This window comes from Thermodesulforhabdus norvegica (genome assembly GCF_900114975.1).
In the GTDB taxonomy this organism is placed as follows: domain Bacteria; phylum Desulfobacterota; class Syntrophobacteria; order Syntrophobacterales; family Thermodesulforhabdaceae; genus Thermodesulforhabdus; species Thermodesulforhabdus norvegica.
The window spans coordinates 1-56,868 of sequence record NZ_FOUU01000007.1; the positions used below are offsets into that span (position 1 = coordinate 1).

Genomic DNA, 56,868 nt, shown 5'->3' on the forward strand with positions numbered 1-56,868 from the left:
AATCTTGCATCAACCTGTTCGAATCTTCTATCTACCTGTTCGAATCTTTTGTTCACGTCTTCTCTCAGTTCTGCAAATCTTGCATCAACCTGCTGGAATCTTTTATCCACCTGTTCCATGAAGACCTGTAGAGTTGTTTCCAGTCTTATGAGCCTTTCTCTGTCTTCCTGGGTGAAGCCTTCATTGCCGGCAAAAGCTGTAGAAAATAAAAATGTGAGAAAAATGCCGATTACGACGATTACGTTTTCTTTTTTTCCTGTCATGGGTTACAACTCCATGCGGTATCTACCGTTGTTCCCGTGATGTGTTTTGACGATCGTTTTTTCATTTTCGGGTTAAATAATATCAGGATAAATTAACAAAGTCGACGCTGCAAAGGATTTCGCCGGGGCAATGTGTGTAAGGAAATTTGTTGGGCGATATTGAACCTTTAGCTATTAAACGGTAGTTCCTTTGCAGGGTCCGCTATAAGAGGTGTTTAGGTGATGATGCACGGATTGGTGTTTGAGGCCTGTGGGGAACTGTGGGCCTTTGAAATAGATGCTGTGGAAAAGGTAGCAAGGGCTGCGGCCGTAAGGCGGATTCCGGAAATGCCGGAAGGTTTGATGGGAATGGTCGGGTTCCGTGGCAGGTTCATTTTCGTTTTTGACTTCCGCAGGCTTTTCATGTGCGATGACCGGGAGTTCAGCAGTAACGATCGGTTTATCATTCTCAGATCGGCCGACGGCCACATTGCCCTGGTCGTAGACGACGTGGTGGGGGTATTTGAGCTGAATCCCGTAGCGGATCGAGAAACGGAAAGGATAATGACTCATAAGTGTGGCCCTGTGAAATCAATAGCCCTTCCGGCCAGCGGGATTCCCGGGTACGATGCCGTATTGGGGCGGGGAATTCGGGTTCTGGATGCCGGCTGGTTTTTCAGGAAGGGGGCGGATGCAGAGGTTGCGGAGGCGTGGTTGTCCGAGGAAGATTTCGGTCGGTCACGCTGAAGGCCGATAAAAAATGTGTGGCAGGAGTTGCCTGATGGGCGCAATCGAAAACGAAGTGCAGGCTTCTGGATTATGAACGATCCGTGCGGCGAAATTTCCCGGGAATCGATTTCAATGATAAAGGAAGCCCTTGAGCGTTATCTGGGGATATGCTGCGACAGAACGGTCTTACGCGGCGGGCTTAGAGCTCTGAGAAAGGCCGCAGAAAAAAGCGGTTACTCATCGCCGGAAGAGTTTTTGTTCTGGTTGCTGATGGAAGCTCCGGAAAAAGAGCGCGTACGTCGTCTGGCGGAATTTTTCACCGTGGGGGAGACTTACTTTTTTCGCGGCGTGAGGGTTTTCCTTGCGTTAAGAGATGGTTTGATACCGGACATACTGGCGCGCAAGAGGTCCCTGGGGCTGGATCAGAATGTGCGTATATGGAGCGCAGGGTGCAGTACCGGCGAGGAGCCTTACACACTGGCCATACTGCTCGAAGAGGCCGGGCCTCGGGAAAGCGGCTGGTCCTATTCTATCGTTGCCACGGATATTAACGGGGGCTTCATCGCCCGGGCGAAAAAAGCCCGTTACGGACAGTGGTCCTTTAGAAAGCCTCTTCCGGAAAAGTACAAAAAGTACTTTACCGCCCTGGAGGGAGGGGAGTTCGAGGTCATTCCCGACATAAAAAAGCGCGTCTCCTTCTCGGTGCTTAATCTCGTTGAAGAGGGATATCCCTCGCCGGCCACGGGAACTTCCAGACTGGACGTTATAATCTGTCGAAACGTCATTATGTACATGCTTCCCGAATATCGCCGTAAGGTGGTGGAAAGGTTCCGGCAGTGTCTGGTGGAGGGGGGATTCTTGATTCTGACGCCCGCAGAGGTGCATTCCGTGGAGACGGAAGGGTGGAAATACTCTGTAATTCCCGGAGGTGCCCTTTTGCAGAAGACCTCCCGAAGGCCAACGACTGCGGTCAGAGCTTCCTCCGTGAGTGCTTCCGAAAAGGACCCTGTGATCGAGATCTCCGCCCGTTCCGGTACCGGGTTACCGCGGGGTTCTTCACAGATATTGAAGCAACGGAGTAAGGATGATGATGCGGCGGCCGCTGAGATTTCAAAAGCCGGGGAATTGGCTGGTCGGAGAAAGGTTGAATCTCAATCGGGTACGGTGCCCGACATCAGGGAAGTAGCCGGAAAAATCCAGGGCATGGCGAATGATGGGCAGTACGAGGAAGCCCTCGAACTTATAGACCGGCATGCCGAAGCCCTGAAGTTCAGACCGGAGTTTTACTATCTGAAGGGTGCTCTTTTCCGGGAAATGGGCCGTACCGAAGAGGCCCTTGCGTCATACAGGCGGGCACTTTATCTCGATCCTCATTGGGTTCCCGCTTTAATAGCCCTCGGGACCCTGTTGAAAGCTCAGGGCAACAGGGTTGCCGGAAACAACTTTCTCCGTGAAGCCCTGGCTTTGCTGAAGCAAAAACCGGAGGGAGAAATATCTTTGTTTGACGGAAATTTTGATGTCCCAGACCTGATAGGTATGATTGAGGCAGTTCTTGAAAGCGAAAAGAGGGAAAATGGACGAAAGGGAAATTGAAATCCTGGAGAAAAGAGCCCGTGAACTGGCCGAAGGTTTCCGGCAGGAGCTTCTCCAGGAAGACTCAATAGATGCGGTTGCTTTCATTCTGGGCGAAAGGGAATTCGCTTTAGGTCTGGAATGCGTCCGTGAAGTAAGACCTTTCTCCGGTGTTACCCCTCTCCCTGCCGTTCCCCGGTTTGTTATGGGTATTACCGGCATCAGGGGAGAAGTGCTTTCCGTGGTGGACATTTCGGAATTGCTGGGTGTTAGTCCGGCTCCCCTGAGCTCAGACGCCGGGCTGATTATCCTGCAGGATCAGGGATCGGGCATGACTTTTGCCCTTGTGGTCAATCGCATACTGGGCGTGGTGAAAGTATCCCGTAAGGAATTACTTCCTTTATCTGCCTGTTACGAATTTGCAAAAAGTAAGATCGTTCAGGGAGTGACCACTTCCGGTGTGATCCTTCTCGACGGAAGGGCTCTTTTAAACGAACCCTCTCTTATGTTGTAGTGTTAAAAAAACTGACGGAGGATTGCTCTCATGCTGGGAATAGGGAGAAGCCTGAAGATTAAGATGGCTCTTATCTTCGGATCCATTGTAGTTTTCAGCCTTATTGCTTCCGGAGTGCTTACCTTTGTCCACACAAGAAAAACCCTTATGGACCGCATATCTTGTGAGCTCGCATCGGGTATAAAAAGGAAAGGGCATGAGGTCGTGGAGTTCTTAAAAGACAGGGTAACCGATGTCGAACTCATTGCTAATTCAAGATACCCTATGGACATCATAAATTATGTCTTAAAGGTCCGGGAGGGGGTTACGGGTAGCATAGCAATATACGAAGGACTGGCCCATAAAGCCCACGATTATCTTAAGAATCCGAAGGTGAGGAAGTATTTTGACGACATAGTCATAATCGATTCGGAAAGCTTTTACATTTTTTACACTGTTCAGAGAGGGCTGGAGGGTGGGTTTATACCCGTCTCACAATATGAAGTGCTGAGGTCTGCATGGGGAGCAGTCGTCGAGGATCGGCCCGAATATCGTAACGGTGCCGCCGACCACAAAACCGTCTACATTTCCGACATTACTTTTTATCAGCCCGTGGGACAGCCCTGCCTCATCATAGCCTGTCCGATTACCAATGATCTGGGAAGAAGGGTGGCCGTTATCGTCGGTGTGGTCGGCATCCGCCATATTAATCTCGTCGTGGCGGGAGAAGCGGGTCAGGGGAAAGCATCGGAAACCTATCTTGTGGGCCGTGATGGTCTGGTTCGCTCTTCTACGGTTTTTCTTTCTATCAACGACGTCGGGCAGAAGAAGATCGAATCAGAGGCCCTGCAAAGGGCTTTGAAGGGTGAGGAGGGTGTGGTTACCTGTGTGAACCACAGGAATCAAAAAGTCGTTACGGCTTTTGCCCCTTTAAAACTTCCGGATAGAGCAGGAACCAATTTCGACTGGATTATCCTATCGGAAGTGGAATACGACAGAGCCTTCGGGCCGGTGAGAAGGCTTGCCTTCTATTACTCTTTCCTTGGAATCGGAATAGCCCTTCTTGCCGTAGTCGTTTCTTTTTTCGTTGCCCGTTCTATGGTGAGACCTATCAGGGTGCTCAGAGATGCCGTCGGCGCAATGGCAAAGGGGGACCTGAGCTATGCACTGCCCGATTCAAAAAGGGGCGATGAGGTGGGAGAATTAATAAGAGACTTTCGGAAGATGCAGGAGGTACTCAAGGCCAATACCGGTGGGCTTGTCGAAGGCGTTCAGAGGCTTGCAACGGCGGTAAACGAGCTTTCTGCCACGGCTGCGGAGCTCGCAACTGGTGCGGCCGAAACGGCGTCAAGCGTACAGGAAGTGGGGACTACTGCCGAAGAGATGCGCCAGGTTGCCAGGCATTCTCTGGAAAAGTCCAGGAATGTCGGGGCAATAGCCGAAGATGCCGTGCGGGAGGCCGTTCGTGGGCGGGAGGCTGCCGAGGAAGCCTTAAAGGGCCTGGGCAGTATTCGCAGGGAAATAGAGTTTCTGGCTTCAAGCGTCATAAAACTGGGGGAGCAGAGTCGTAACATCGGGATTATTATAGACACTGTGAAGGATCTCGCCGATCAGGTTAACATCCTTTCGGTCAATGCGGCAATTGAGGCGGCCAGAGCAGGAGAGCAGGGGAAGGGGTTTTCCGTTGTGGCTCAGGAGATGAGAAACCTTGCGGAACAGTCGAGAGAAGCGGCCGACCGGATAAAGGAAATACTGACGAAGGTTCAGGATTCAACTTCTGAAGCGGTCATGGCAGTTGAGCGGGGAAATAAGGCTGTTTCGAGGGGTGTTGAACTGGGTGAAGAGATGGGAAGCACGATAAAAAGTCTGGCCGCGGTGGTTCAGGAAGCAGCCGATTCGGCTCTTCAGATTTCGGCATCCAGCCAGCAACAGCTTACAGGTGTGGAGCAGGTCGTCGAGGCCATGCGGGCCATTCAGGAGGCGGTTCATCAAAATACGGAAGCGGCGCGTCAGCTTGAAGCATCCGTCCATGATCTCGCGGAACTGAGTGAGTCTCTCAAGAAGCTTGCGGAGTCCTTCAAGTTTTAGTGGGTTGGAGTGGTTAGATGCAGGACGATCAGTTGATGGCCGCATTGCTGGAGGCCTTTCGGGAAGAAGCCCGGGAAAGGCTTGAGGCTCTGTACTCTTTTGCCGAAGCGCTGGAGTCGGGTGATCTTACCCGGGAGAAGGTCGATGAGGCCTATCGTGAGGCTCACAGCCTGAAAGGTGCGGCAAGAGCCGTGGGCCTGACCGAGGTGGTTCGGGTATGCCAGGAACTCGAAAGCTTTATCGGTCGTCTGAAGGACGATGGGGAGCGGGAGCCTCAGGAAGTTGCCCGTGAGCTATATCGGTTCATAAAGGAAATAGAATCGGGCATATACGGCTGGAAAGCGGCATCGGGAGTATCGCAGGGTGAGGCCTTTTCGGAAGGTGCCGTCGAGAAGGATCGTGGGGGATTTTTTGAAGAAGGTGAGACATCCGAAGGGGCCGTTGCTCTTGCGAGAACCGGTGATAAGGTTTCCTACGAACCGCTTCATGAACCGACGGAAACCGTCAGGGTTAACGTACGGCGGCTTGACGTTCTTTTAAGACGGGCCGAGGAATTCATTCCGATCAAGCTGGCTTCTTCGCAGTATGCCGGGGAATTAAAAAAACTCTACTGGTTCCTTGAAGATGTGAAGAGCCGTCGCGGTGATGACCCGGATCTGTCTTACGTTGAAAGTGTGCTTCAGAGGCTGGTCCTTCGCGTGGAGTCCACATCGCGTCAGCTCGACATCCTTGTGGAGGACCTGCTGGATCGGGCTAAAGACCTTTTGATGCAGCCCTTTTCCGTTTTGTTCCAGGGTATGGGCAGGATGGTCAGGGAGCTTGCCGGAGAGCTCGGAAAGGAGGTGGTCTTCACGGTTGACGGTGAGGACATAGAAATAGATCGGAGGATTCTGGAGGAATTGAGGGATCCGATGATTCATCTCCTCAGGAATGCCGTGGATCACGGAATTGAAGTTCCTGAAGAAAGAGTGCGTCGAGGTAAGGACAGGCAGGGCCGTGTCGGGGTGCTGATCAGACGGGAGGAGGCGAGAAAGGTTTCTCTGGTGGTGAGGGATGACGGGAGGGGTATATCGGTTAAGAGGGTGCGGGAAAAGGCCCTGGAGCTGGGTTTACTTCAGCAGTCCAGGCTGGAGGGGATGGATGACTTTCAGGTCCTTCAATTCATCTTTTATCCGGGCTTTTCTACGAGCCCTTCCGTTACGGAGCTTTCCGGGCGGGGTCTCGGTATGTCCATCGTAAAGGAAAAGATCGAATCGGTCGGTGGGAGCGTATCGGTTTCGAGCAAAGAAGGCTTTGGGACGGAGTTTATAATCGAACTTCCGGTGTCGCTGGCGACCTTTCGAGGCATTCTGGTCAGGGATCTGGGACGGCGCTTCGTTGTGCCCACTCATAGTGTTGATGCCGTGGTCAGACTGGAAGAATCTGATCATAGAGCGTTAATAGGCGGTGTCGTTTCCGTAAAGCATAACGGTCAGATAATTCCGGTGCAAAGGCTCGGGGCGGTGCTGGGGCTTGATCGGCCCCGGCGCCGGGAGGGTGATTCTCCTTCCGTTCTGCTGGTGATAAGTGCATCCGGTGTCAGAGCCGGTTTTCTCGTGGAAGAGGTCATAACGGAGCAGGAGGGGCTGATCAAGGGGCTGGGACCCCACTTAAAAAGCGTTCCTTTCGTCTGGGCCGCTACCGTCCTGGGAAGCGGAGAAGTGGTACCCGTTCTGAATCCCGGTGATCTCGTGAGGTCTCTGCAGGAAAAGCCCGTAGCCGCTGAAGATTCCGGGGAATACGATCGGGGAATCCCTCTGAAGAGAAAAAATATTCTCGTGGTTGAAGATTCCATAACCTCCAGAACGCTTTTGAAAAACATTCTGGAAGCCTCGGGTTTCGGAGTGATAACAGCCGTTGACGGGCTGGAAGCCCTTTCATTGCTGGAGAACTACGAGATCGATCTGGTGGTTTCGGATGTCGAAATGCCCCGCATGAACGGGATTGAATTGACCAGGAGGATTCGCGCCAGTGAAGGTATGCGAAACCTTCCCGTTATCCTGGTGACGGGGCTGGATTCTCCGGAAGATCGAGAACGGGGACTGGAAGCCGGCGCTGACGCTTACATCGTAAAGACGGACTTCAGGCAAACGACTCTGCTGGAGGTGATAAGAAGGTACTTATGAACGGGAGAAAGCGGCTACTCATTGTCGATGATTCTCCAACCTGGAGGAGTTATCTCAGATACATCTTTGAAAAAGACGGGTATTTCGATGTGATTGGCACGGCCGTTGACGGACTCGATGCCCTTGAGAAAACCCGTCTTCTCGTCCCCGATGTGATAACCATGGACATAGAAATGCCCCGTATGAACGGAATTGAGGCCTCCAGAAGGATAATGGAATTTCATCCCGTGCCGATAATAATCGTGAGCGATTTCTGGGAAACTGAGGCGGTTAAAAAGGCCTTTGATGCCATGGAGATAGGGGCTGTGGCAGGTGTTCAGAAACCGAGCATGATTGTTTCGGAACGTGCCGGAGCCGAACAGATATCAGTGCTGGTGAGAACGGTAAAGCTGATGTCGGAAGTGCCGGTGATAAGACGGAGCAGGTTGAAGCCCGGGAGCAGATATGAGGAAAAGGACGGGGGAACCGCGGCTTCCTTTGAAGGGGTTTCGAAAGTAAGGCTTGTGGTAATCGGTGCGTCCACAGGTGGTCCTGTGGTTCTTAAAGAAATTTTTTCCCGGCTTCCGGCAAACTTTCCTTTACCCATTGCCGTGGTGCAGCACATCGCCCCGGGGTTCATAACGGGGTTCGTGAAGTGGCTCGAACAGGCATCTCCTTTGCGTTTTTCCGAAGCCTGCCACGGTGAGGAGCTTCTGCCCGGGACGGTCTATCTGGCTCCCGACGGCGTTCACATGGAAGTTGACCACAGATTGATCGTTCGCCTGACCGATGGGCCGGCCGAACACGGTGTTAAGCCCTCCGTTTCGGTTCTTTTCAGGTCCGTTGCGAAGAATCTGGGTCCTCATGCGGTGGGTGTGCTTCTTACCGGTATGGGGAAGGATGGGGCTGAAGAGTTGCTTGCTATGCGCAGGGCCGGAGCGATAACCATTGCTCAGGATGAAGATAGTTCTCTTGTTTTCGGCATGCCGGGAGAAGCGGTTCGGCTGAGCGGTGCGACGATGGTACTACCGCCGGAAAGGATAGCCAGATACCTAATGAAACTGGGCGGAGAAATTGAAAGAGAAGGAGGGTAATCGGGAAAACTATGAGCGGGGATACAGGGGTTCTGGGCGGAAAAAGTATGAAAATTCTGGTCGTCGAAGACAGTAAGACTCAGGCGGTTCATTTAAAATCTCTTCTGGAGCGTAACGGTTATTACGTGGTCTGTGCGGAGAACGGCAAGGCTGCCTGGGAGGTCCTGCAACGAGATCCTCCGGACATTGTCATTACCGACATTCTTATGCCGGAGATGGACGGGTACGAGCTCTGCAGGAAAATTAAGGCCGATGAAAAAACCCGCCGGATTCCCGTTGTTCTTGTGAGCAGGCTGTCCGACCCTGAAGATATCATTAAAGGAATCGAGTCCGGAGCCGACAATTTCATTACCAAGCCCTATGACGAAGAGGCTCTGGTTGCCAGAATTGATTACATTTCCGTCAACAAGAAACTGCGACGGGAGAACCGATCCGAAATGGGTCTCGAAGTTTTTTTTGGAGGGAAAAGACACTTCATAACGGCGGATCGCATTCAGATACTGGATCTTCTGTTGTCCACTTACGAAGAAGCAAGACGACGGGCCGTTGAGCTGGAGAAGGCTCACAAAGAGCTCCAGGAGGCTTACAGGAAGATAAAAACCCTTGAAGGCATTCTCCCTATTTGCAGTGGCTGTAAAAAGCTACGAGATGACGATGGTATATGGCATTCTCTGGAAGAGTACCTTGAAGCTCGATCCAACACCCGCTTTTCTCATGGGCTGTGTCCGGAGTGTGCCGAAAGGCTTTATCCGGACTACTTCGGGAAGAAGTAGTTTTAAACGCGGAGCCCGGGTCGATGAACGATCTTAAAAGAGTTATGGTCGTCGAAGACAGTGCCACTCAGGCTTTGCACCTCAAGGCGATACTTGAGTCTCTGGGCTATGATGTGAAGGTTGCCTCCAACGGTCGTGTTGCCCTGGATATGCTGCATGAAGATTTCTGCCGTATCGTCATAACGGACTGGATAATGCCGGAAATGGACGGGATTGAATTCTGCAAGTCTTTGCGCAGCCTTGACCTGCCGGGCTATGTTTATGTGCTTATCCTTACGGCAAGGGATAACCTTGACGATCTTGTGGAAGGGCTTGAGGCGGGTGCTGACGATTATCTTACAAAACCGGTAAATCCTGCGGAACTGGCTGCAAGGCTTAAGACGGCAAAACGAATACTGGAGCTTGAGAGTTCGTTGAGACAGCGGAACGAGGAAATAGCGCGCATGGCCGTAACGGATCAGCTTACGGGGCTTTACAACAGGAGGTATTTCAACGAGCAGTTGCCTCTGGTGATTAAAGCGGCGGTGCGCTTTCAACAACCACTTTCTCTCATCATGATGGACATCGACCATTTCAAATCGGTGAACGACACTTACGGACATCAGGCCGGTGATGCCGTGCTTCAGAAGTTTGCCGAAATGGTCAGATCATCTTTGAGAGCCGGCGTGGACTGGGCGGCGCGCTTCGGGGGCGAAGAATTTGCCGTTGTTATGACGAACACGGCCCTGAAAGGTGCCGAAGTGGCGGCAGAACGGCTCAGACTTCTGGTGGCCCATTCTCTTATTCCCATTCCCTCGGGCGATAAGCTTCGAATTACGGCTAGCTTTGGAGTGGCCTCGGTCACGCCCGGTTCACCCGATGAACCCACCATGGAGAAGCTGGTTGCTGCCGCCGATGAGGCTCTTTACAGGGCAAAGAGAAGAGGTAGGAATCGAGTTGTGGCCGTCGTTTTGTAATTTATCTTCGGCTTTTTCAAAAATTTGACCCCGGGGAATCTTTCCGCTAGCATAGACCTGGGTTTTTGAGAAAAGGAGCACAAGGGCTGGGTGTTTTATGAAACCGGGGCTTGCCGAGAGGCCGTTTAATGTGCTGATTGTCAATCAGGACAGGAAGTCTATTAAAAATCGGCTTTATGAACGGGTTAAGGTTGATCTCGCCCGTATTGAGCAGGAACTCAGGGCTCAGGTTCTGAGTTCCGTTCCTCTGGCCAACACCGTTGGTAAGTATGTCATAGAAAGCGGCGGTAAGAGATTACGACCTCTCCTTACGGTTCTCTGTGCCAGATTGTGCGGTTATGATGGTGATCGGGATGTCAGGCTGGCTCTGGCCTTTGAATTTCTCCACGTTGCGACCCTCCTGCACGACGATGTGATCGATCATGCGGAGGTAAGGCGGAATCGCCCTGCGGCCAATACTCTGTGGGGGAATCAGGCGGTTGTTCTGGTGGGAGACTACCTTTATTCCAAAGCCCTGATGCTGTCCGTCGAATACGGTGACCTGGGGATTATTGAGGTTATTACGAGAGCGGCGAATCTCATGGCCGAAGGAGAAGTCCTCCAGCTCCAGCACATAGGCAACGTCGATATGACGGAGGAGGAGTATTATCAGGTTATATGGCGAAAAACGGCAGTATTGATGAGTTCGGCCTGTAGGGCAGGAGCGATGCTGGCCGGAGCTACGCCTCATGAAGAGGCCCTTCTTAATGATTACGGATACCATCTCGGAATGGCCTTTCAGTTGATAGACGATTTGCTGGACTACAGTGGCACGGTAGAAGAGCTCGGTAAGCCGGTGGGTCTCGATTTTGCCGAGCACAAGGCGACTCTTCCCTTCATATACGCCCTGAAGAACGCCCTCGACGGCGACCGGGAAAAACTCATAGAAGCCTTCTCTTCTGCGGAGAAAACGGCGGAAGTTTTTCAGGTGGTCAGGGAGATAGTGGAAAGGTCTGGTGGGATCGAATACACGGAAAGGAAGGCAAGAGAGCACATCTTGAAAGCTCATGCCTGTCTCGAAAAATTTCCCGAATCGGAAGCGAAGCGTGTGCTTTACGATCTTGCATCCTTCGTGGTTACCCGAAGGAACTGATTGCCGGAGTCTGGCGAATGAAGATATACCCGGTGGGTCTCGTTATTGAGGGAAGAAAGTGCGTGGTGGTTGGGGGAGGCAGGGTTGCAGAGAGGAAGATAAAGGGTCTTATTGAAGCGGGGGCGGAGGTTTATGTTGTTGCAAGGGAAGTGAGTCCGGCGGTCGAAAAGCTGATCCGGGAAGGCAGGGTAATAGCGGCGGGCTCTGAGTATTATTCTGAAATCCTTACCGGATCGGTTCTGGTTTTTGCCGCCACCGACGACCCCGATCTGAACAAGCGTATATCGGAAGATGCCAGAAGGCGCGGGATTTTTTGCAACAACGTGACAGATCCGGCCGATGGGGACGTCATAATCCCGGCACTTTTCAGAGACGGTAATCTGATCATCGCCGTAACGACCACGGGCGCAAGTCCGGCTCTGGCGGCACGCCTCAGAGATCGAATCTCCGAAACCGTTGTTCCCGTCTGGAAGCCCTACCTGGAATTCATGGAAAAATGGAGAAAGTTCGTTCTGGGCTGGAAGGCCTTTTCGGGCAACAGTCAGGAAATTTTGAGAAAGACGGCTTTTATTGTTTACGACCTCATGGATCGGCATATTCCTCCTGATGAAGGACTCCCGGAACTGAAGGCCGCCTGCGAGAATCTTCTACCGATGCCTCTGCCCGATGAATTGTCCGAAGAATGGGAAGATCTATGGAAGAGCTGACATCTTTTATGTCCCTGGCAGCCTATCTGGCGGGGACGGCAGGCTATATTGCTACGGTTTTCCGCAGGAGACCCGAGGTAGAGCGTTTTGCCTTTTACGCCGTCGTATTTGCTGCGCTGTTGCACCTGACGGGCCTTTTGCTCGGTACCATCTTTCACGGCCGCGTAACCTTCACCTCCAGCAAAACCGTTCTTTCTCTCTTCACATTTCTGGTGGTAGCCCTCTTTATCTGTCTGAGGTTTCGATTCAGGACGGCCGTTCTGGGAGTCTTTATCCTGCCCCTCGTGGTAATTTGCATGGTCGGTTCCCTCGCCATACCCGCCTCTCTTATCCCGGAAAATCCTGCTCTTAGAAACGGATGGGTTCTTTTTCATCTTGTAACGATCGTTATTGCCTATGCTTTTTTTGCCGTGTCCTTCTGTGTCAGCGTGGTTTACCTCTTCCACGAAAAGGCCCTGAAAGAAAAATCCTATCATCGGCTTATGGAAAGAATGCCGTCTCTCGAGTTCCTTGATCGAATTAATCATGTCTGCATTGCCCTTGGATTTCCTTTTATGACCGTGGGGCTGATAACGGGTTTTGCCGCGGCGAGGTTTCTCTGGGACAGGTTCTGGAGCGGGGATCCCAAAGAGATTTTTTCCCTGATTACCTGGGTGATATATGCGGTGCTCTTTCACGAGCGGCTTGCCGTGGGGTGGCGTGGACGGCGTGCTTCATGGCTGGCCATATGCGGATTTATCTGTGTGATGGCAACCTTTCTGGGGGTAAATCTTGTGATTAAAGGTCATCACACCACCTTTGTGGGCAGGTGATACTATGACGGAGAAGAATATTGTACTTGTCGGCATGAATCACAGGACTGCACCTGTGGAGTTAAGGGAAAAGCTGGCCCTGAGGTGTTCCGGCGATGTTCCCTACGCGGACCTGCGCCAGGTGCTCACGGGTAGCGGAGGCCGTGAATATATGGTTCTTTCCACCTGCAACCGTGTTGAGTTCCTCGTGGTTTCGGAAGATATCGACCTGTCGGTGAATCGGGTTATGTCCTTTATTTCTGAGGCTTTTCCGGGACAGGATGTTCGTGATTTTCTTTATGTTTTCAAAGGCAGAGATGCCGTAAGGCATATATTCAGGGTGGCTTCCGGGCTTGATTCGATGGTCATGGGAGAACCGCAGATTCTGGGGCAGGTAAAGGAGGCTTATCGTAAGGCTACCTTAAACAAGACCACGGGCGTCATCTTAAACCGCCTGCTCCACAAGTCCTTTTCCGTTGCCAAAAGGGTTCGTACGGAAACGGGCATAGGGTGTCATGCCGTTTCGGTGAGCTATGCCGCCGTGGAGCTGGCCAGGAGGATCTTCGGGAGTCTTACGGACAGGCACGTTCTGCTCATAGGTGCGGGGGAAATGGCAGAGCTCGCGGCGGAACATCTCGTTGCCGGCGGTGCCTCTAAGGTGACCGTTACGAACCGCACCGTTGAGCGGGCCGTCGAAATTGCAAGAAGGTTTGGAGCCTCCACGATACCCTTTGACCAGTTTCTCGAAGGGTTTGCCGTGGCCGATATCGTCATTTCGTCAACGGGATCTGCGGAGCCGATCGTCAGGAAAAGCGATCTGCGACCGGTGATGAGGAAGCGCAAACAGAGGCCGCTTTTCATAATAGATATTGCGGTTCCGAGGGATGTTGAGCCGGAAGTCAACGATCTGGACAATGTTTTTCTTTACGACATCGATGATCTTCAGGAAGTTGTGGAAAGGAACAGAAGAAAACGCAGGAAAGAGGCAGAGCTGGCGGAGCATATCGTCGAAGAGGAGACGGTAAAATTTCTGGAGTGGCTTCAGACCCTTGACGTGGTTCCCACGATCATTGCTCTCCGCCACAAGGCAGAACAGATCAGACAGCAGGAACTCAGAAAAACCTTTTCTCACATGCCTCACCTTTCTGAAGATGATCGCAAAGCCATATCCGTGATGGCCGAAGCGATAGTGAAAAAGCTTCTTCACGACCCCATAATGTTCTTGAAAAACAAAGCGGCACGTCCCTCCAGGGAGTTCTACGTTGATACCGTACAGCAGATATTTAATCTACCCGAGTCTGACCGCCATCCAATGCGCTCTCTTGACCCCCCTGAGCCCGAATGTTATGAGTCGGAAAGATATTACCTGGATCGTGACCGGCGATCCTGATTCTTGTATTGAGAGGATTGGTCATGGCTGAGATTATAGATCTGAGGTCACGGGCGGAGAATATCAGGCAGAGTCAGGACGCCCGGCTTCGGATTGCAAAGCTAAACGCCGTAAGGAAGCATTTTCAGTGCATGCGCTGTGCTTTCCGGTGTGCCCGATGTGGAAGCCAGCTCGGCGATGAAGATCGAAATGTGGGCGAACCCTATAATGCTCCTTATGCCTTCTGCAGGATCTGTTATGAGGAATACAGAGAATATAGAAAGAAAAAGTCCGGGCAACCCGGAAATCCCGATTATTACTGGCATAACGAGGCCTGGATGCAGCTCTGGGATGCCTGGCTTGATTATCAGGAGAAAATGGAAAAATATAGAAGTTCTCCTGAATTTCTGAGGCTTCTGGAAGAAGTCGAAAGCTTTATGGAAAGATAAGGGGGGCTGGACGTGATTGGTGGAATAGGCATGCCGGAACTTCTGGTGATACTTTTTATCGTTCTGATCATCTTCGGAGCGGGTAAACTGCCTGAAATCGGGGCGGGGCTGGGCAAGGGCATAAGAAATTTTAAAAAGGCCGTTCAGGAACCGACCGAATCCATTACCCAGCACAGTGACACCTTGAAATCTTCTAATGCTGAGTCCGAAGAAAAAGCAAAGGCCGATAAGGTCGATTAGAAAAGAGTGTGATCTGCCGGTCGGACCGCCTTTACTTGAAACTTCCGAAAGACCGGTTTTTCTCGGAAAATAAAGGGTTGGCCTGATAAAGGGTCCTTTGGGCAAGGAACGATCTTTCGGCCTATGGTTGCGGACAAAGGCAGGATTGGCTATTTTGTAAAAAGGATTCCGAAGACCGGGAGAACATGAACGAATAAGGAAAGGGGAAGTGAAATGAGCGAATGGGCCTGGCGTTTCGGCATGATAATCCTTTTCGGTGTGCCGGCAATTATAGGCGGTGGTCTGGTGTGGCACTTTGTGGAGAACTGGGTTGGGGTTATCGTTTATGAGGTCTTTCTGCTCTTTGTTTTGAGCTGGGTGTTGGCCAGGGGAGATAAGTTGAAGGAAGAGCACCATTAAGTGAGGTGAGGAGTGGGTATGGAGTGTAAGAAGGAGAAAAATCTTGAGAAATGTTCATGCAGTTATGAACCCTGCAACAGGAAGGGCATATGCTGTGAATGCCTTGCCTACCACCTGAAAAGCCGTCAACTTCCGGGGTGCTGTTTTCCGCCCGATGCCGAAAGGACCTACGATCGATCCTTTGAGCATTTTGCCCGCCTCGTACAGGAAGGAAAGGTTTAACTCTGCCTTGATGTCCCTACCCCGGGGCCGAACCCGGGGTTTTAAAAAGGAGGATAACCGTGAAAAAGAAGCTTCTTTTTTTGGTGATAATTTCCGGTTTTTTGGGTCTTAATTCGGCGGCTTTTTCAATGCAGGTGGCCTCTCAATTTACCAAAGCCTATGTCGTACCTTCAGGTGGCTCCGTAAACATGGGATTCGTTCTCACTCACCCCGAAAAGGTTCTCGTACGAGCCCTGGGCCCCTCTGTTCAGAGTGCCTTTGGACAGGTTATCGGCGATCCGCTGTTGAGAATTTACGACATAAACCTGAACGTTATTTCCGAAAACGACAACTGGAAGGATAACCCTGCAAAGGGAGAGATCGAACAAACGGGGTTAGCACCCTCTAACGATTACGAATCCGCCGTTATAGTGGAACTCGATCCGGGGCTCTACAGTGTTGAGGCCGTTTCGGCACGGGGAGAGGCGGGAAATTTACTAGTTGAGTTATATTCTCTGGGGCAGGCATCCGCTGTGTACGACGATTTTACGCTTTCGGTTCTGGATGCAGAAAAATGGAACATAACGGCTGGAAACCCTGTCACCGTGGATGGACAGTATCTTCAATGCGTGACGTCTACTTACGTTGAAAGTGGAAGAACCTATCTGTGTTCCATCTCATCTACATCGTCGGATTACGAATGGGGAGTTGCCCTTCAGGAGACACCCGGAGTCACGGAAAGCCCTCTTTTTGTAAGACGCTGTCTTGGAAGAAAAGAAGGTGTAAAGGTATGTGCGGAGTTTGAGGTAATGTCGAACAGAAATGTCTATGCCCGGATAGTTCAGGAAGGAGCCGACGGGCTTCCTCAGGCGGTAACTTTCAGTGAAAAAATAGGAACCTTAAGCACGGGTGCTTTCGTTTCCTTTGCGGTGGATATGGTCTCCAGAACGGTAAGCTTCGTTTTTTCATCTCAGGGTACCGATACCATTATAACCGTGGCGCGCTCCTTTGGGGATCTCGAGGAGGTGTTTTCTCAGTCGCCCCTTGTTATCTATTCCACCGGAACAAGCCCCTCAAAAAGAAGCTTTCTGGTGGACTACGTAGAGAATTAGCCCTGCTGTTCCTCGAACCTGATCGTGTCGAGGGCATCGGCAAATTCGTCTCTTTTAGCTACCACTTCTCCAATGCGCCTGAAATGAGGAAACATCAGAACGGTGGGCAGTTCGGATAGTTCATCCTCCACGAGGAATTTGTCGTTAATTTCCGTACAGACGACCTTGCCGATGACGAGAACGTATCTTTCTCCCGGGACCTCCCTGTCCAGTCTTGCTTCAATCCAGCCTACGGCGTCTCTGATTCTCGGAGGAGCAACACGGCGAGAAGAAATCGTCTCGATGTGTTCCATTTCCAGCTCGTTAACATCAGGCGGGTAACTCCTGGCCGTCCGGATGGCCTTTCTCAGTATTGAAGGGCCGATTACGTTGACGACGAACTCGCCCGTTTCACGGATGTTTTTCAGGGTGTCCCGGGGCAGGGCCGAGGCAATAGCTATCAGGTCAAGAGGGCGAAGGATTGGTATAACGCAGCTATAAGGCGCTGCATTGGCTATGCCCCGGGAACTTATTGTGGTTATTACCGTTACCGGTAGAGGCAGAATCTTTTTGAACATTTCCGGTTGAAGCTCCATGACGATACCTCCTCCGGTTCTTAAGAAGCAGAATCAAAAAGGGTGTAACAAACCCTATCACCCTGCTTACAGGCTCTGGCCAGCTCCATGTGCCTCAGGGCGGCGAAGTTAGTCCTGAAATCCGTCTCCGTAATACCCAGCTCGTTGCAGATCTCTTCTGCCGTGACGGGACCGCGCTCTTTGATGAGTTTGAGAATTTTCTCCTGAATCGGGGTGAGAACCGGTTTCTGTTTTGTAAGGCTTTTGGCCGTGTGAACCGCCCAGGGATCGCAGGGTTTCGGGGCGGCGACTATATCGAGATAGCAGTCCTCACAGAGTTCCATCCCCGCGTGATGGTAAACGTCTCCGTTTAAAGTGGTCCCACATTTTGCACACTTCATGGCAAACCCTCCTCTACTGCAAGATTAACCGATTCATCACCGTTTTTCCTTATTCCCTTTAGCAGGGCTTCCGTGAAGGTTCCCAGGTGTTCCATAAAGGCTTCTTTGCTCCCGAAGCGCCCAACGGTAATCTCTTCGAGGATCAAATAGGTTACGGCGGCCGAAAAGGCCGTTGCTATGTGATGGGCGTTAACATCTTTGAATGCCCCGTCCCCGATACGGGTCCGGATGTATTCTTCAAGTGCCGTAATGCCTTTCGATTTTCGCCTTTCGTAGTGCCTGGTATAAAGCTCCGGCTTTTCGAGCATTGCAAAGAGCACGAGTCTCAGGGGTGAATCCCTTCCCGCTGCAGCAAGGTGCTCGTAGGCGTGGGTGCAGTATGCTCTCAAGACCCCGGCGTCGTCCTTTTCTTCCATGTGGTATTTGAGTTCGGGATCTTCTTCCATCGGATGGTTAAGAAAGAGGTCGTCTATCAGCGCTTCGTAGAGCCCTTTTTTGCTTCCGAAGTGCTGGATTACCAGGGCGCGGCTTACGCCCGCCTTTCTGGCGATTTCATCCAGTGTGGTTCCCGCAAAGCCCTTTTTGGCGCAGAGCTCCTGAGCTGCTCTGAGTATCTGAGCCTTGCGTTCGAAGCCGGGAATTTTTTTCGTTCTTCGACTCATAAATATGACCCCTCACGTTATGACTAACCTGTAGGTTATAAAATTGTCACGAAAATTCCTTCCGTCAAGGCGGGTAGCGTTAACTTTAAATCAGGACTTCTTTGCAAAAGGGCGGGAAAGCTTTACGGCGCAGAGCTCTCCGCACATCGTACAGGTCTCTCGATCGTAAGCCAGAGCAAGCCTTTTTCTTGCGGCCTCGGGGTCCAGAGCTTCCGAAAGGACGCCCTCCCAGTTGAGATCCCTCCGGTAAATCGAAATCCTCCGGTCTCTTTCTATCGCCCCCGGAATGCCCTTAACTATGTCGGCCGCGTGACCGGCAATGCGGGCCGCAATCACACCCTGGTAAACATCATCGGGCGAAGGCAAAGAAAGGTGTTCCGCCGGAGTAACGTAGCAGAGAAAGTCGGCTCCAGCAGCGGCCGCTATGGCTCCTCCGATCGCTGCGGTTATGTGGTCGTAACCGGGTGCTATGTCTGTGGGAAGCGGACCCAGCAGGTAAAAAGGAGCTCCGTCACAAAGTCGCTTTTCCAGAATGACATTTGCTTCTATCTGGTTCAGCGGGACGTGACCGGGACCTTCTATCATGACCTGCACATTTCGCTCCCGTGCGCGTCTGGCAAGTTCTCCCAGAAGAATAAGCTCTTCTATCTGAGCCCGATCGGTAGCGTCCACAACCGTTCCAGGACGCATCCCGTCTCCCAGACTCAATGTAACGTCGTATTTGTAGGCTATATCCAGAACGGTTTCGAAGTTTTCATACAGAGGGTTTTCTTTGCGGTTGTGGCGCATCCAGGTCATCAGTATGGAACCACCCCTGCTTACGGACGGCAGAACCCGGTCGCTTCCCTCGATCCGCTTCAAAGTTTCCAGAGTAACGCCGCAATGAACCGTGATATAATCGATGCCCTGGGCACACTGTTCTTCGAGTTCTTTGAAAAGCTGGTCAACGTCCATTTTGTAAAGAGGGATGCCTTTTCGATGCAGTTCCGTTGCGATCCGGTAGATGGGAACGGTTCCTACCATAACGGGGGATTTTTCAAGAATGGCTTCTCTGATGGCCCGGAGATCTCCTCCCGTGGAAAGATCCATAACGGAGTCCGTTCCGGCTCTGAGGGCAGCTTCCAGCTTTTCGAGTTCCAGTTCCACGGAAGCGCAGGCTCCGCTGCTGCCGATATTGGCATTCACTTTGGTTCTGAGGTTTGCTCCTATTGCCAGAGGACGCTGGAAGGAATGATTTTTGTTCTTGGGGAGAACCGCTTTCCCTTCTGCAATCAGTTTGCGAAGTGTTTCGGGATCCACTCCGTCGGCCTGTGCAGCTTTCCTCATCTCCGGCGTGACAATGCCCTTCCTGGCCATCTCAAGCTGAGTCATCCATCGCCCCCTTAAGCCTTCGTGATTGGTACCCGATTGTGCACCCTCCGTCGAGCAGGGCATCCGATAAGGTTGCATCTCCCGGCTCCACCAGAGTGAACCACGACACGGACGCCAGTGCTTACCGCTGCTTCCTTCCGGACCTGACGGGGTTCACACCTGCCCGTTACGTGGTGTCCGGTGTGCCGTGAGAGCAGTGGCCTTATCTTCAGGCCCATGCCCTCGGGAGGGAGTTCGGCCCCGCTGAGCGGATTTCGGGTACAGGGCACCGCTAACTCCCCGCCTAGCACAATCGGGTACATTCCTTAATAATCTTTAGACGAAGGAAAGGCAACGGTTTTGTGGGTGTCGTAGCTACCGGGCCGCCGAATTCAATCTTCTTGACGCTCCAGGGGTAGCATGGTATCGGAACCGTAATTTTTAAGCACAATAAAGGAGTTGTGCCATGGTTAGAAAAAAGAAACTGGAAATAACCCCCGGTGAAGAGTTGATGGAAGATGATGAAATAATAGAGCTTGAAGAGGTCGTTGAGGAACCTGAAGAGCTCCCCCTTGGAGAAGATCTTGATGATATGCTCTTTGCCGAGGATGCCGATATCTCCATTGATGAAGCCGATATTAAAGATCTGGATCTGGATCTCGGAATAGATGAGGCAGAGATGGAAGATACCAGGACGGTGGAGCAAATTCCTGAGCCGGAGCCCTTGAAGGGTGAAGAAACCGTAAAGGAGAAAACCGCACAGGATTTTGTGGACTCGCTTTTTCAAGAGGCCCTGCTTGAGAAAGAAGAAGAGAAGGTCCATGAAGGTGGGGAAGTAAGTGCCCTTACGCCTCAGGAAGTGCTCCCTGCTCAGGCTCCGGATCTCGACGAAATTATCGATCGTCTTGAAGAAAGACTTGTTTCCAAGTTTGAGGAAATTGTGGAAGCACGCCTTCCCGAGCTGGTACTCAAAACGGTAAAGCAGGAACTCGAAGCTCTTAAGAAAGAATTGGAGGAGTAAAAGGTTCAAAGGAGGGGAGTGGAAATATATGGAACCGAATACCTTGCCGAAGGCTTACGACTTTCGAGATGTCGAACCTTACTGGTATCGTTTCTGGGAAGAGCAGGGATTTTTCCACGCAGACGTGAAAAGCCCTAAGCCCTCTTTTTCCATAGTAATTCCTCCTCCCAATGTAACGGGCCAGCTTCACATGGGGCACGCACTGAACAACACCCTTCAGGATATTCTCTGTCGTTACAAACGCCTTAAAGGGTATGAGGTTCTCTGGGTACCGGGTACCGACCACGCCGGTATAGCAACCCAGAATGTTGTGGAGCGAGAACTCGCCAAAGAAGGGAAAACCCGTCACGACATAGGCAGAGAAGCATTTATAGAACGGGTGTGGCAGTGGAAGGAAAAGTACGGAAATATTATCATCAACCAGCTCAAGCGGCTCGGTGCTTCCTGTGACTGGCAGCGTCAGCGCTTCACAATGGACGAGGGCCTCTCAAGGGCCGTGAGGCTTGTTTTTGTCCGGCTTTACAGAGAAGGACTCATATATCGCGGAAAGCGAATGATAAACTGGTGCCCTCGTTGTAACACTGCTCTGGCCAACATTGAAGTGGAAGGGGAAGAGGTAGAAGGAGCCTTTTACTATATTCGCTATCCGCTGGAAGACGGATCCGGCCATGTTGTGGTGGCTACAACCCGGCCTGAGACCATGCTGGGCGATACCGCCGTTGCCGTGCATCCCGAAGACGACAGATACCGGCATCTCGTGGGAAAACATTGCGTGCTGCCCCTGGTCGGACGAAGGATACCCATCATAGCCGATTCTTACGTAGACATGGAGCTGGGCACGGGGGCTCTTAAAGTAACTCCCGCTCATGACTTTAACGACTTCGAGCTCGGCAGGAAGCACGGGCTTGATTTCGTTGAGGTTATCGGGCCCGACGGTCGGATGACCGAACTGGCCGGTTCTGCCTATGCCGGGGTGGACAGATATGAGTGTCGCAGGAAGGTTGTTGATGACCTTAAGGCTCAGGGGCTTCTGGAGAAAATAGAGGATATTCAACACCGCGTTGGGCACTGTTATAGATGCAAGAGCGTCATAGAGCCTCTGGTTTCTCTTCAATGGTTTGTAAAAACCAAACCCCTGGCCGAACGGGCAATAGAGGCGGTTAGAAAAGGGCGCACGAGAATCATACCCGAAAAGTGGACCAGAGACTATTTCGTGTGGCTCGAAAACATTGAGGACTGGTGCATCAGCCGGCAGATCTGGTGGGGACATCGGATCCCTGCATGGTATTGTCGGGATTGCGACTTCATAACGGTTTCAGAAGAGGATCCCGAAAGATGCGGTGGATGCGGAAGTGCCGATATTACCCAGGATCCCGATGTTCTTGATACATGGTTCAGTTCGGCCCTCTGGCCCTTCTCAACGATGGGATGGCCTGAGCAAACGCCGGAGCTTGCCCGCTTCTATCCCACTTCGGTTCTGGTTACCGGTTTTGACATTCTCTTTTTCTGGGTAGCCCGCATGATGATGATGGGTCTCCACTTTATGGGAGACGTTCCCTTCTACGATGTTTACGTCCATGCTCTGGTAAGAGATGAACAGGGCCAGAAGATGAGCAAATCCAGAGGTAACGTTATCGATCCTCTGGTGATGATGGAGCGCTACGGGACCGATGCTTTCAGATTTACCCTCGCAGCTTTTGCCGTCCAGGGGCGGGACATACGCCTTTCGGAGCAGCGAATAGAAGGATATCGTCACTTTGTTAACAAAATCTGGAATGCCTCACGACTTGTCCTCATGAATCTCGATCCCGATGCGGAAATTCCGGACATATCCGGGAAACCTGATAGTCTCGTCCATCGCTGGATTCTGAGCCGACTTCAGGGTGTCATCGAAGATGTTGAAAGAGCACTGGAGAACTATCAATTCAACGAGCATGCTCAGACGCTTTATCAGTTCGTATGGCATGAATACTGCGACTGGTACCTGGAAATGATAAAAGCCGACATTTACGGAGAGGACAAGGAAAAAAGAGCAATTGCCCAGGCCGTTTCCGCCAGGGTGCTGGAAAAGGTCCTGATCATGCTTCATCCTATCATGCCTTTTGTTACGGAAGAAATCTGGCAGAAGCTTCCTCAAACCGACGGAAGCATAATGAAGGCGTCATTTCCGGATTTGAATCCCTCTTTGAAAGATCCCGAAGCCGAGGCCAGGATGGGGCTTCTTCAGGAAGTTATCTCCGGGATACGCAACATTCGGGGTGAGATGAACATACAGCCGGGGGCAAGGGTTGATGTGGTTTGCCGTTGTAAGGATGATGCCGATAGGTCGTTGCTCGAAGATTACGGCTATCTAATCCACGACCTTGCCCGGGTAAACCGTCTGGATATACGGGACATGTCGGGCGATAAACCGGATGTGGCCGCCGGCGCGGTGGCAGGTTCCGTGGAGGTTTATGTTCTTCTTAAGGATCTGCTTGACTTTAATGCCGAATTACAGCGGCTTGAAAAGGAAATTCAGAAGGTGGAAAAGGAGTTGTTCCTGACTACCCGGAAGCTTCACAACGAAGACTTTCTAAAAAAGGCTCCTCAGGACGTGGTAGAAAAAGAGCGGGAAAAATCGGTCAGGCTCGGCGAAAAGATCAAGAAACTGAAGGATCACTATGACAGAATCGCCCGTTTTGCGGGTAATAGCCGGAGTAGCTGAAAATGTTTCCGGTGCTGGAGGAACTTCTGAAAGCGGCATTGTACGAAGATATAGGTCCCGGGGATGTGACCACCCTGGCCGTTGTCGGAAGTGAAGATGTCGGCATAGGGGAGATCGTTGCCAGGGAGGAGCTCGTTCTTTCCGGGAGGGATATTCCTCGTGGGGTTTTTTACTGCCTTGGAGATCAGGGTGTCGAAATTGAGAGTTTTTTTAGAGATGGTGATGTTGTTCGGGGCGGTGATGTGATCTTTCGGTTTCGTGGTAAAGTCCGCACACTGCTTCAGGCTGAAAGGGTCATGCTGAACTTGCTTCAGAGGCTGTGTGGGATTGCAACTATGACGAGAAAAATGGTTACTCTCCTTGAAGGTACCGGTTGCAGGCTTCTGGATACTCGTAAAACAACGCCGCTCTGGCGCAGGCTTGAAAAGAATGCCGTCCGTCACGGTGGAGGCCAGAATCACAGATTCGGCCTTTTTGACGGGGTTCTCATCAAGGACAATCATATAATCGCCGCGGGGTCCATCGGTGAAGCGGTCCGGCGGGTGAGGGAAAGCGTCCATCACCTGCTAAAGATAGAGGTGGAGGTTGAAAGTCTCGATCAGCTTGAGGCAGCTTTAGCTGCGGGTGTGGACATGGTTTTACTGGACAACTTTACGCTTCCTGAACTAAAGGAAGCCGTTGCTATGTGTCGTGGACGGGTACTTTGTGAGGCCTCGGGAGGGATAGGCCTCCATAACGTGCGTCAGGTAGCTGAGACGGGGGTTGATTTTATAAGCTCCGGAGCTATCACGCACTCGGCGCCGGCCGCAGACATGAGTTTTAAGTTGGTAAGAATTCTGTAATTGTTAGCATCAAGGAGGAAACCGTATGGGTTTGATCGGCATTGCTTACGCTATGGGAACGACGGGACAGAATGCTGCTCAGGGAGCAGGTGGTGGGCTGGCTGCGTTTGTACCCCTTATTTTGATGATTCTTATTTTTTATTTTCTTTTGATAAGACCTCAGCAGAAAAGACAGAAAGAGCATCGTCAAATGCTGGCAAACCTGAAAAAAGGTGATCATGTTATAACCCAGGGTGGTTTGCACGGAACCATAACCGGGCTTACCGATTCGGTGGTTACCCTTGAGATTGCCGATGGGGTCAGGGTTAAGGTTCAGAGAGGGTATATTGTAGGGGTTGTTTCGCCGGGGAAAGATAAAGAGTAAAATTTGGGTTATCGAGGAGGCACGAAGTTGAAAAGCCTTAAGTGGCGCTTTTTGCTCGTTCTGGTAGTCGTTCTTATCTCAGTCGTTTACTTGATACCTTCTATAAGTCCGTCTCTTCCGTCCTGGTGGAAGGGTTTCCTTCCCAGAGAGAAGCTTCATCTGGGTCTTGATTTGCAGGGAGGAATGCATCTGATCCTTGAAGTCCAGACCGATGAAGCCGTAAAAAGCACCGTGGATAGAATGGCGGAAGATGTGAAGGATGCTTTTCGTGAGGAAGGTATTCCCTTCTTTGAGATTTCCAGGAGTGGTCTTGAAGGGCTGGTATTGAAACTTCCGGCCGATGCTCCACAGGATAAGGTGGCCGAGGTCCTTAACAATCGCTTTCCGACCTTGCTTGAGCAGAAGCGAGAAACGATAGACGATCAGGTGGTTCTGTATCTCGCTCTGGACGGTAAAGAAGTCGATCACATAAAGAAGCTAGCCGCTCGTCAGGCTCTTGAGACAATCCGCAACAGAATTGATCAGTTTGGTGTAACCGAGCCTGACATAAGACCGCAGGGCGAGGATCGGATTCTCGTTCAGCTTCCCGGAGTTAAGGACCCAGAACGGGCCCTGAACATTATAGGAAAAACGGCAAGGCTTGAGTTTAAGCTGGTGGATGAGAGGGTTACGCCCGAAGAAATCCGAAGTGGAAAACTGCCTCCCGGTTCCAGGGTTTATCCCATGAAGAGATTCGATCCCAATACCAAAAGGACTTACCAGACCACGATTGTTCTCAGGGATCGAACTCTTCTTACAGGTGAATACATCACCGATGCCCGTGTAAGGATTGATCCTCAGTTTAACCGACCCTATGTGGCCCTTGAGTTCGATCCTCAGGGGGCCCGGATATTTGAGCGCATAACGGGAGAGCACGTTAAAGAGCGGCTGGCTATTGTGCTTGACGGGGTGGTTTATTCGGCTCCGGTGATTCAGGAAAAAATTTCCGGCGGCCATGCCAGCATAACCGGCTCTTTTACCATGGAAGAGGCCAGAGATCTGGCGATTGTTCTGAGAGCAGGGGCACTTCCGGCCCCGGTTAAGATTTTAGAAGAAAGAACCGTGGGGCCTTCTCTCGGTAGAGACTCCATCAGAATGGGCCTTATAGCAATGCTGGTAGGCGGTGCCGTTGTGCTTCTTTTTATGCCCCTTTACTATAAACTTTCGGGGTTGATTGCAGACATTTCTCTCTGTCTTAATATACTGCTTATAATGGCGGGGCTTGCCGCTTTTCAGGCCACGCTAACCCTTCCCGGCATTGCCGGCATAATCCTGACCATAGGCATGGCCGTTGATGCGAATGTGCTTATTTTTGAAAGAATTAGAGAAGAATTGAGGTTGGGTAAAACCCCCAAGGCTGCCGTAAGCACCGGCTATTCCCGGGCAACACTGACCATCCTAGATGCGAACATCACCACACTCATTGCCGCAGTAGTGCTCTTTCAGTTCGGAACGGGTCCCGTAAGGGGATTTGCCGTTACGCTTTCCATGGGAATAGTTGCCAGTATGTTCACGGCGATAATATTCACCAGAATTGTTTTTGACTACCTGCTTGGCACCCGTCGTGCCGCCGTGCTGAGCATATAGCCAGGGGAGATAGCAGATTATGGAGTTCATAAGGCCGGATATAAATCTGGATTTCGTGGGAAGACGAAATATTGCTTTTGTTCTATCTATCGTGCTTATCGTTACGGGTCTTTCGGCCATGGTGATTAGGGGTGGCCTCAACATGGGGATAGATTTTGCCGGGGGGACAATCGTACAGGTCAAGTTTTCGGAACCCGTCGAAGTGAGTCAAATTAGAGAGGCGCTAAAACCCCTTGGGGTTGGAGGCAGTGCTATTCAGCAGGTGGGATTGCCGGGCGATAACGAGTTTCTCATAAGAACCGGGGTATCCGGCGACGGGGTGAACCGTTTTGCTCGTCAGGTAAAAGAAAAGCTCGAAGGTGCCTTTGGGGCTGGCAAGGTAGAAATTCGGAGGGTTGAAACGGTAGGGCCCAAAGTCGGTGAAGATTTGCGTCACAAGGCCTTGCTGGCCATTTACTATTCCCTTCTCTTTATAGCCATCTACATATCCGGGCGTTTTGAGTTCAAATGGCTCGTGAGCGGTGGCATTGCTGCAGCACTCCTTGTGGTGCTCAAGCTTCTTGAAGCCGTCGGGTTGAATTACACCTATCTAACGATAGGCGCCCTGATATTGACTCTCCTTTTATTCTGGATCTTTCGGTTGCCCTATGCTCTGGCGGCCATTCTGGCTCTAATTCACGACGTTCTGATCACGGTGGGGATTTTCGCAATATTTAACAAGGAATTCACTCTGCAAATAGTTGCCGCTCTTCTTACCATAGTGGGATATTCTCTAAACGATACTATAATAGTCTTCGACCGCATTAGAGAAAATCTGCGGAAAGAACGGGTGGTGGATTTCAAAGAGCTGGTGAACAGAAGTATAAATCAGACCCTGAGCCGGACAATTCTCACTTCCGGAACGACCCTCGTGGTTATAGTTGCTCTTTTCGCTTTGGGTGGAACGGTGATAAGAGATTTTGCCTTTGCTTTGATGATAGGAGTGATTGTCGGTACCTATTCTTCAATTTTTGTGGCAAGCCCTCTGTTGATAGTTTACGAAGAATGGGCCCTCAGGAAGCCGGTTTCGGGAACTGCGGCGGCAAGAAAAGCGTCTTGACAGAAAAAGGAAGTAGTGGTCATAATTTAAAAGGCAGAAGGTGCCGGAGTGGTGAAACTGGTAGACGCGCTGGACTCAAAATCCAGTGGGCCTCGTGCCCGTGAGAGTTCGAGTCTCTCCTCCGGCACCACCTCTTTTTGTTGAACGGATCGGGCTTTGTCTGTGGATGACTGCGCCGTAATCTGAAGGAGGTTACGGCGTATTTTTCTGTGAGGGGAAAAGATGGCACGGGTTACGATAGAAGATTGCATGAGGCAGATTGACAGTCGCTTTGCTCTTATACATCTTGCCGTAAGAAGAGTTCTTCAGCTACGGCGCGGTGCAAAACCGCTGGTGCATGCTCCCAAAAATAAAGAAATAGTGCTGGCTCTAAGAGAAATAGCTGCCGGAAAGGTTACCCTGGAGAATATCGACCTTCTGGAGAAAGAGTCTCTTGAGCTTATTCCCGGAGCTAGAGCGGAAGAAGTAAAAGCGGCCCGGGAGAAGCAGGCTGAGATCCAGCAGGAGTTTGAAAGCGTTGCGGCCCTTGGAGCCGTAAGAGACAAAGGCGAAGGTGATGGTATCGTGGATGATGCCGAGGAGGAGTAAAGAGAGGCGGGCTTAAATGGCCAAACCGAAATTTCGAGATTATCTGGCCAAAAGGGATCTGCTGAATGAGCCCGATGCCGATAGAGACCGGCTTCTTGAGTGGGCATCATCGTGTATGGAAGCGGGTTACATACATGATGCCCTGGAATTTTATAAAAAAGCAGGGGATACGGCGGCTATCGAAAGAATCCTGACGGGGGCTCTGGACGAAGGAGATGTTTTTCTGGTCAAGCAGGCATTGGGCGGCCTTAAAAGAGATCTCTCGACGGAAGAATGGCTTAAGCTGGGAAAAAGGGCGGAGGCTCTGGGGAAGTTTGCTTTTGCTGCTGAGGCATACAGAAAAGCCGGGGCGGAAGAAGAGGTGGCCCGGTTGCTTCTTCTAACGGGAGAGGTCGTGGGTGAGGCTGACGATCTTGACAGGCCCAAACATCATGCTTAACGGGGAAGGGGGGTTGTTTGTCTTTAGCTACGGGGAAGATGTAAGGGAGTATGAGGATATGGCCTTATGAAAAGGGATTATTATGAAATCCTGGGCGTTTCTCGAAATGCAACCCAGGAAGAAATAAAAAAAGCCTACCGAAAACTTGCCTTCCAGTATCATCCCGACAGAAATCCCGGCGATAAGGAAGCGGAAGAGAAATTTAAAGAGGCGGCAGAGGCTTATGAAGTTCTGAGAGACCCGGAGAAAAGGCGGATTTACGATCTTTACGGTCATGACGGGCTTAAAGGAAGTGGTTATCAGGGCTTCAGAACCCATCACGATATTTTTTCCGCTTTTAGTGATATCTTCGAAGAATTTTTCGGAATGGGGTTTGGCGGAAGACCTCGCCAGCGATCTGCTTCTCAGCCGGGAAGTGATCTTCTTTACACGATGGAGCTGACCTTTGAAGAGGCCGTTCTCGGAGCCGATAAGGAGCTGGAAATTGAAACCTATGTGCGCTGCGAAAGCTGTGGAGGTAGCGGGGCAAGTCCGGGTAGCCGCGAGATCACCTGTCCTGCCTGTCACGGCTACGGCCAGGTTTTCCAGCATCAGGGTTTTTTCAGGATAAGTACGACCTGCTCCAGATGCGGTGGGGTGGGGCATATTCTCGAGAGCCCCTGCAGAGCCTGCGGAGGTCAGGGGCGGGTTGCCGGGAAAAAAAGGGTTAATGTTAAAATTCCGGCGGGAGTGGATACGGGAACCCGTTTGAGACTCCGAGGAGAAGGTGAGTGCGGGGTCCGCGGAGGTTCTCCCGGTGATCTCTATGTTCAGATTCGTGTCCGGCCTCATGATGTGTTCGAACGAGACGGCACGACACTTTTTGTCAGGGTTCCGGTTCATTTTGCCGAAGCCGTGCTTGGCGCCGACATAGAGATCCCCACGCTAGAGGGAACGGAAACCCTGCGTATTGAACCCGGCACTCAACCCGGAACCACCTTGAGGATTCCCGGAAGGGGCGTTCGATCTCTTAAGACTGGTCTGAGAGGGGATCTCGTCGTTGAGATTGACGTATATATTCCAAAAAAAATCAACAGGCGTCAAAGGGAGCTTTTAGAAGAGTTTTTGAAGATAGAAAAAGAAACAAAGGAAAAGGGCTCTGGCTGGGGATGGTGGAAGAAAAAGAAGAAGGAAAAGAAATCGGGCGGTGACGACAATTCCGGAAAAACGGCCTTTGCCTTCTAAGGCCAGCTATGATCAGAGGGCCTAATTCCTTTCAGGAAAAGCAGTATGATGACTTTCGGGCAACGGAGCTATATTGTTCGAAATGTCGCCGTCTCATGCCCGTAAGAGAACGGCTGTTACTGTTCTTGCCCGATGGAGAGCTTTATGAATACAGATGTAGCGGGTGTGGATCGTCTCTTGGAACGAAACGGGTAACCTCGGGAAGTTCTGTATTAACGAGGTGATGGTATGATCGATGTCAGAGGGTTGACGAAGTATTACGGTGCCATTCCGGCCATACAGGATGTTTCCTTTCAGGTTGAGAAAGGCGAGATTGTCGGGTTTCTCGGCCCTAACGGGGCAGGAAAATCCACAACCATAAAAATTCTCACCTGTTACATGCCCCCTTCTGCGGGAGTAGCCAGGATAGACGGTCTGGATTGCTTTGAACATTCTCTGGAAGTGAGGAAGCGCATAGGATACCTTCCGGAAACTGTTCCTCTCTACACCGAGATGACGGTGCGCCGTTTTCTTCAGTTCAGTGCATCATCCAAGGGTATTCCTGCTCGCCACATAAAGAAAGAGGTGGATCGGGTGGTTGATGTATGCGGTTTGAAGCCCGTGGCACATCGAATTATCGGCAATCTTTCAAAGGGTTATCGCCAGAGAGTCGGGCTTGCCCAGGCTCTTATAGGGAATCCTCCGGTAATTATTCTGGATGAACCCACAATCGGACTGGATCCTGCGCAGATCGTTGAAATGAGGAATCTCATTAAGTCCCTTGCAGGAGAGCACACTGTATTCTTAAGCAGCCACATATTGCCCGAAGTTGCCCAGACCTGCCAGCGGGTCGTGATAATAAACAAGGGAAGAATCGTGGCCACCGATACACCCGAACAACTCACGCAGAAGTTGCAGACCACGAAACAGGTGAAGGTCTCTCTGGATAGACCTGCCGAGTTGGCAGATCTCCAGAGACTTTTTTCCGAAATCGATGGAATAACTAGGATTGTTTCGGAAGATGGTAATCCTGCCCGATGGATAATTGAAACGGATCAAAGCAGAGAGGTGAGGCCTGCCGTTGCAAGGGTTCTGGTTGAGAACGGATATGGGCTTCTGGAGCTGAAGTCCGTGGATCTCAGTCTTGAGGAAGTGTTTATGCAACTGGTTACCGAGGAGAAGGATCTGCAGGAAGCTTCGGTGGCATAAAGGGGGTATGCCGATGAAGGGGTTCTGGGCAGTTTATAGGAAGGAGCTTTATTCCTTTATGTTTTCTCCGATAATTTACGTCGTGGCCGTGGTGTTTTTTTTGCTGGCGGGATACTTTTTCTACAGCGGTATGGCCTACTACAGCCTTGTAAGCTTTCAGGCTTCTCAAAATCCTTTCATGGCGCGGGAGCTTAACATTACCAACATGGTGACAAGGCCCTTTTTTCTGGATCTCAGCATAGTCTTTTTGCTTCTTTCCCCACTTCTCACGATGAGGCTTTTTGCCGAGGAAAGAAAAAGCGGAACTCTGGAGCTTCTGCTTACTTACCCCATATCGGATGCAGCAACGGTTTGGGCGAAGTTCTGTGCCGTCTTAACCGTGTACCTAATCCTGCTTCTGGGAACACTACCCTGTATGCTTATCCTTGATTACCTCACCGATCCCAACTGGCTTGTAATATTGGGAGGATACGGTGGTTTGATTTTAATGGGAGCGGCATTCCTTTCTCTGGGTATTTTTACCTCTTCTCTTACCCAGAACCAGATCATAGCGGCTACTATTTCTTTCGGAGCCCTTTTGGGGTTCTGGATTATTTCCTGGATGAGGTCGATTGCCCAGAGCACTTTTGTCCGCAATCTTTTTGAATACCTGTCCATAACAGAACATCTAGATCCCTTTACGAAGGGATTAATAGATACGCGGCACATCGTCTATTATGTATTGTTTACGGTGGTATTCCTTTTTCTTACGCGCCGCAGGATCGATTCTTATCGCTGGAACGGGTAGCCACCCTCTCTTAAGCGGAGGTTGACGATGCGACGGGGATTAAAGCGTAGCAGGAGCGTGACTTACGGATCCCAGGCATTATTATCGACTCTTCTCTTTCTGGGAATAGTGGTTTTCATAGCCCTTATTTCTGAGAGACATTTCTTTCGGTGGGACCTAACCGAAGCCAGGGTGCACACCCTTACGGAGCAGTCGAAAAAGGTGGTAGCTTCTATTACGGAACCCGTTCACATCCTTGCCTTTTATGCCACGGATCAGGGCCGCGAAGAGGCTCAGGATCTACTTGAGACCTATCGGTATTATAATTCAAAAATATCCTATGAGTTCATAGATCCGGACAGAAGTCCTGAAATGGCCAAGAAATACGAGATACGAACTTACGGAACTTTGGTGCTGGAGGGTTACGGTAAGAAGGAGACCGTGCAGAGTGCTACCGAGGAGTCTATCACAAATGCTCTTCTGAAATTGAGCCGTAACGAGAAGAAAAAGATCTACTTTCTAATAGGCCATGGAGAGCATTCCATAGATGAGTTCGGTAAGGTCGGGTATTCTACGGTCAGATCTTCGCTGGAGAAAGAAAATTACGAGGTTTCAACTCTGAATTTAATGTCTATGGATGCGGTGCCCGATGATGCCGCGGTTGTTGTTGTGCCCGGTCCGAAGAAGGAACTCTTCCCCGAAGAAATAAAAAGACTGGATGCTTATGTCAGAAGAGGCGGAAAGCTGGTGGTAATGCTTGATCCCTATCAGGATGCAGGGCTGAAGGAGTGGCTCGGTGAGTACGGAATTGAGCTGCAAGATGATGTTATCATCGATAAATTAAGTCGCGTTTTTGGTGGTAGTTATCTGCTTCCCGTTGTTACCCAGTACGGTTTCCACCCCATCACAAAAGATTTCAATGTTGCGACTTTTTATGCCGAAGCAAGATCTGTGAGAGAAGCTTCAGACCATCCAGATTATGTTTCCCTGACAACCCTCGCCAGAACGTCGGAGGGAGCCTGGGCGGAGACCAATCAGGAGATGTTGCGTCAGGGACAGGCCAGCTATGACGAGGGAGAAGATCTTATGGGTCCGGTGCCCATTGCGGTAATTGCGAGAGTTGATGTGGAGAAAATGTCGGAAAGTACCGGTGAAAAAGAAAACGAAAAGGATAGGACAGAAAAGGGAGAGGAGAAAAAGGGCTATTTGCTTGTTATAGGCGATTCCGACTTTGTGGATAACACTCACTTTGGGCTTTCCGGAAACGGAGACTTTTTCCTCAATGCCGTGCATTATCTTGCAGAAGAGGAAACCCTCATAACCATTGAACCTCGGAAGAAAGAAGGGCAACCTCTTGTGTTGACGGGACCTCAGATGAAGCTTGTCATGTGGGTCAGTATGGTTTTGATACCTCTTTTTGTGATTGTCTTAGGCTTTGGGGTTTATCGGGTCAGGAGGGCCCAGAGATGAAGTGGAAAAGCCTTGCTGTTTATGGCCTTATTCTTTTGATTCTGGCAGGTTTTTACTACTACGTGGATGTTTACAAAAGAAAGGAAAAGGAGAAAGCCGAACTCCAGGCCAGGAAGGTTTTCGATTTTTCGCCCGATAAGATCTCCGAGGTGCGTGTTGTAAGAAGTGACGGAAAGACCGTTAAACTCGTAAAGGAGGAGAAAGGCTGGGTTATAAGGGAGCCCCTTCAGGCGGCGGCAGACGATGCTTCCGTTAAAGGTCTTTTAAATGTCATGGCCGATCTTGAAGCCGACCGCTGGATTGATGTGAAAGGCGGAGAAGCGGGGCAATACGGCCTGGACAGGCCGAACCTGGTAATTGAAGCGGTCGATTCAGAGGGGAAGCATGTTCTGAGCGTGGGGATCAAAAATCCAGCCGAAACCCACTATTATGCCCGTGTTGGAGAATCCAAAAGAGTTTTCCTTATGAGTGCGAGCCGCTGGAATATTCTTAACAAGGATGTTTATGACCTCAGACGAAAGGAGCTGGCGGTTTTTCAAAATGATGATGTCGAAGCAATTACAGTTTCCTGGGCCGATGGTGGGTCGGTGGAAGTAAAAAAGGAATCCGATAAGTGGTTTTCGCCGCAGGAGCCGGATGTAAAGATCAAAAGCAGCAAGGTAGAAAATGTTATTGACCAGATAAGATGGTTGAGGGCACGTAAGTTTCTGGACGAATTGACCGGTGGTGAAGACGGTGAGGGTTCTTTACTTTCGAAGTACGGGCTCGATAAGCCCGAGGTGAAGGTTGATGTCCTCCTTCAGGGTGGCAAAAAGATCCGTATTGCTTTTGCGGAGCCGGAGGAAGGATCGAATACCGAGCTTGTTGCATACAGTTCAGATCTTGGTTCAATTGTGAACACCGATAGGGATGTACTGGGCGAACTTCCAAAAACTCTTCATGACCTGGAAGACAGATCCCTTTTTACCTGGCAGGAAGAATCGGTGGGCCGCCTGGTGTGGAAGAAGAAAGAGCGATCCGTTGAGATCACCCGTGCGGAGGACGATAAATGGAAAGTCTCGGTTAACGGGGGGAAATCTGAAGAACTTGAAGAAGGCTGGCGGATAAGGTCTGTGTTCTGGGATCTTGAAGATCTGGAATACGAAAAAGAGCTGAAACCGGTGCCTTCACTTCCTGCCGAGCCCCTTTATGGCCTCACTTTCTTTGATACGGATAAAGAAGAGCTGGCACGGTGGATCTGGAATGAACTTCCGGCAGAAGAAGAGGAAAAAGAGTCTCCCGAAAGAGTTGTGACCTTATGGGTTGTGAAAGGAGAGAAGGTAGAGAAGGCAGTGGAGGTTAAGGCCTCGTTGCTGGGAGACATCGTAGATAAGCTCGATAACACGGTGAAAGATCTGGAAAAAGATGAAAAGAAAGAAGAAAACAGGTAAACTGTGTCTTTGCGAGTTCTTAAAAAGGGATTTTTCCGGAGCCTGAAATTAAATTAAGGGTATGGTTTGGTAAGGAAAGAGGGTGACAAAAAGGCAATAGAAGAAATAGGGCTCTGGGCGTCGCTTTGCCACTTCAGTGCCCTGCTGGGAGTGGTTTGGTGGCTTCCTTTTCTGGACGTCTGGATTCCCTTTGGACAGATTGTTGCGCCGCTGGGTGTCTGGCTGGTAAAACGCAAAAAGTCGCCTTACATTGACCTTGCAGGGAGGCTTGCCCTTAGCTTTCAGACTTCCATTACTGCTATCTGCCTTGCAACGGCCTTCATGGCACCCCCGGTCGTGGCCTTCCCCGGTGTTTGGGGGCTGATTTTCTTCGACCTTTTCTGCACAATTCGGGCAGGTGTTGCTTACAGTGAAGGCAGGTTGTACCGCTATCCCCTGCCTGCTCTGCCTGTTTTCAGAACGAAAGCACTCTGGGACGAGGTGTCTTTGAAACACTCCCGGGGCAATCTGTTCACCCCTTAGAAAAAGTCGTTTTCTTTTAACCACTTATTCAGGGACTCCAGACTTTCCTGAGACGGCTGTTCTGCTGAAGCAGGGTCGATGATGATGTAGCCGTCAAAGGAAGCTTCCATAAGACAGTTAAGAAAGGCTTTTACGTCCAGTTCCCCTTCTCCTATGGGAACGTGAGAGTGGCTTTCTGAGCAGACGACGTCGCTCAGGTAAATACAGGCCGTCTGCGGAAGGATTGCCTGAATTGTGCTGCAGGGGTCTTCTCCGGCACAGCGGGCGTGAGCAGGATCGAAGGCGATTTTCAGATTTTCCGGAAACTCCAGCTCGCGCAGAAAGGCTATTGCCTGATCTGCCGTGGATATCAGAATGTCAGGCGAAGGTCGTAAAAGTATGGTTATGCCCAGACGTCCTACGGTGGAAAGCACGCGGAACATGTTTGCAACGAACAACCGCCACGCCTCGTTGTAGTCCATTGACTCGGGAATGGGGCTTCCGGCGGGGATGGTGACGTATTTTATACCGAGAGCCGCCGCTATCCTTGCACAGTCTAAGGTGTAGCGGATGCGTTCTTCCCGTTCTTTCCAGTCCTCAGCAAGCCACGAAGGGTTGAAGTCCGGCGGACCATAGGCATCCAGGGCGACCACGGTAAGTTTGTTATCCTGAAGGGCTCGCTGAATTTGTGCGGCGTAAGCCGCCGTAAAGTCCCCTGGATTAATGTGAGGCTTCTGTGCCAGGATGTCCAGGTTTTTGAATCCGGCTTTTGCAATGGACTGTATGGACTGCTCCAGCGAAAACTGCCTGAAGCTCTTGGTGCTCAGAGCAAACTTCATAGACCTTTACCTCCGGGAAGGATTATTCGGCAAGGAATATTCGCCAGTCCAGCACGGAAATGCCTTCGGGGGTTACCATTACGGGGTTGAGGTCCAGCTCTGCTATACGGGGAAAAGCATAAAGAATCTGTGAGGTTCTAACCACCAGGTCGGTCAGAGCATCTATGTTCATCGCCCTTCGGCCGCGGAACTCGCGCAAGAGAGAAGCTCCTTTTGTTTCGAGTATCATTCGTTCGGCTTCTTCCTTGCCGACCGGAGCTACCCGCATGCTTACGTCCTTAAAGACCTCCACGATAATCCCTCCGGAACCGGTTATTATAACAGGCCCGAAATTGGGATCCTTTTTCCCGCCAACGATCCATTCGACGCCCTGAGAGGGGACCATTTTTTGAACGATTACCTCCGGACCCAGTCTGGAAAGTTCACCGTAGGCCTTTCGCAGGTCCTTCTCGCTTTCAATACCGAGAAAAACACCGCCTGCATCCGTCTTGTGCACAATTGCGGGGTTTGCCGTTTTGAGGACGACGGGAAAGCCGATTTCTCCGGCTTTTTCTGCCGCTTCCTCTTCGTCTGTGGCTTTCTTCCAGGGCACCAGAGGCAAACCGCAGGCCTTCAGAAATGTCCCGGCATCGAAGGGATGCATCACACCTGCGGGTGATCCCTGCAGGATCAGCCGTGCCTCTTCTGAAAATTCCACCGCGGATACGGCGGATCCAAGGGCCTCGGGACGAAGAGTGTAAAAGTCTCTGGACAGGGCCAGCACCTTAACGGCTTCTCGAGGATCCGTGAATATGGGGAACTTTACGCTTTGCTTATTGTGCAAAAGCTCTCTGTAGGGGGTGAACACGCAGAGGGCTATGGGTTTTCCGGTTTCGGAAACAACCTGAGGTATGGCCTCGATTAATTTTCGTGAAGATTCTCTGTCAAAGAGGCCCTGATAATGATGAACGAAAAGAAGACAGTCGAAATCCGGGTTTCCAGCCGACTCACGGGCCAGGTTCAAATAGAGATCGAAGTCAAAGACGTCACCCAGATCAAGGGGGTTTTGAAACCTGATTACGCCGGCCCTGGATTTCTCTTCAACGGCCCTGATCAGCTTGTCAGGAAAAGGGGGAAGCTCAAAACCGAATTCTCCCGCTGCATCGGCGGCTATGACCGCATGACCTCCCGATCGTGAGATAACCGCCAGTCGATTGCCCTTTACAGGAGGCAGGGAAAATCCTTTTAAAGCTTCGATGGCTTCCTGCTGGCTTTCTACTCGTATGATACCGGCCTGCCTGCAGGCAGCGCTTACGACGGAATCATCGGCGGCAAGGGATGCCGAGTGTGATCGGGCAATGTTCCTCGATGCCTCATTGCAATTCGATTTGAAGAGGATCACGGGCTTGTCGTGTGTCGATGCAAGCTCCATAAGGCGACGACCGTCGTTGATTCCCTCAAGATAGCAGAAGATCACACGGGTTCTATCGTCGGAAAGGTAGTGCTCCAGGATGTCGCATTCGTCGGTGTTGAGTTTGTTTCCGATGGAGGCAAAAAGGCTGTAGCCCAGGTTCTCGGCACCCAGGCTGTTTAGAATGCTTCCGCCCACACCACCGCTCTGAGAAATGATCCCGATGTGTCCCGGCGGAGCCTCCGGTTCTATGGGCATAAAGGGAACCGCCAGTCCTGTCCATCGGTTAATGATACCGATACAGTTTGGTCCGATCAGCCTCATCCCGTAACGCCTGAGTATATCCCTGATTTTATCTTCGAGTTCTCGTCTTTCGTCGCCGAGTTCGCTGAAGCCGCCGGACTCCACCACCACCCGCTTTATGCCTTTTTCGCCGCACTGGACGAGCACGTCGGGGACTGCCCGTGCAGGTATTAAGAGAACTGCCAGATCTGTGGGTTCCGGCGTTTCCATAACGGACCTGTAGATCCTGAAGCCCATAAAGCTTCCGCCCCTGGGGCCTACAAGATACATAACTCCGGGAAACTGGTAGCGAAGCATGTTATAGACGATGGCCCTTCCCAGATTTGTAGGAGAATTGGATACGCCAACAACGGTTACGCTCGAAGCCTCAAAGAACTTTTTCATCGTCCGTCTCCACTAAGTGTTAGGGCTATTGCGAGGCAACGGCCTGCTGTTCCTTTTGCTGGAGTTGTTGCAAAAGATAAGCTTCAATAAACTGATCGATATCTCCGTCCAGTACGTTGTCAACGTCGCCACGCTCTATGTTTGTCCTGTGATCCTTGACCAGCCTGTAAGGCTGGAGGACGTAGGAGCGGATCTGGTTACCCCAGGCGATCTCATCCAGGTTGTCGTGAATCTCCTGGAGTTTTTCCTGCTGCTTCTTTCGTTCCAGCTCATACAGCCGGGCCCTGAGGATCCGCATGGCAATTTCCCGGTTTCTGTGCTGAGACTTTTCGTTTTGACAGGTTACAACAATTCCCGTGGGGAGATGTGTAATTCGGACGGCCGAGCTGGTTTTGTTTACATGCTGACCTCCTGCACCGCTGGCCCTGAAGGTATCTATCCTCAGGTCGGAAGGCTTAATGTCGATGACTATTTCGTCGTCTATCTCGGGATAAACGAAAACTGCCGCAAAGGAAGTGTGTCGTCGTCCACTCGCATCGAAGGGCGAAATCCGAACCAGACGATGAATTCCCGACTCTGCCTTCAGGAAGCCGTATGCATACTTACCCGAAACCGTGAAGGTTACGTTCTTTATGCCCGCCTCTTCTCCGTCAAGCATGTCCACTATTTCGACCTTATAGCCTTTGCGCTCGCACCAGCGGGTGTACATCCTCAGGAGCATTTCCGCCCAGTCCTGAGCTTCCGTACCGCCTGCACCGGCGTGAATGCTCACAATGGCATTTCGCCCGTCGTTTTCGCCGTCAAGGAGCCTTTCCAGCTCAAGGCTACGGAGCTCCTTTTTCAGCTTGACTGCCTTATCGGCTATTTCCTGAAGTGTCTGTTCGTCTTCTTCTTCAACGGCCAGATCCAGCAGAATTTCGCACTCCTCCACTTCTCTCTTAATACCTTCCCACCTCTGGACGACATCCGAAAGTTCTGCTCGTTCCTTTACTATATTTTTGGACTCCTCAGGCCTGGACCAGAAATCCTCCTTTGCCATCAGGCTCTCTATGACCTTGAGACGCTCTCTTTTGCCGGCAATGTCAAAGATACCCTCCCAGGTTTTCTACCCGTTTGGTAAGGTACCTCAGGTCTGCCTTAACTCCCGCAACATCGACCCTCATAGCTTTACCCTCCTTGCTTTCTTTTTAACTGAATGCCGGACATACAACATAGAGATAAGTGTAGTCAATGCGCATAAAAGAACAAGCCAATCGCCGAACCGGGCGTAAAAAGTGACTTCCTCGCCTGTACATACGGTCTGATCGATAAATCCTTCTTTAAAAAGATCCAGTGATTGTTCAACTCGGCCCAAAGGGTCCACGAATGCACTGATCCCCGTGTTTGTTGACCTCAGAAGGGGGCGGCGGGTTTCCACCGCCCTCCATCGCGCCATTTCAAGATGTTGAAACGGTGCGGAAGTGTACCCGAACCAGGCATCATTGCTGATGTTTACAAGGACATTTGCTCCTGCTTTTGTGCGTTTTCGAGCCAGCTCCGGAAAGATTGCCTCGTAACATATAAGAACGCCCATGCGAATACCACCCTTCTGAAGCAATCCGGAAGTCTTTCCCGGGATGAAGTCTCCTGCCGCAGGCACAAGCCTTTTTACAAAGAAGAGCACCTTTTTCAGGGGCACGTATTCGCCGAAGGGAACAAGATGTTCTTTAGAATACTTCCCCGTGGTGATACCTCTTTTGTCGACGAGATATGCATTGTTGAGAAATCCCTCGGCTTCTCCCCCTTCTTTAAATGCAACGCCGGGACTTCCGAAAAGCAGGGCAACTCCCTCCTTTTTTGCGAATTGCCTTATGGCCTGGCCGAAATCCGGATCAAGCTCAAAAAAGAACGGCATGGCCGTTTCCGGCCATACGATAAGCTCGATATTGCCGCTGTGCAATAGAGCATTTCGTGACAGGGCAAGATATTTTTCCAGGGTAGTCCTTCTGAACTCTGCGTCCCATTTTACCGCCTGATCGATATTGCCCTGAACTATTGCCGTTCTGAAACACTTGCTCGTTCCGGACGAAGCCCCATAGTTTTTGATCTTGTGTGCACCGTAGAAGAAGATAAAGGCCCACACCGTGGCGACGGATAGTGCCGCAACGAAAGAAAAACGCCGTTTCTTCAGAAGTTCGGCTATTACCGCATTGATCAAAAGAACCGCAAAGCTTACGCCGTAAACACCCCACAGGTCTGCGCTCTGCACGATTTGAAGAACGGAACCCTGGCTGTATCCAACAAGGTTCCAGGGAAATCCCGTAAGGGCTTTTGCCTGAATCCACTCCAGAAGTACCCACGTGCACGGTAGTACTAGCCAGTTGAGGTTGAGTAACGATAGGTATCGGGCCGCAATTGCGAAGATGGCGGGGTAGATGGCGAGGTAAGCACAGAGGGCTACGCACAAAAGGAGAGACAGGGTAAAAGGAAGATGCCCGTATTTTTGAAGTACGTAGTGGATCCAGTATATACTGGTCAGCCTGTGGCTCAGGCCGAAAACGAACCCGAAGATTGCGGCCCTGGAAACACCTGTTTTCCTGTCGGAGGACGCACAGAGCAGCGGGATAAAAGCAATCCAGGCTACAGGAGAATAGCCGTAAGGAGGAAAAGCAAGGGTTAAAGAAACTCCACCGATGAGGATAATCGGAAAGGGACTCTCCAGAAGGCGAATCAAATTCTGCCCGCTCAAATGACCACACCGGACTGAGATGCGTTGTCGGATGCACCTTCCGTCGAACGGCGGATCAACACCTTCTCCACCTTCCTGTCCGTTGCCGCCAGGATTTCCATTTCCAGGTCGCCCCACTGTATCACTTCGCCCTTTTGAGGCACCCTGCCTATGAGGCTGAATATCAAACCGCCTACGGACTCGAACTTGCCTTCAGGAAAGCTCACGTTCAGATATTCTTCAAGATCCTCAACATCTAACCGGGCATCCACAATCAGCGAACCGTCGTCGTTTTCCGTTATCCAGTGCTCGTCACTGTCGTATTCATCCATTATGTCGCCTATGATCTCTTCAATAATGTCTTCCAGAGTCAGAATACCTGCCGTACCGCCGTACTCATCTACCACAATGGCCAGATGGGATTTCTTATTGCGGAGTTCTGCCAGGACGGCGCTGATTTTTTTTGTCTCGGGAATGAAGTAGGGCGCCCGGACCAGGGATCTTGCTTCTGTGTCAGTCTGACCCCAGTATCTCAGCAGATCCTTGGCGTGGATTATCCCTATGATGTTATCCAGGGTGTTTTCATAAACGGGGATTCTTGAGTGACCACTTTCCACTATGACCTTAACCACTTCTTCGAGAGAAGTGCCCGCCGGAACTGCCGTTACATCAGTTCTGGGCACCATTATCTCACGCGCCGTGGTATCCCTGAAGGAAAAAATACCCTGGATCATCTCCCCTTCGTCTTCGGAAATGATCCCCTGCTTTTCTCCTTCAGTGATGAGCTCTTCTATTTCCTTTTCGATTTCCGCCGGATCGCCGAGCCCGGCAAGCCTGTGAAAGACCTTTCTAAGCCAGCGAGCAAGGTTTTTGGGCGATTCCTCGTCCAACGATTCTACCCCGCTATTTCGGTGAACTGAGCAAAACAACTACACCTTCGCTTATCAATTATTAACAGTTTGTTAGATCCTTGTCCAGAGGTCTTAAGTCACCTTTGCGCCGGTATAAATAGGCACAAAGCTTATAGACCAGCTTCGCCGCCAGAAAGTCAGGGGCTACCATTCCGGGGATGGGTTTTAGCTCCATAATGTCACAGCCCAGCACGTTACGCTTGAGGCAGATCTGCTTGAGAAGACCCGTAACTTCGTACCACCCCAGTCCGCCCGGCTCCGGTGTTCCCACCGACGGCATTACGGAGGGATCGAAAACGTCAAGATCGATCGTGATATAAACATTGTCGGATAAGTTTTCCACGATTGAATTCCAGAGTGCCGGTTTTTCGTGAAGCTGTGCTGCAGGGTAGAAGGGAATGGCTTTCCTGCGCACCAGGTCGTGCTCTTCCCTGGTAAGAGACCTTATCCCTACGGAAACCAGTGGATAGAGTTCCAGAATTCTTCTGGCGACACAGGCATTACTCCACGGACTACCCTGGTATTCTTCTCTGAGATCGGCATGGGCGTCCAGGTGAAGAACCGTTATGTTTTCGCTGGAATAGAATTCTTTTAAAGAAGAGACGAGCCCCAAGGTCATCAGGTGCTCACCGCCAAGCATTATGGGGATCTTCCCGTGCTTTAATATGAAAAGCCCTGCCTGCTTAACACGTTCGACCATTTCACGGGGAGATGAGATCTTAACGGGTAATTCGGGCAGGGTGAAAATGCCCTGACGCCACGGTTCGGTTTCCGTTTCTTCGTCATAGGGCTCCAGTTCCCGGGATGCCATTATAATGGCCCTGGGTCCCTCTCGCGTACCCGGCACGAAGGTGGTGGTTCCGTCATAAGGAACGGGCAGGATTACCACGCGGGCGCTTTTGAAAGCCTCGGCGTCCGAAGGAAGCCCCATAAACGTGTAAGGGGAACCTTCCGAAAAGAGGTTCCCCGGGATTTCCAGGTCTGCAAACATGGTTCTTCTGTGAATCATCTCCTGGTTCTAAGCAGTCTGTCCATACGAACAACCTGTTTTGATTCGGACAGCGAATTAGGGAACTCCTGACCACGGTCAAGAACATGAATTTCACACTTCTGGATGGAGAAATATTCCTTTAGGGTTTTAACAGCTTTGTCCGTGTCAAAGGGCTTACATGAGAACATGTCCACGCTTATGTACTGTTTTTCCGGGAATGTGTGAATGCTTATGTGGCTTTCGGCAATAAGTACAAAACCAGATATGCCCCAATCCTCCGGTACTGTGCCCACGTAGCGGAATACGTAGGGAGGCATAATCTTGGTCATCTCCATTTCCTCGGGGTAACGATCGAGAAAATCGTAAATAGCCTGGATGTCTTCAAGGACTGACCGGTCGCACCCGTAACCGTCGACCATGAGATGTACTCCAAAGCCAAACTCGGGTTTTTTCATTCCCATTTCAACTTACCTCCCCAATCATGCCGAGCACAACTTCTTACATACCCCGACGGACTATCTCCCCTGGCAATCACCATTCAAAACGGGTGGGGCTTACCACCCAGAGTAGCTCCGCTTCGCTCTGACCGACGTTTTCTACCCAGTGACGCGTAGAGCTCTTAAAGTAGAAACAATCTCCATTTTTAAGCCTGTAATTTTGCCTGTCCAGCCACAAAACTATACGACCCTTGAGAACGAAACCGAACTCCTCACCGGGATGGGCCGTCTCTTCGGGGGTTTTTACTCCCGGCGCAAGCCTTACCAGAACCGGGTCCATAAGCCTTCCGGTAGCCCTCGGCAAAAGATAGAAAACGGAGCATTCATCCGTGGATGCCGTGCTCAATACCCGCCTGCGGGCGTAACCTATAGTTGAAGTATCCCGGACGTCGCTGAAAAACTCGGCCAATCCCACTCCCAGAACATCCAGGATAGCCTTGAGTGTAGAAATCGACGGCGATGTAAGATCTCTTTCCAGTTGCGAAATAAAACCCTTGGTAAGGTAGGCGCGGTTTGCCAGCTCTTCCTGCGTAAGACCGCTCTCCATTCGCAACCTTTTCAGCTTTTCGCCGATCTTCAAACCCGCTTCCATGTTTACCTTCATTAAACCGTTGGTTTAGTAAAGCGGCATTATATAAAGGGCATGATCTCCTCTTGTCAAGAAAAAGAATGAGCCTCAGACCCGTAGCACGGTCTTTTCCTTCCGGGAAGATCGGGATATAAGGTTAGGGTGTCGTCGAACTAGTTTTTCCTTTCTTGCTGGAGGTGAGTTATGTCGGACGCCGTTGAATACACCTTTGCACATTTTGAAAGGATCGCCGAAGAGAATCGCTTTCCCGAAAATGCGTCGATAGAGCACGATAGCAATATGTGTTTGATCTGCCATCCGGAGAATATTCCCGGAGATTCGTTCAAGTTCTGCCTCGATCTCATTGTGTCCTGCATTCTCAAGCGTCGTCCCCGCATTGACGAGTCGTTGATTGAGGCCGTAAACGAAGAGATGGAGATGCTCGGCGAGGATTACAGGATAACCCTTCAGGAGTTGTTGAATGAAGAACCCGAAGCCGTAAAGGCATGGCAGATGTGGGCCCGGTCCTCTATAAACACGGGCCTTGAGATGCTTTCAATGCATTCCCAGAATGCTCCTTATTACCAGCTCGATGACCTGGACGAGAGCCGGAGTCAGTACGTGAGGCAAAAACTGGAAGAATTTTTCAGGCTACAGAAGGGTACTTCGACAACATAAAAGGGGGTGAATTGATTGGTTACTCTGGCTAACCTCAAAGAACTTGCAGATCCGGACATGTCCGGTTTTCCCAGACCCAGGAAGGTAAGTGCCGTATGGAAATCCCTGCCCGCCAACTGGCAGGCAAGGCTGGAGGAGGTCCTCCGCCGTTGTGCCGAAAGGGAACCCGTTGTTTTTTTTCGAGCCGATGATGTGGGCGCTTACAGCCACGCCTTTAAGATGCTTCTTAATCTTTTCAGGTTCTACGAGATTCCTCTTGCTCTTGCCGTGGTACCGGCCTGGATGAGTGCCAAAAGGACGGAGATGTTCCGTTCCTTTATAGATCTTGAAAATCCTCTGTGGAACTGGCATCAGCACGGATGGCGGCATGTTAACTGGAGCAGAGATGGGAAAAAGGCCGAGTTCGGTAACTGGCGTACCAAGGATCAACAGTGGAACGATATACTCAAGGGGAAAAGAAAACTGGAAGGGCTCTTCAGGAATTCACTGGTGCCCGTTTTCACGCCTCCCTGGAATCGACTGGATCTCAATACTCTCGGTGCACTTCAGCAACTGGGCTTTGCTGCCGTATCCATTGACGGGCCTATTCCCAGAGGTGCAAAGCAATCGGTGCGTTTGAAAAACTTCAGAATTTACATCGACCTGCACACCAGAAAGTCGGAAAACCCCGGCTATGCTTATGACGAACTGATGAAGAATCTGGAAAATGCCTTAACGCGAAAAGGGAACATAGGCATAATGATCCATCACAAGATGATGAATCATGCGGCCTTTGAATTTCTTAATTACTTCCTTTATCTGATCCGCTCAATTCCCGGAATAGGCATTACATCCTTCAGGGAAATGATAGAAAATGACCGTGAGTGATCGCCCCAGTTTGCTTTTCGCCGACAGGAACGGCCAGATCTACGATTTCCCCTATCTCGAGATGGTGGGATCTCATGCGGGGAGATGGAGAAGGCTCAGGCCGGGGGACTGGATACCTCTTCCCGAGGGGAGTGAGCTTTTCGTTCTTCCCGACCGATATCCCGCCGGTTTTGATCCCGAGAGGGGCAGATTTGTTGTGCTCGACCGGAATCCTTATAATGCTCGTGAATCCATAAGGGCTGTAGCTGCATTTGTTGCCCCTGCACATACTGCTACTTATCTGGCGGCCTACAAAAGATCGCGGGATGCCCGCATCTTGCCTCTCTTTTCCTATGCCGCCGTAGGTTGGTACAAAGACTCCTTTGTAACTACGGCGATCAGGGTCGATCCCGACGAGAGACAGGACGCGCGTCACTTTAAAAAAGACGTTATTGCCAGGGAGGCTCAGGCTCTGATCGAATCCTACCGGTCCAACAGGCTTATTCAGCATCTCGGACGCTGTGCCCTGAGCTATGCCTGCCCTGCCGCCAGGAACTTTTTTATGGGACGCTGGGAGGCTCCCCTTCCTACATCGCCGGTCTGCAATGCCAGATGTCTGGGTTGCATAAGCTATCAGGAGAACCCGGAAATTCCCGTTACTCAGGAAAGATTGAACTTCGTGCCGACGGCAGAAGAAGTGGCCGAAGTTGCGCTCCTGCACATAAAAAGAGCCGAAAGGCCCGTCGTCAGCTTCGGACAGGGCTGTGAAGGAGAGCCCTTGCTTCAGGCTCAGGTTCTTGAAAAGGCCATAGGCCTTATCAGAAAGGAAACCGAAAAGGGGACGATAAACCTGAATACCAATGCGAGTCTTCCCGCCCGGGTTGATCGCCTCTTTGCCGTGGGACTGGATAGCATCAGGGTAAGTCTTAACAGCGTTCAGGAAAGATACTACAACGCCTACTACAGGCCCAGAGGCTATTCCTTTGAAGATGTTAAAAAAACAATCCTTACGGCGTTGTCCCACAACGGGTTTGTATCCCTTAATTACTTTATTCTTCCCGGCGTTACCGATGATCCCGCAGAAGTCGATGCCTTTATGGAATTTCTTAAGTCCCATCCTGTCAATCTCATACAGATGAGAAACTTCAACATTGACCCCGAATGGTATATCAACGAGATAGATTTTAGACCTACGGGGCCGCCGGTGGGTATCAAGCGCTGGATGGAAGTCGTGCGTGAGAACTTTCCGGACGTCCGCTTCGGTTACTTTAATCCCTTTTTAAGGTAGATATTTGCCCCTTCGTGAGATGATAAGGTATTGAGGGCGCGGTGGATTACTCCCTTGGTAAAGGTGGTCAGTTCAAAGCCGTCGAGTTCGTCCATGCTTACGTATTTACTTTCTTCCGCATCGGAACCACTTACCGGATCGGCCTTCGATAGCGGAGTGCAAAGAAAATCGACCAGAACATAATGGTAAAGTATCCGTCCTTTTTGGTCGGGGATGATCCGATCCAGGATCGCTATGACATCATGAACCCGTACCGGTATTCCCGTCTCTTCCAGAATCTCTCTTTTAACGGCTTCTTCAAGGGTTTCTCCCGTTCTGACCAGCCCGCCGGGTATTGACCACAGGCCCTTTGAGGGTTCGTTGGCACGCCGTACCAGCAGGACCTTTTTGTCTCTTATTACCACGGCACCCACCCCAATAAGCGGTCGGTCCGGATAGGTTCTTGACGGTTGTATATTCGATGACCCGGTCATGGTTTGCAACGCCTGCACGGATGAAATCCCTGATTAAAAGCATCCTCCCTGGTTATGAACTTAACGGCGTTTCGGGGGCTTATAGATCGTCCGAAAGGACAGGACGGTCTATGAAAAACGAAGCTTCTTCTATTGCCTACGTAAAAAGGTTCGGCCTTTACAGGGCATGCTCCCCAGAGTCCCTTTTTCTGCTTTATGGCGCTTCTCTGGAGGTCCAGAAAATGCAGAAGTTTTTGAAACCCTTCGGGTTTCCTCAATACCCAGCCATAGCCGTCTCGAATCAACACTTCGTTTACGCACCTTCCGTCACTCAGGTAAACATACGCCAGCAGCCGCCCGTGTCTGTCTCTTAGCTGAGCCGGATCGTACCTCAGTTTAACTCTTTTGCCCATGACCATTGAAGCGTTTGCCCTGGCTGCTTCCGGGCCAAAGCAATCGGCAGGATTGTCGTCGTGTTCTACCTCGGGAGTATCTATTCCCAGATATCTTACCTTTATACCCCCTTCCAGCATTATGGTGTCTCCGTCGAAAACCGCAACAACCCGACCTTCTCCGGGCGGATCAAAGGCCGTCGAGCCTGAGGTAGTTAGTACAGTCCACAGGAGGATTGTGGTAACGCAAGCCAGGGCTTTTTTGATTGTCACCATCTCACCCCTTTATTTGCATGAAATGATTTGACCCATGTCCGGTTCCAATACTAAAAGGGATAACGATTGTAAGCGTAGTGGTCGTAAGGTGTAATGTAAAGAACATTTTCTTGCGGAGTGGGATATGTTTAGACGGCTTCTCGGCTTTTTTGCCAAAGATCTTGCGATGGATCTGGGGACGGCCAACACGCTGATATACTTGAAGGGTCATGGTATAGTCCTGAACGAACCTTCCGTTGTAGCCATTCACGCCGACGATTACAGCGTTCTGGCAGTCGGACGGGAAGCCAGGGCCATGGTGGGGAAGCACGGCAGAAGGATCGTAACCATAAGACCTCTTAAAGACGGCGTCATTGCCGACTTTGAAGTTACCAGTGTCATGATTAAAAGTTTTCTGGGTTCGGTGCTGAAAAGAAAACAACTGGTGAAGCCCAAACTGGTCGTGGCGGTGCCGACCGGTATTACGGCCGTTGAAAAACGAGCGGTCATCGAAGCGGCGGAGCAGGCCGGAGCCGGAAAGGTTTTGCTGATCGAAGAACCCGTGGCCGCCGCGATAGGAGCCGGACTGCCCATAGACCAGCCCGTGGGCAGTATGGTCGTTGATATAGGAGGAGGAACCACGGAGGTTGCCGTTATATCGCTGTTTGCCGTCGCTTACAGTGAGTCCGTGAGGGTGGCCGGGGACGAAGCCAACGAAGCCATAGTGAGATATGTACAGAGAAAACATCAGATGATTATAAGCGAATACACGGCCGAACAGATAAAAATCAAAATCGGAAGTGCTCTGCCGATGGAAAAGAGCTTAAGGGTTCAGGTGCGGGGCAAGGAAATTCTGAGCGGTATTCCAAAAACCTTTTATGTAACCGACGAAGAGGTCAGAGAAGCCCTTCAGGAGCCGATTCAGGTAATCGTTGAGTCCGTGAGAAAGGCTTTGGAAAAGACACCGCCGGATCTTGCGGCAGACATATATGACCGGGGGATATGGTTGGCCGGAGGAGGTGCACTTCTTAAGGGTCTCGACAGGCTGATTTCCAGTGATACCGGTTTGCCGGTCCATGTGGCCGACGATCCCCTGACCGCCATAGTCAGAGGAGCCGGAACGGTTATTGAGCACCTGGACTATTATAAACCGGTTTTTATCAGCTAGTTTTTTTATCCTCCTTACGGCCTTCTATAACCTTCCACTGCCGCTTGCGTTCTTCTCTAAGCCAGGCCTGAACCCACTCAAGCCATGCCGTTCTGTACTCTTCGAGAGCCTGCAGGTATCTTCTGCGCTTTTCTTCGTGGAGTTCTTCTTCCCGCTTTATTTCTTCACGCAGCTTTTTAAGCTTGTGATAGACCAGAAAAGAGGACCAAAATTTTTCGTTAAGCGGTGATCCGTATTTTTCTTCAAGAAGCGACATGAGTTCATGAGCTCCTCGTTCAGAGAGAAAGCGCTCTATGTCGAAAAGCTCTTTTTCACGAATGTAATACCGGGACATTTCCCAGAGCGCTACTTCCTCGCTTAAGCTCTTTAGCAATTCCTCCAGGGTCCACTCTTTTTCTTTGGACACGAAAGCCCCGCTCCATTACATAATGTTATGAACGTTTCTTAACAAACCCTTAGCATCTGCCCGAAAACTTGAAAAGGAGGAATTCCCATGTTCGTAGGATGGCACATGACGACAAAGCTCATAACGATAACCCCGGATACTCCCATGTTGAAGGCCCGTGAGATAATGGATGAGCACAGGATTTCACACCTTCCCGTAACCGATAACAAAGGCCGTCTCCTCGGTCTCGTCACGGATCGAGATTTAAGAGAAGCCTGGGCTTCTCCCGCTTCGACCCTCAGTGTGTATGAACTCACCTACATTCTACAAAAAGTTACCGTCGAAGGCATTATGAAAAAAAACCTCATAACGGCTACACCCGATATGACCATCGAAAGAGCCGCCCTGATAATGCACGATCAAAAGATCGGATGCCTTCCCGTCCTTTCATCGGACAACCGGCTCATAGGAATTATTACGACGGCAGACCTAATGGCCGTTTTGCTTAAGGCGATGGGCATGAGTGACGACAGCGGCCGTCTGACCGTTCTCGTAAGGGACAGGGTAGGGGTTCTCAGCCGTGTTACGTCGATTCTTGCCGAGAAAAATATAAATATCCGAAGCGTCATGGTTCATCCGTTACCGGGCTATGAGGGAGTATGGCAGCTTCTTTTGAGGTTTCGCCAGGGCGTTCTGGAAGAAGCGGCCAGAGTTCTGGAAGAAGCGGGTTTCAAGGTGTTGAAAGAGTATCAGGAAGATCTCACGCCCTATCTTCCCGAATGAAAATTGGCTATTTTGACGGTAATAGGCCATGATCCGTAAAATAGCCATCAGAAATTTCATGAGCCATAAGGACACGGTTGTCGAGCTTTCCGACGGGGTAACCGTGATTTCTGGCCCTAATAACGTCGGTAAAAGCGCCCTCGTCGAGGCAATAAGGTGTGTTTGCGAAAATCCACCGGCCGCTTTCGTCTTAAGACATGGAGCGGTAAAGGCGGTTGTGGAGATTGAACTGGCTTCCGGAGAGGTTATCAGGTGGGAAAGAAAGCAGGGATCTTCAGTTTACAGAATAATAGGCCCCGACGGTAAAGAGCAGGTTTACGCAAAGACCCGCAGGGTTCCTGAAGATGTGCAGAGGTTGTTAAGGATGGGCCCGGTTGAAACAGACGGCGGGAGGCTTGATGTTCATCTTGCTCATCAGAAGGACCCGATTTTCCTGCTCGATGAAAGCGGCTCCAAAATCGCCGGTTTTTTTGCAGCCTCATCTGAAGCCGAGTACCTCATCAGAATGAGGCAGGCTCTTAAAGATAAGGCAAGGTTTTACCGGGGGAAAAAGTCCGATCTGGAACGGGAAGTCGAGCTTTGCGAGTCTTTATTGAAAGCCTATAAACCCCTTGACAGAGTGGAGCAGGAACTCGCCAGATGTTCGATTACCTACGAAAAGATATTGGAACGGGAAAGAAAGATCGAAGAACTTCAGGCGCTGATTACCGAAGTGGAGCGCCTGAAGGAAAAGGTCGATGAATGTTTAAATCAAGAAAACCTGCTTTCTCGATTAAGAGAACCTCCGGAAGTCAGCAATACAGGAGAACTGGCTTTGATGGTCTCCGAGCTTGATCGTTTATCCTTGAAGTCGGATACGCTTTTCAGGGAAATCGATCTTTTGAAAAGTGTAAGCTCTCCCCCGGAGCTTAAGGATTCCACCCTGCTGGCAGCGTTCATCGGCGAGATGAACGAGCTAGAAAAGAGGCTGGGTTTCATCGAAAGGGTACTCGAACATCTGAATCGGCTTGAAGCCCCTCCGGATCTCATAGAAACCTCTTCTCTCGATTCCCTGTGTTTTGAGATGGACGAGTTAGAGCGGCGTGAGGAGCGTCTGATAAATTTTCTGAAAGTATGTTCCACCCTGAGAGATTTGCCGGAATTTAAACCTCCGGATCCGCTCTACCAGACCGTTAAAGAACTTAAGGCCCTTGTAGATCGTGAGCGAAATCTTGAGAATTTGATTTCGGCTCTTGATGTGCTGACTTCTCCGCCCGAAATTCGGGATGTGAAAGCTCTGGTGGATTTCGTGGACGAACTCGAATCGTTGGCCGGAAGAGTAAGAGATCTGGATCGGGTGCTGGCCGAATGTGACGAAAGGCTGGTATCGAAGAGGGAGGAAATAGCCCGATATCTCCGTGAAATTGGTGTGTGTCCGGTTTGTCGGCAGGTTATTGACCTGGAGCACTTCCTTCAGGAGACCCATGATGATTGAGTATGATGGTATTCTTTTTATAGGCGATCCTCATGTATGTGCCAGACAACCCGGTCATCGTATTGACGACTATAGGGAAACCGTTCTTAACAAGCTTTCCTTTTGCCTGAAGATAGGGCATGAAAAAAGGCTTCTTCCGGTGATTCTGGGGGATCTGTTCCATCTGCCCCGGGATAATCCCAATTCACTCCTTGTCGATCTGATCCGGCTTTTCAGACCCTTTCGACCCTGGGTGCTGGTGGGCAATCACGACAAGTACGAGGCCCGATTTACTCCGGATGTGTCTCTTGCCGTGCTTCAGGCGGCCGGAGCAGTAAGGGTTATTTCGGAGGCAGGGCCTGTGGACGTGGTTAAGATTGGCGGCAAAAAGGTCATGGTGGGTGCGTCGCCCGACTGGACCCCCATCCCCCGTCAGGTAGAAGACCCTTCGAATGCCGATGTAGTAATATGGCTTACCCATCACAACATAAGTTTTCCGGATTATGAAGCGGGCAGGGAGGAACCTCGAGAAATTCCGGGCGTCGATATAGTCGTAAACGGCCATATTCATACTCCCAAGGATCCGGTTTACAGGGGTCGAACGGTTTGGGTTAACCCCGGAAGCATCGTAAGGATTACGAGAAGCCCTGTGACAAAAAGACTCAGTCCCTGTGTACTTGTGTGGAAGCCCGGACCTGACCGGCATGATTACTTTGAAAGTATTCCCATACCCGTAAAGCCCTTTGATGAAGTATTCCAGCCCCTGGAGGATGCCCCCGCTTTGGGAGGTGACCTGAGGGATTTTCTTTTTATAAGGGGGCTTGAGAACATCATGATAAAAAAGACGGCCGAAGGAGTTGGGCTGAAAGCCTTCCTCGAAGCCAATCTTAACCGGGGGGATCCGGTGGACGAAATCATATGGGATCTTTACAGGGAAGTGGTTGAAGATGGTGGTGGAGTGGTATTTTCAGGCGGTTAGAAGGAGGGCGACGAACTATGGCCGGAGGAATAGTCGATAGGGATAGGGATCTTAAGGTACAGGCCGAACTGGATAGGTTGAGAAAGGAGTATGAGGGTCTGAAGGAAAAGCGAATGAGGGCACAGGCCGAGCTCGATGCCGTAAGGAAAAGCCTTGAGGATCTGAAGAGAAAAGCCCAGGAAAACTACGGAACGAGCGATCTGGAGGAACTTAAGGCCCTGCTTGAAAAATGGCGCAGCGAAAACGAACGCAGCGTCACCGAGTACCGTGAGCACATAGAAACGATAAAAGAGGAACTGCAGAAAATCGAAGCAAGGGTCAACGGGTAGGTGAAAATGGCCGAAGATCTGCTTCCTCCTGATGTGCTGAAGGAGAGGATTACCATCTTAAAAACTCAGAGAAAAATCCGGGCGGATCTGCTTGAGCAGAGAAAAAAGGAATTAAAGGAGATACGCCGTTTCCTTGAGCTGGAACCTCTGGTTGCGTTAAGGCTTGAAGCCCTTTCAAGGGATCTTTTCCGTAACATTCTTGAAGAAATAGAAAAAAACCTGACCTATGCCTTACAGGACATTCTGGGACAGGACATAAAACTCGGGTCCACCCAAGAGGTTAAGTACGATAAGTTTCATGTTAATTTTCACGTAGAGAGAAAAGGCTGTCGGGAAGACATATTAAGAGGTCAGGGTGGATCCGTCTGCAACATTCTTTCGGTGGGGCTCAGATTTATAACCCTCACACAGCTGGATGAAAAGGACCATCGAAAGTTCCTCGTGCTGGACGAACAGGACTGCTGGATACGCCCCGATCTTGTGCCCCGTTTTATGGGAGTTATTAAGGCCATCTCGGAACGGCTGGGCTTTCAGGTGGTGGTCATAAGCCATCATGATGTGGAGTTATTTCGTGATCATGCCGATGCTATTTATCGGTTCAGTCTCGTGAAGGCTTCAGATGGATTGCCTGCGGTCTCCTGCACGATAGAAAAAGGACCGTCCTCTCAGGTTTTCGATCCCCTGTAGAAAGGTAACCCCCGGGATGCTCTTAACAAAATCCCCCGGGGGTCTTATTTACAGATCGGAGAAATCAATATCCGGTGCAAAACCTCGCCTCATGGTGTTTTCCACGTTGTTTCTCGGAACCATGAATTGAAGCAGGTAATCGGGCCCTCCCGCCTTGGAGCCGATACCGGAAAGTTTGAATCCTCCAAAGGGATGGCGGTTTACGATTGCACCGGTTATGCCGCGATTTATGTACAGATTGCCGACCCGAAAGGCCTTTTTGGCCTTTTCTATGTTCTGGGGACTCCTGGAAAAGACACCACCTGTCAGGGCAAAGGCAGTTCCGTTTGCAATGTCAAGGGCTTCGTCAAAGGTACGGGCCTTGATCACAACGAGAACAGGGCCGAAGATCTCTTCCTGACACAGGCGGTGATCGGGCGGAAGGTCTGTGAAGATCGTAAGAGGAACGAAGTATCCGCCTTCTGCGCCCTTTTCCGGGGTTTTCATAACCAGAACTTTACCGTCCTTTTTTCCGTGTTCTATGTATTCCATGATTTTTTTCTGTGCACCCTCGTCGATAACGGCTCCCATGAAAAAGCGGGGATCTTCTACGGGGCCGATTTCGATGCTTTCGGCCGCGGCTTTAAGGCGGGTGACGAAGCGGTCGTAGTTTTCTTCAAGGACGATAACCCTTGAACAGGCAGAGCATTTCTGCCCCTGATACCCGAATGCCGAGTGGAGAACGTGAACTACGGCCTCATCGAGATCGGCATCGGAGTCAATAATTATCGCATTCTTGCCGCCCATTTCGGCGATGACGGATTTTACGTGTTGCGCTTCCGGTGGAGTCTGTGCCGCCTGGGCTATGATGTGAAGCCCCACTTCTTTGCTTCCGGTGAAGGCAATCATGTGGACCAGAGGATGTCTGAGCAGGTGGTCTCCGATGATCCTTCCGGGACCCGGCAAGTAGTTCAGCACTCCCGGAGGAAGTCCCGCCTTTTCGAACAGCGTGACCATCATGTATCCGGTGATGGCACTTTGCGATGAGGGTTTGTACACCACCGTGTTTCCCGTAACCAGCGCAGCGGAAGTCATACCTGTCGAAATGGCAAGGGGGAAGTTCCAGGGCGCAACCACAAGGGCCACTCCCCGGGGTTCATAGAACAATTCGCTTATTTCTCCCGGAACATCTCCCATTCGTCTCGGTCGGGACAGTCTGATCATTTCTCTGGCGTAATACTCAAGAAAATCGATAGCTTCGCATACATCGGCATCTGCTTCGCTCCAGCTCTTTCCCACCTCGAGAACCTGGAGTGCCGCAAGAAAGTGCCGTTTTTTTCGCGCCTCTTCTGCTGCCCTGATCAGGATTTCCGCTCTTCTCTCCGGCGGTGTGTCCCCCCAGGAAGGGAAGGCCTTCCATGCGGCTTCTACCGCTTTCTGCGCATGAGAGCCGTTGGCTTTTGAAGCCACTCCGACAATCTCGGAAAAGGAATTCGGGTTTCGGGATTCAATAATCTCTTCCGTTTTTATCTTTTTCCCGTCAATGATCAAAGGAGCCTGAAAGGGCATTGACTTCCTGACTTCCCTGAGGGCAGAAGCAAAGCTCCTGCGGTTGGCTTCAACGGTCCAGTCTGTAGGTGGTTCGTTTTTGAAAGGCGGTAAAGTGGCTTCGCTTTCCGCGGCGGGTTTCTTTGACTCACGAGTATTGATGAGCTCCAGCGGGTTTTTCAGGAGCTCGTCTATGGATTTCCCTTCCGAGAAACTCAGCCTCAGAAAAGACTCGTTTGCCGTGTTTTCAAGGAGCCTTCTTATAAGATATGCCATTCCGGGGATCATCTCCCCGATTGGCGTATAAAGCCTGAGAGGAAGCCCAGCTTTACGCAAAGCATTCCTTACGGGTTCTGCCATACCGAAAAGGATTTGAAACTCGTAAGCACTGTGCGGAACCTTCAAATCTTTCGCCGTTTCAATAACAAAACTTATGGACCTTATGTTGTGAGACGCACAGGCAAAATAAACCCTCTGGTGATTCTGAAGAAGCAGGGCGGCTAACTTTTCAAACCGGGCATCCGTTTCCGCCTTACGGGTGAATACGGGAATCGGCCAATTTTTCTGCCGTGCCCAGATTACTTCAGCATCCCAATAAGCACCCTTAACGAGTCTTATGGGGATCCGCATTTTATTTTTTTCCGCCCATGCCAGGATTCTTTTACAATCCTCTTCACTGCTTTTCAGGTAGCTCTGGATTACGATGCCGAATTCGGGATACTCTCTAAATTCCGGCTCCTCCTTAAGCCTCTGGAAAAGGGCAAAGGTCATGTCTTTGAGCTCATAATGCTCCATATCGAGGGTAATGTGAGCCCCCATGCTCACCGCCTTGCGGAGAATAGGACGAAGTCTTTCGCGGGCCTGGTCGACGCTGTAGTCAAAGGCCTGAGGTCGCATTTGAGAATACATAGCCGATGGCTTTATGGACACGTTTATCATCGGGGCATAACCCCAGTCGAGGTTTCCGGAGCCGTCCCCGAGAGGAGTCCAGCTTTTTTGTGCTTCGCCCAGCGTGTCGAGAAGTTCCATGTAGCGCCTCTGATATTCTTCCGCTTCTGCTTCCGACACAACGGCTTCGCCCAGAAGATCAACGGAAAAGGCCAGCCCATCTTTGCGTAGCTTCTCAAGAACTGGCAGAGCTTCCTGAGGCGTTTCGGCCGCTATAAAAAGCTTGCCCATGTTTTTGATATTTTCTGCAATCGACTGGGCCATGAACTTAGATGTGAAAGACATTAAACCCATACCCTTTATGCCCCATTGGAGCACGGGAGGTGCAGAGCCGTCGGGACCGCAAAAATATTCGTTAAGATGCTGTACGACGGACTCGGTTCGGGTCAGGTAAGGCAGTACGTCGATAAATCTGAACATCTGAACCTTGAACTTTTCGTCCTTCATACACCATTCAATTACCTTGCCCGACCAGTACTCTTTCTTAAAAATCGAAGGAGACTCTCCTTCAATGAGCTCGTAAAGCCATTTACCGGTCCTGTATATGCGTTCCTCCAGCGCCGTTGCCATTTTTACCCCCCATAACGTTTTGTCGTCCTGGTTAAATACTTTTTAGTATGATTAAACTTATATCAGGTTGCGTCAAAAATTTAAAAGCAAAAGTGGCTACTCTTTGTGGCGTAGCGGTTAGGTGTGTTCAGGCTTTTTTGGTGAGGTTCCGGAAGATGCAGGCGAGCAGCAGTATGAGCAGCCCGGAAGCGGAGAAGGCCTTTGGATAGCCAAAGGCTTTTATGAAGGAGCCCATGGTTGCCGAAGCGAGCATAAAGCCCAGGTATATCCCGGCGTTATAACCTCCGAGGGCACTGCTTTTGTGCTCCGGAGGAGAAATTATTGCAATCAGGGCGCCGATGGATGTAAAAGCGAGGGCAAGACCGCTTCCCAAAAGCAGTGCTCCTATCATGAAAACGGCAAAGGAAGTGGCGTATCCCAGCACAACCAGTGCCAGCGCCACTGCCAAAACCCCGATAAGGATCAGCCTTTCCCTGTGTCTGGTTTTATCGCTCCATATGCCGAAGGGGATTCTCAGGAGGGCATTAAGAATGCCCTGGGTCAGGAAAATGACCCCGATGAGCGAGAGAGGTACCGAAGCGTCCCTGGCATGAAGAGGTACGAAGGTTATGAAGGTCCCCAGGCCAAAGCAGAGACCGATCGTTATGAGCCAGCACCCCCATAGCCCGGGATGTTTGAAGACGGTCTTCGGAGAGCTTTTTGCTTTGAGTTTGTCCTTCGATGATGGTGGTTCGGGCTGGGCGGAGTTGCCTTCGGGTAGTAAGAGTAACAGTGTGGGAAAGCAACACAGGGTAAGGGCCGAAGAGAGGAACAGGTTG

Annotated in this window: 56 protein-coding genes, 1 tRNA gene, 1 other RNA gene and 2 pseudogenes (1 of these 60 only partly in view); 41 read left to right on the forward strand and 19 right to left on the reverse strand. The window is 50.8% G+C overall.

Annotated elements, in window-relative coordinates; genetic code table 11:
* Positions 1–263 (reverse strand): annotated as a pseudogene (locus tag BM091_RS09840) (hypothetical protein); the annotation flags it as partial.
* A gap of 222 nt (positions 264–485) precedes the next feature.
* On the opposite strand from BM091_RS09840, the gene BM091_RS09845 reads away from it, so the two are divergent.
* The 17 genes from BM091_RS09845 to BM091_RS09925 all read left to right on the forward strand — a co-directional run bounded on the left by BM091_RS09845 (position 486) and on the right by BM091_RS09925 (position 16,491).
* Positions 486–989: a chemotaxis protein CheW gene (locus tag BM091_RS09845; RefSeq protein WP_093395413.1), complete on the forward strand. Its 504-nt coding sequence runs from the start codon at positions 486–488 to the stop codon at positions 987–989.
* 72 nt (positions 990–1,061) lie between these two features.
* The gene (locus BM091_RS09850; protein ID WP_093395414.1) at positions 1,062–2,564 is read left to right on the forward strand and encodes a CheR family methyltransferase; all 1,503 of its coding nucleotides are present in this window, start codon (positions 1,062–1,064) and stop codon (positions 2,562–2,564) included.
* On the forward strand, positions 2,545–3,057 hold the full coding sequence (locus tag BM091_RS09855) for a chemotaxis protein CheW (RefSeq protein ID WP_093395416.1): 513 nt from the start codon (positions 2,545–2,547) through the stop codon (positions 3,055–3,057). Before BM091_RS09850 ends, BM091_RS09855 begins: the two co-directional genes overlap by 20 nt.
* A gap of 30 nt (positions 3,058–3,087) precedes the next feature.
* Complete coding sequence (locus BM091_RS09860; protein WP_093395417.1) at positions 3,088–5,124, forward strand: methyl-accepting chemotaxis protein; 2,037 nt, start codon at positions 3,088–3,090, stop codon at positions 5,122–5,124.
* A 17-nt stretch (positions 5,125–5,141) separates the two neighbouring features.
* Positions 5,142–7,289 carry a hybrid sensor histidine kinase/response regulator gene (locus BM091_RS09865; protein WP_093395419.1) on the forward strand — a complete coding sequence of 716 codons (2,148 nt, stop codon included), beginning with the start codon at positions 5,142–5,144 and terminating at the stop codon, positions 7,287–7,289.
* On the forward strand, positions 7,286–8,362 hold the full coding sequence (gene cheB / locus BM091_RS09870) for a chemotaxis-specific protein-glutamate methyltransferase CheB (protein ID WP_093395420.1): 1,077 nt from the start codon (positions 7,286–7,288) through the stop codon (positions 8,360–8,362). Before BM091_RS09865 ends, cheB begins: the two co-directional genes overlap by 4 nt.
* An 11-nt stretch (positions 8,363–8,373) precedes the next feature.
* A complete protein-coding gene (locus BM091_RS09875; RefSeq protein WP_093395422.1) occupies positions 8,374–9,135 on the forward strand; it encodes a response regulator in 762 nt (253 codons plus the stop codon).
* A gap of 23 nt (positions 9,136–9,158) precedes the next feature.
* Positions 9,159–10,091, forward strand: coding sequence for a diguanylate cyclase (locus BM091_RS09880; RefSeq protein ID WP_093395423.1), 933 nt, complete (start codon positions 9,159–9,161; stop codon positions 10,089–10,091).
* Between the two features lie 97 nt (positions 10,092–10,188).
* Positions 10,189–11,223 (forward strand): polyprenyl synthetase family protein, encoded by a 1,035-nt coding sequence (locus BM091_RS09885; RefSeq protein ID WP_093395425.1) that lies wholly within the window; start codon positions 10,189–10,191, stop codon positions 11,221–11,223.
* A gap of 17 nt (positions 11,224–11,240) precedes the next feature.
* Entirely contained in the window at positions 11,241–11,930 is a 690-nt protein-coding gene (locus tag BM091_RS09890) for a precorrin-2 dehydrogenase/sirohydrochlorin ferrochelatase family protein (protein WP_093395426.1), read from the forward strand.
* A complete protein-coding gene (gene ccsA / locus BM091_RS09895; protein ID WP_177193602.1) occupies positions 11,918–12,742 on the forward strand; it encodes a cytochrome c biogenesis protein CcsA in 825 nt (274 codons plus the stop codon). The genes BM091_RS09890 and ccsA overlap by 13 nt, the downstream gene beginning before the upstream one ends.
* Before the next feature lie 4 nt (positions 12,743–12,746).
* Complete coding sequence (hemA, locus tag BM091_RS09900) at positions 12,747–14,111, forward strand: glutamyl-tRNA reductase (RefSeq protein WP_093395429.1); 1,365 nt, start codon at positions 12,747–12,749, stop codon at positions 14,109–14,111.
* 23 nt (positions 14,112–14,134) lie between these two features.
* Positions 14,135–14,539, forward strand: coding sequence for a hypothetical protein (locus BM091_RS09905; RefSeq protein WP_093395431.1), 405 nt, complete (start codon positions 14,135–14,137; stop codon positions 14,537–14,539).
* Positions 14,540–14,551: 12 nt separating this feature from the next.
* Entirely contained in the window at positions 14,552–14,779 is a 228-nt protein-coding gene (locus BM091_RS09910; protein ID WP_177193603.1) for a twin-arginine translocase TatA/TatE family subunit, read from the forward strand.
* A 213-nt stretch (positions 14,780–14,992) separates the two neighbouring features.
* Positions 14,993–15,178 carry a hypothetical protein gene (locus tag BM091_RS09915; protein ID WP_093395432.1) on the forward strand — a complete coding sequence of 62 codons (186 nt, stop codon included), beginning with the start codon at positions 14,993–14,995 and terminating at the stop codon, positions 15,176–15,178.
* Between the two features lie 18 nt (positions 15,179–15,196).
* Positions 15,197–15,400, forward strand: coding sequence for a DUF6485 family protein (locus BM091_RS09920; RefSeq protein WP_093395434.1), 204 nt, complete (start codon positions 15,197–15,199; stop codon positions 15,398–15,400).
* A 59-nt stretch (positions 15,401–15,459) separates the two neighbouring features.
* On the forward strand, positions 15,460–16,491 hold the full coding sequence (locus BM091_RS09925; protein WP_093395435.1) for a hypothetical protein: 1,032 nt from the start codon (positions 15,460–15,462) through the stop codon (positions 16,489–16,491).
* Here BM091_RS09925 and BM091_RS09930 read toward each other — a convergent pair.
* From BM091_RS09930 to ffs, 5 genes are all read right to left on the reverse strand, one after another.
* On the reverse strand, positions 16,488–17,066 hold the full coding sequence (locus BM091_RS09930; protein WP_093395437.1) for a flavin reductase family protein: 579 nt from the start codon (positions 17,064–17,066) through the stop codon (positions 16,488–16,490). The two genes, BM091_RS09925 and BM091_RS09930, sit on opposite strands and share 4 nt — an antisense overlap.
* 20 nt (positions 17,067–17,086) lie before the next feature.
* Positions 17,087–17,446 (reverse strand): helix-turn-helix domain-containing protein, encoded by a 360-nt coding sequence (locus tag BM091_RS09935; RefSeq protein WP_093395438.1) that lies wholly within the window; start codon positions 17,444–17,446, stop codon positions 17,087–17,089.
* A complete protein-coding gene (locus BM091_RS09940) occupies positions 17,443–18,108 on the reverse strand; it encodes a TetR/AcrR family transcriptional regulator (protein WP_093395440.1) in 666 nt (221 codons plus the stop codon). The genes BM091_RS09935 and BM091_RS09940 overlap by 4 nt, the downstream gene beginning before the upstream one ends.
* 90 nt (positions 18,109–18,198) lie before the next feature.
* Positions 18,199–19,479, reverse strand: coding sequence for a phosphomethylpyrimidine synthase ThiC (gene thiC, locus BM091_RS09945; RefSeq protein ID WP_093395441.1), 1,281 nt, complete (start codon positions 19,477–19,479; stop codon positions 18,199–18,201).
* A 36-nt stretch (positions 19,480–19,515) separates the two neighbouring features.
* An RNA gene (ffs, locus tag BM091_RS09950) (signal recognition particle sRNA large type) lies at positions 19,516–19,771 on the reverse strand.
* 153 nt (positions 19,772–19,924) lie between these two features.
* On the opposite strand from ffs, the gene BM091_RS09955 reads away from it, so the two are divergent.
* The 15 genes and pseudogenes from BM091_RS09955 to BM091_RS10030 all read left to right on the forward strand — a co-directional run bounded on the left by BM091_RS09955 (position 19,925) and on the right by BM091_RS10030 (position 34,741).
* The gene (locus BM091_RS09955) at positions 19,925–20,479 is read left to right on the forward strand and encodes a hypothetical protein (RefSeq protein WP_093395443.1); all 555 of its coding nucleotides are present in this window, start codon (positions 19,925–19,927) and stop codon (positions 20,477–20,479) included.
* Between the two features lie 28 nt (positions 20,480–20,507).
* Entirely contained in the window at positions 20,508–23,183 is a 2,676-nt protein-coding gene (locus BM091_RS09960; protein ID WP_093395444.1) for a valine--tRNA ligase, read from the forward strand.
* Positions 23,184–23,185: 2 nt separating this feature from the next.
* Entirely contained in the window at positions 23,186–24,025 is an 840-nt protein-coding gene (gene nadC / locus BM091_RS09965; RefSeq protein ID WP_093395446.1) for a carboxylating nicotinate-nucleotide diphosphorylase, read from the forward strand.
* A gap of 25 nt (positions 24,026–24,050) precedes the next feature.
* Positions 24,051–24,389, forward strand: coding sequence for a preprotein translocase subunit YajC (yajC, locus tag BM091_RS09970; RefSeq protein ID WP_093395447.1), 339 nt, complete (start codon positions 24,051–24,053; stop codon positions 24,387–24,389).
* Between the two features lie 27 nt (positions 24,390–24,416).
* Complete coding sequence (gene secD, locus BM091_RS09975) at positions 24,417–26,015, forward strand: protein translocase subunit SecD (RefSeq protein WP_093395449.1); 1,599 nt, start codon at positions 24,417–24,419, stop codon at positions 26,013–26,015.
* A 19-nt stretch (positions 26,016–26,034) separates the two neighbouring features.
* Positions 26,035–27,114, forward strand: coding sequence for a protein translocase subunit SecF (gene secF, locus BM091_RS09980; protein ID WP_093395450.1), 1,080 nt, complete (start codon positions 26,035–26,037; stop codon positions 27,112–27,114).
* A gap of 42 nt (positions 27,115–27,156) precedes the next feature.
* Positions 27,157–27,244: transfer RNA gene (locus BM091_RS09985), tRNA-Leu, on the forward strand.
* A 92-nt stretch (positions 27,245–27,336) separates the two neighbouring features.
* Positions 27,337–27,567 (forward strand): annotated as a pseudogene (gene rpoZ / locus BM091_RS14515) (DNA-directed RNA polymerase subunit omega); the annotation flags it as partial.
* A gap of 151 nt (positions 27,568–27,718) precedes the next feature.
* Positions 27,719–28,141, forward strand: coding sequence for a hypothetical protein (locus tag BM091_RS09995; RefSeq protein WP_093395453.1), 423 nt, complete (start codon positions 27,719–27,721; stop codon positions 28,139–28,141).
* A gap of 66 nt (positions 28,142–28,207) precedes the next feature.
* Positions 28,208–29,365 (forward strand): molecular chaperone DnaJ, encoded by a 1,158-nt coding sequence (gene dnaJ / locus BM091_RS10000; protein ID WP_093395455.1) that lies wholly within the window; start codon positions 28,208–28,210, stop codon positions 29,363–29,365.
* Between the two features lie 228 nt (positions 29,366–29,593).
* On the forward strand, positions 29,594–30,553 hold the full coding sequence (locus tag BM091_RS10010) for an ABC transporter ATP-binding protein (RefSeq protein ID WP_093395458.1): 960 nt from the start codon (positions 29,594–29,596) through the stop codon (positions 30,551–30,553).
* Between the two features lie 13 nt (positions 30,554–30,566).
* Positions 30,567–31,340 (forward strand): ABC transporter permease subunit, encoded by a 774-nt coding sequence (locus BM091_RS10015; RefSeq protein WP_093395460.1) that lies wholly within the window; start codon positions 30,567–30,569, stop codon positions 31,338–31,340.
* A 27-nt stretch (positions 31,341–31,367) separates the two neighbouring features.
* Complete coding sequence (locus BM091_RS10020; protein ID WP_093395462.1) at positions 31,368–32,789, forward strand: GldG family protein; 1,422 nt, start codon at positions 31,368–31,370, stop codon at positions 32,787–32,789.
* The gene (locus BM091_RS10025; protein WP_093395464.1) at positions 32,786–34,219 is read left to right on the forward strand and encodes a DUF4340 domain-containing protein; all 1,434 of its coding nucleotides are present in this window, start codon (positions 32,786–32,788) and stop codon (positions 34,217–34,219) included. Before BM091_RS10020 ends, BM091_RS10025 begins: the two co-directional genes overlap by 4 nt.
* Positions 34,220–34,285: 66 nt before the next feature.
* On the forward strand, positions 34,286–34,741 hold the full coding sequence (locus BM091_RS10030) for a DUF4870 domain-containing protein (RefSeq protein ID WP_093395466.1): 456 nt from the start codon (positions 34,286–34,288) through the stop codon (positions 34,739–34,741).
* On the opposite strand, the gene BM091_RS10035 is transcribed toward BM091_RS10030, so the two are convergent.
* From BM091_RS10035 to BM091_RS10070, 8 genes are all read right to left on the reverse strand, one after another.
* Positions 34,738–35,559, reverse strand: coding sequence for a sugar phosphate isomerase/epimerase family protein (locus tag BM091_RS10035; protein ID WP_093395468.1), 822 nt, complete (start codon positions 35,557–35,559; stop codon positions 34,738–34,740). The two genes, BM091_RS10030 and BM091_RS10035, sit on opposite strands and share 4 nt — an antisense overlap.
* Positions 35,560–35,581: 22 nt before the next feature.
* Positions 35,582–37,636: an acetate--CoA ligase family protein gene (locus BM091_RS10040; RefSeq protein WP_093395470.1), complete on the reverse strand. Its 2,055-nt coding sequence runs from the start codon at positions 37,634–37,636 to the stop codon at positions 35,582–35,584.
* A gap of 25 nt (positions 37,637–37,661) precedes the next feature.
* A protein-coding gene (gene prfB / locus BM091_RS10045; protein ID WP_143083132.1) for a peptide chain release factor 2 occupies positions 37,662–38,799 on the reverse strand; the annotation gives its coding sequence in 2 pieces (ribosomal slippage) (positions 37,662–38,732 and positions 38,734–38,799; 1,137 coding nt in all).
* Complete coding sequence (gene lnt / locus BM091_RS10050; protein ID WP_177193604.1) at positions 38,796–40,364, reverse strand: apolipoprotein N-acyltransferase; 1,569 nt, start codon at positions 40,362–40,364, stop codon at positions 38,796–38,798. Before lnt ends, prfB begins: the two co-directional genes overlap by 4 nt.
* Positions 40,361–41,233, reverse strand: coding sequence for a hemolysin family protein (locus BM091_RS10055; RefSeq protein WP_093395475.1), 873 nt, complete (start codon positions 41,231–41,233; stop codon positions 40,361–40,363). Before BM091_RS10055 ends, lnt begins: the two co-directional genes overlap by 4 nt.
* Positions 41,234–41,294: 61 nt before the next feature.
* Entirely contained in the window at positions 41,295–42,263 is a 969-nt protein-coding gene (speB, locus tag BM091_RS10060; RefSeq protein ID WP_093395477.1) for an agmatinase, read from the reverse strand.
* On the reverse strand, positions 42,260–42,706 hold the full coding sequence (gene speD / locus BM091_RS10065; RefSeq protein ID WP_093395479.1) for an adenosylmethionine decarboxylase: 447 nt from the start codon (positions 42,704–42,706) through the stop codon (positions 42,260–42,262). The genes speB and speD overlap by 4 nt, the downstream gene beginning before the upstream one ends.
* Positions 42,707–42,776: 70 nt before the next feature.
* On the reverse strand, positions 42,777–43,334 hold the full coding sequence (locus BM091_RS10070; RefSeq protein WP_245735346.1) for a cupin domain-containing protein: 558 nt from the start codon (positions 43,332–43,334) through the stop codon (positions 42,777–42,779).
* A gap of 180 nt (positions 43,335–43,514) precedes the next feature.
* Here BM091_RS10070 and BM091_RS10075 point away from each other — a divergent pair, with 180 nt between their 5' ends.
* From BM091_RS10075 to BM091_RS10085, 3 genes are read left to right on the forward strand one after another with little or no spacing between them, the layout of a single operon-like run.
* A complete protein-coding gene (locus BM091_RS10075) occupies positions 43,515–43,988 on the forward strand; it encodes a hypothetical protein (RefSeq protein WP_093395481.1) in 474 nt (157 codons plus the stop codon).
* A 15-nt stretch (positions 43,989–44,003) separates the two neighbouring features.
* Positions 44,004–44,855, forward strand: coding sequence for a DUF2334 domain-containing protein (locus BM091_RS10080; protein WP_093395482.1), 852 nt, complete (start codon positions 44,004–44,006; stop codon positions 44,853–44,855).
* Positions 44,842–46,122, forward strand: coding sequence for a radical SAM family protein (locus tag BM091_RS10085; RefSeq protein WP_093395484.1), 1,281 nt, complete (start codon positions 44,842–44,844; stop codon positions 46,120–46,122). The genes BM091_RS10080 and BM091_RS10085 overlap by 14 nt, the downstream gene beginning before the upstream one ends.
* Here the strand turns inward: BM091_RS10085 and BM091_RS10090 are convergent.
* Both BM091_RS10090 and BM091_RS10095 read right to left on the reverse strand, forming a co-directional pair.
* Complete coding sequence (locus tag BM091_RS10090) at positions 46,098–46,595, reverse strand: NUDIX hydrolase (RefSeq protein ID WP_093395485.1); 498 nt, start codon at positions 46,593–46,595, stop codon at positions 46,098–46,100. The two genes, BM091_RS10085 and BM091_RS10090, sit on opposite strands and share 25 nt — an antisense overlap.
* A complete protein-coding gene (locus tag BM091_RS10095; RefSeq protein WP_093395486.1) occupies positions 46,592–47,242 on the reverse strand; it encodes a thermonuclease family protein in 651 nt (216 codons plus the stop codon). The genes BM091_RS10090 and BM091_RS10095 overlap by 4 nt, the downstream gene beginning before the upstream one ends.
* Positions 47,243–47,366: 124 nt before the next feature.
* Between BM091_RS10095 and mreB the strand changes: the two genes are divergently transcribed.
* Complete coding sequence (mreB, locus tag BM091_RS10100; RefSeq protein ID WP_093395488.1) at positions 47,367–48,389, forward strand: rod shape-determining protein; 1,023 nt, start codon at positions 47,367–47,369, stop codon at positions 48,387–48,389.
* Here mreB and BM091_RS10105 read toward each other — a convergent pair.
* Positions 48,382–48,795, reverse strand: a complete 414-nt coding sequence (locus BM091_RS10105) for a hypothetical protein (RefSeq protein WP_093395489.1) — start codon at positions 48,793–48,795, stop codon at positions 48,382–48,384. The two genes, mreB and BM091_RS10105, sit on opposite strands and share 8 nt — an antisense overlap.
* Positions 48,796–48,882: 87 nt before the next feature.
* Here BM091_RS10105 and BM091_RS10110 point away from each other — a divergent pair, with 87 nt between their 5' ends.
* The 5 genes from BM091_RS10110 to BM091_RS10130 are packed head-to-tail and all read left to right on the forward strand — an operon-like array spanning position 48,883 to position 53,005.
* Positions 48,883–49,557, forward strand: coding sequence for a CBS and ACT domain-containing protein (locus tag BM091_RS10110; RefSeq protein WP_093395491.1), 675 nt, complete (start codon positions 48,883–48,885; stop codon positions 49,555–49,557).
* Positions 49,558–49,585: 28 nt separating this feature from the next.
* Positions 49,586–51,031, forward strand: a complete 1,446-nt coding sequence (locus BM091_RS10115; RefSeq protein WP_093395493.1) for an AAA family ATPase — start codon at positions 49,586–49,588, stop codon at positions 51,029–51,031.
* Entirely contained in the window at positions 51,024–51,989 is a 966-nt protein-coding gene (locus BM091_RS10120; RefSeq protein ID WP_093395495.1) for a metallophosphoesterase, read from the forward strand. Before BM091_RS10115 ends, BM091_RS10120 begins: the two co-directional genes overlap by 8 nt.
* A gap of 17 nt (positions 51,990–52,006) precedes the next feature.
* Positions 52,007–52,318 carry a hypothetical protein gene (locus BM091_RS10125; RefSeq protein WP_093395497.1) on the forward strand — a complete coding sequence of 104 codons (312 nt, stop codon included), beginning with the start codon at positions 52,007–52,009 and terminating at the stop codon, positions 52,316–52,318.
* 6 nt (positions 52,319–52,324) lie between these two features.
* Positions 52,325–53,005, forward strand: a complete 681-nt coding sequence (locus BM091_RS10130; RefSeq protein ID WP_093395499.1) for a hypothetical protein — start codon at positions 52,325–52,327, stop codon at positions 53,003–53,005.
* A gap of 48 nt (positions 53,006–53,053) precedes the next feature.
* On the opposite strand, the gene pruA is transcribed toward BM091_RS10130, so the two are convergent.
* Entirely contained in the window at positions 53,054–56,050 is a 2,997-nt protein-coding gene (gene pruA / locus BM091_RS10135; RefSeq protein ID WP_093395501.1) for an L-glutamate gamma-semialdehyde dehydrogenase, read from the reverse strand.
* Positions 56,051–56,177: 127 nt separating this feature from the next.
* A protein-coding gene (locus BM091_RS10140; protein ID WP_093395503.1) for an MFS transporter crosses the window boundary here: on the reverse strand, positions 56,178–56,868 show its 3' portion. The gene runs 482 nt beyond the window's last position; 691 of the gene's 1,173 nt are visible here — the last part of the coding sequence; its start codon lies beyond the right edge, outside the window — the gene reads right to left on this strand; its stop codon occupies positions 56,178–56,180.

Coding starts and splice junctions, on each gene's coding strand:
- yajC (WP_093395447.1), top strand. CDS start 24,051: ATGGGTTTGATCGGCATTGCTTACGCTATGGGAACGACGGGACAGAAT.
- cheB (WP_093395420.1), top strand. CDS start 7,286: ATGAACGGGAGAAAGCGGCTACTCATTGTCGATGATTCTCCAACCTGG.
- BM091_RS10115 (WP_093395493.1), top strand. CDS start 49,586: ATGATCCGTAAAATAGCCATCAGAAATTTCATGAGCCATAAGGACACG.
- BM091_RS09955 (WP_093395443.1), top strand. CDS start 19,925: ATGGTTAGAAAAAAGAAACTGGAAATAACCCCCGGTGAAGAGTTGATG.
- nadC (WP_093395446.1), top strand. CDS start 23,186: ATGTTTCCGGTGCTGGAGGAACTTCTGAAAGCGGCATTGTACGAAGAT.
- ccsA (WP_177193602.1), top strand. CDS start 11,918: ATGGAAGAGCTGACATCTTTTATGTCCCTGGCAGCCTATCTGGCGGGG.
- BM091_RS09865 (WP_093395419.1), top strand. CDS start 5,142: ATGCAGGACGATCAGTTGATGGCCGCATTGCTGGAGGCCTTTCGGGAA.
- BM091_RS10025 (WP_093395464.1), top strand. CDS start 32,786: ATGAAGTGGAAAAGCCTTGCTGTTTATGGCCTTATTCTTTTGATTCTG.
- BM091_RS10040 (WP_093395470.1), bottom strand. CDS start 37,636: ATGAAAAAGTTCTTTGAGGCTTCGAGCGTAACCGTTGTTGGCGTATCC.
- BM091_RS09850 (WP_093395414.1), top strand. CDS start 1,062: ATGAACGATCCGTGCGGCGAAATTTCCCGGGAATCGATTTCAATGATA.
- BM091_RS10125 (WP_093395497.1), top strand. CDS start 52,007: ATGGCCGGAGGAATAGTCGATAGGGATAGGGATCTTAAGGTACAGGCC.
- BM091_RS10075 (WP_093395481.1), top strand. CDS start 43,515: ATGTCGGACGCCGTTGAATACACCTTTGCACATTTTGAAAGGATCGCC.
- BM091_RS09920 (WP_093395434.1), top strand. CDS start 15,197: ATGGAGTGTAAGAAGGAGAAAAATCTTGAGAAATGTTCATGCAGTTAT.
- BM091_RS10090 (WP_093395485.1), bottom strand. CDS start 46,595: ATGACCGGGTCATCGAATATACAACCGTCAAGAACCTATCCGGACCGA.
- secF (WP_093395450.1), top strand. CDS start 26,035: ATGGAGTTCATAAGGCCGGATATAAATCTGGATTTCGTGGGAAGACGA.
- BM091_RS10110 (WP_093395491.1), top strand. CDS start 48,883: ATGTTCGTAGGATGGCACATGACGACAAAGCTCATAACGATAACCCCG.
- BM091_RS09845 (WP_093395413.1), top strand. CDS start 486: ATGATGCACGGATTGGTGTTTGAGGCCTGTGGGGAACTGTGGGCCTTT.
- BM091_RS10010 (WP_093395458.1), top strand. CDS start 29,594: ATGATCGATGTCAGAGGGTTGACGAAGTATTACGGTGCCATTCCGGCC.
- BM091_RS10020 (WP_093395462.1), top strand. CDS start 31,368: ATGCGACGGGGATTAAAGCGTAGCAGGAGCGTGACTTACGGATCCCAG.
- BM091_RS09880 (WP_093395423.1), top strand. CDS start 9,159: ATGAACGATCTTAAAAGAGTTATGGTCGTCGAAGACAGTGCCACTCAG.
- pruA (WP_093395501.1), bottom strand. CDS start 56,050: ATGGCAACGGCGCTGGAGGAACGCATATACAGGACCGGTAAATGGCTT.
- BM091_RS10095 (WP_093395486.1), bottom strand. CDS start 47,242: ATGGTGACAATCAAAAAAGCCCTGGCTTGCGTTACCACAATCCTCCTG.
- BM091_RS09940 (WP_093395440.1), bottom strand. CDS start 18,108: ATGAGTCGAAGAACGAAAAAAATTCCCGGCTTCGAACGCAAGGCTCAG.
- BM091_RS09890 (WP_093395426.1), top strand. CDS start 11,241: ATGAAGATATACCCGGTGGGTCTCGTTATTGAGGGAAGAAAGTGCGTG.
- BM091_RS10130 (WP_093395499.1), top strand. CDS start 52,325: ATGGCCGAAGATCTGCTTCCTCCTGATGTGCTGAAGGAGAGGATTACC.
- BM091_RS10085 (WP_093395484.1), top strand. CDS start 44,842: ATGACCGTGAGTGATCGCCCCAGTTTGCTTTTCGCCGACAGGAACGGC.
- BM091_RS09960 (WP_093395444.1), top strand. CDS start 20,508: ATGGAACCGAATACCTTGCCGAAGGCTTACGACTTTCGAGATGTCGAA.
- dnaJ (WP_093395455.1), top strand. CDS start 28,208: ATGAAAAGGGATTATTATGAAATCCTGGGCGTTTCTCGAAATGCAACC.
- BM091_RS09855 (WP_093395416.1), top strand. CDS start 2,545: ATGGACGAAAGGGAAATTGAAATCCTGGAGAAAAGAGCCCGTGAACTG.
- BM091_RS10015 (WP_093395460.1), top strand. CDS start 30,567: ATGAAGGGGTTCTGGGCAGTTTATAGGAAGGAGCTTTATTCCTTTATG.
- BM091_RS10070 (WP_245735346.1), bottom strand. CDS start 43,334: ATGGAAGCGGGTTTGAAGATCGGCGAAAAGCTGAAAAGGTTGCGAATG.
- hemA (WP_093395429.1), top strand. CDS start 12,747: ATGACGGAGAAGAATATTGTACTTGTCGGCATGAATCACAGGACTGCA.
- BM091_RS09915 (WP_093395432.1), top strand. CDS start 14,993: ATGAGCGAATGGGCCTGGCGTTTCGGCATGATAATCCTTTTCGGTGTG.
- BM091_RS09905 (WP_093395431.1), top strand. CDS start 14,135: ATGGCTGAGATTATAGATCTGAGGTCACGGGCGGAGAATATCAGGCAG.
- BM091_RS09930 (WP_093395437.1), bottom strand. CDS start 17,066: ATGGAGCTTCAACCGGAAATGTTCAAAAAGATTCTGCCTCTACCGGTA.
- BM091_RS10035 (WP_093395468.1), bottom strand. CDS start 35,559: ATGAAGTTTGCTCTGAGCACCAAGAGCTTCAGGCAGTTTTCGCTGGAG.
- BM091_RS10120 (WP_093395495.1), top strand. CDS start 51,024: ATGATTGAGTATGATGGTATTCTTTTTATAGGCGATCCTCATGTATGT.
- thiC (WP_093395441.1), bottom strand. CDS start 19,479: ATGACTCAGCTTGAGATGGCCAGGAAGGGCATTGTCACGCCGGAGATG.
- BM091_RS09875 (WP_093395422.1), top strand. CDS start 8,374: ATGAGCGGGGATACAGGGGTTCTGGGCGGAAAAAGTATGAAAATTCTG.
- BM091_RS09860 (WP_093395417.1), top strand. CDS start 3,088: ATGCTGGGAATAGGGAGAAGCCTGAAGATTAAGATGGCTCTTATCTTC.
- BM091_RS09995 (WP_093395453.1), top strand. CDS start 27,719: ATGGCCAAACCGAAATTTCGAGATTATCTGGCCAAAAGGGATCTGCTG.
- BM091_RS09935 (WP_093395438.1), bottom strand. CDS start 17,446: ATGAAGTGTGCAAAATGTGGGACCACTTTAAACGGAGACGTTTACCAT.
- speB (WP_093395477.1), bottom strand. CDS start 42,263: ATGATTCACAGAAGAACCATGTTTGCAGACCTGGAAATCCCGGGGAAC.
- BM091_RS09885 (WP_093395425.1), top strand. CDS start 10,189: ATGAAACCGGGGCTTGCCGAGAGGCCGTTTAATGTGCTGATTGTCAAT.
- mreB (WP_093395488.1), top strand. CDS start 47,367: ATGTTTAGACGGCTTCTCGGCTTTTTTGCCAAAGATCTTGCGATGGAT.
- speD (WP_093395479.1), bottom strand. CDS start 42,706: ATGGGAATGAAAAAACCCGAGTTTGGCTTTGGAGTACATCTCATGGTC.